General features: G+C 59.2%; 52 protein-coding genes, 1 tRNA gene and 1 pseudogene (1 of these 54 only partly in view). 28 read left to right on the forward strand and 26 right to left on the reverse strand.

Going from position 1 to position 56655, the window contains the following annotated elements:
- The 3 genes from ACWIKB_RS31620 to hutC form a co-directional block, all read right to left on the reverse strand.
- Window positions 1–156: hypothetical protein (locus ACWIKB_RS31620; RefSeq protein ID WP_475271410.1), on the reverse strand; the 156-nt coding region annotated here is incomplete at its 3' end.
- 492 nt (window positions 157–648) lie between these two features.
- Window positions 649–1218 (reverse strand): HutD/Ves family protein, encoded by a 570-nt coding sequence (locus ACWIKB_RS31625; RefSeq protein ID WP_475271371.1) that lies wholly within the window; start codon window positions 1216–1218, stop codon window positions 649–651.
- Window positions 1215–1925, reverse strand: coding sequence for a histidine utilization repressor (gene hutC, locus ACWIKB_RS31630; RefSeq protein ID WP_201192620.1), 711 nt, complete (start codon window positions 1923–1925; stop codon window positions 1215–1217). The genes ACWIKB_RS31625 and hutC overlap by 4 nt, the downstream gene beginning before the upstream one ends.
- Window positions 1926–2071: 146 nt before the next feature.
- Between hutC and ACWIKB_RS31635 the strand changes: the two genes are divergently transcribed.
- A complete protein-coding gene (locus ACWIKB_RS31635) occupies window positions 2072–3436 on the forward strand; it encodes a formimidoylglutamate deiminase (RefSeq protein WP_475271372.1) in 1365 nt (454 codons plus the stop codon).
- A 120-nt stretch (window positions 3437–3556) separates the two neighbouring features.
- On the opposite strand, the gene ACWIKB_RS31640 is transcribed toward ACWIKB_RS31635, so the two are convergent.
- Together ACWIKB_RS31640 and ACWIKB_RS31645 are read right to left on the reverse strand one after the other, a co-directional pair.
- The gene (locus ACWIKB_RS31640; RefSeq protein WP_475271373.1) at window positions 3557–4126 is read right to left on the reverse strand and encodes a lipocalin family protein; all 570 of its coding nucleotides are present in this window, start codon (window positions 4124–4126) and stop codon (window positions 3557–3559) included.
- Between the two features lie 31 nt (window positions 4127–4157).
- The gene (locus ACWIKB_RS31645) at window positions 4158–4412 is read right to left on the reverse strand and encodes a hypothetical protein (protein ID WP_054054697.1); all 255 of its coding nucleotides are present in this window, start codon (window positions 4410–4412) and stop codon (window positions 4158–4160) included.
- A 294-nt stretch (window positions 4413–4706) separates the two neighbouring features.
- On the opposite strand from ACWIKB_RS31645, the pseudogene ACWIKB_RS31650 reads away from it, so the two are divergent.
- Window positions 4707–5729: pseudogene (locus tag ACWIKB_RS31650) on the forward strand (HAMP domain-containing protein); the annotation flags it as partial.
- A gap of 93 nt (window positions 5730–5822) precedes the next feature.
- Complete coding sequence (locus tag ACWIKB_RS31655; protein WP_413786163.1) at window positions 5823–6587, forward strand: methyl-accepting chemotaxis protein; 765 nt, start codon at window positions 5823–5825, stop codon at window positions 6585–6587.
- Between the two features lie 118 nt (window positions 6588–6705).
- Here ACWIKB_RS31655 and ACWIKB_RS31660 read toward each other — a convergent pair whose 3' ends face one another.
- The 5 genes from ACWIKB_RS31660 to ACWIKB_RS31680 form a co-directional block, all read right to left on the reverse strand.
- On the reverse strand, window positions 6706–7308 hold the full coding sequence (locus tag ACWIKB_RS31660; RefSeq protein ID WP_475271374.1) for a DUF924 family protein: 603 nt from the start codon (window positions 7306–7308) through the stop codon (window positions 6706–6708).
- 4 nt (window positions 7309–7312) lie between these two features.
- Entirely contained in the window at window positions 7313–8323 is a 1011-nt protein-coding gene (locus ACWIKB_RS31665; RefSeq protein ID WP_090176717.1) for a class 1 fructose-bisphosphatase, read from the reverse strand.
- 277 nt (window positions 8324–8600) lie between these two features.
- On the reverse strand, window positions 8601–9974 hold the full coding sequence (locus ACWIKB_RS31670; RefSeq protein WP_475271375.1) for a DUF3999 domain-containing protein: 1374 nt from the start codon (window positions 9972–9974) through the stop codon (window positions 8601–8603).
- Entirely contained in the window at window positions 9971–13573 is a 3603-nt protein-coding gene (locus ACWIKB_RS31675; RefSeq protein WP_475271376.1) for a DUF2339 domain-containing protein, read from the reverse strand. Before ACWIKB_RS31675 ends, ACWIKB_RS31670 begins: the two co-directional genes overlap by 4 nt.
- 184 nt (window positions 13574–13757) lie before the next feature.
- Complete coding sequence (locus tag ACWIKB_RS31680; protein ID WP_475271377.1) at window positions 13758–16208, reverse strand: glycogen/starch/alpha-glucan phosphorylase; 2451 nt, start codon at window positions 16206–16208, stop codon at window positions 13758–13760.
- Window positions 16209–16468: 260 nt separating this feature from the next.
- Here ACWIKB_RS31680 and ACWIKB_RS31685 point away from each other — a divergent pair, with 260 nt between their 5' ends.
- On the forward strand, window positions 16469–16909 hold the full coding sequence (locus tag ACWIKB_RS31685) for a YkgJ family cysteine cluster protein (protein WP_131061316.1): 441 nt from the start codon (window positions 16469–16471) through the stop codon (window positions 16907–16909).
- A 214-nt stretch (window positions 16910–17123) separates the two neighbouring features.
- On the opposite strand, the gene typA is transcribed toward ACWIKB_RS31685, so the two are convergent.
- The gene (gene typA / locus ACWIKB_RS31690) at window positions 17124–18944 is read right to left on the reverse strand and encodes a translational GTPase TypA (RefSeq protein ID WP_201192191.1); all 1821 of its coding nucleotides are present in this window, start codon (window positions 18942–18944) and stop codon (window positions 17124–17126) included.
- Between the two features lie 139 nt (window positions 18945–19083).
- Window positions 19084–20538 carry a tRNA uracil 4-sulfurtransferase ThiI gene (thiI, locus tag ACWIKB_RS31695; RefSeq protein WP_475271378.1) on the reverse strand — a complete coding sequence of 485 codons (1455 nt, stop codon included), beginning with the start codon at window positions 20536–20538 and terminating at the stop codon, window positions 19084–19086.
- 330 nt (window positions 20539–20868) lie between these two features.
- On the opposite strand from thiI, the gene glnA reads away from it, so the two are divergent.
- The 6 genes from glnA (at window position 20869) to ntrC (ending at window position 28459) form a co-directional block, all read left to right on the forward strand.
- Complete coding sequence (gene glnA, locus ACWIKB_RS31700; protein ID WP_123402596.1) at window positions 20869–22275, forward strand: glutamate--ammonia ligase; 1407 nt, start codon at window positions 20869–20871, stop codon at window positions 22273–22275.
- 147 nt (window positions 22276–22422) lie between these two features.
- A complete protein-coding gene (locus ACWIKB_RS31705; RefSeq protein WP_475271379.1) occupies window positions 22423–24471 on the forward strand; it encodes a toxin-antitoxin system YwqK family antitoxin in 2049 nt (682 codons plus the stop codon).
- A gap of 112 nt (window positions 24472–24583) precedes the next feature.
- Window positions 24584–25093 carry a DUF4124 domain-containing protein gene (locus ACWIKB_RS31710; RefSeq protein WP_475271380.1) on the forward strand — a complete coding sequence of 170 codons (510 nt, stop codon included), beginning with the start codon at window positions 24584–24586 and terminating at the stop codon, window positions 25091–25093.
- 41 nt (window positions 25094–25134) lie between these two features.
- Entirely contained in the window at window positions 25135–25710 is a 576-nt protein-coding gene (locus ACWIKB_RS31715) for a DUF4124 domain-containing protein (protein WP_475271411.1), read from the forward strand.
- Window positions 25711–25940: 230 nt separating this feature from the next.
- On the forward strand, window positions 25941–27026 hold the full coding sequence (gene glnL, locus ACWIKB_RS31720) for a nitrogen regulation protein NR(II) (protein WP_475271381.1): 1086 nt from the start codon (window positions 25941–25943) through the stop codon (window positions 27024–27026).
- Complete coding sequence (ntrC, locus tag ACWIKB_RS31725) at window positions 27023–28459, forward strand: nitrogen regulation protein NR(I) (protein WP_054055303.1); 1437 nt, start codon at window positions 27023–27025, stop codon at window positions 28457–28459. Before glnL ends, ntrC begins: the two co-directional genes overlap by 4 nt.
- 660 nt (window positions 28460–29119) lie before the next feature.
- Here ntrC and ACWIKB_RS31730 read toward each other — a convergent pair.
- Window positions 29120–29560 carry a hypothetical protein gene (locus tag ACWIKB_RS31730; protein WP_475271382.1) on the reverse strand — a complete coding sequence of 147 codons (441 nt, stop codon included), beginning with the start codon at window positions 29558–29560 and terminating at the stop codon, window positions 29120–29122.
- Between ACWIKB_RS31730 and ACWIKB_RS31735 the strand changes: the two genes are divergently transcribed.
- The gene (locus ACWIKB_RS31735) at window positions 29559–30014 is read left to right on the forward strand and encodes a tRNA (cytidine(34)-2'-O)-methyltransferase (RefSeq protein ID WP_007949025.1); all 456 of its coding nucleotides are present in this window, start codon (window positions 29559–29561) and stop codon (window positions 30012–30014) included. The two genes, ACWIKB_RS31730 and ACWIKB_RS31735, sit on opposite strands and share 2 nt — an antisense overlap.
- Window positions 30015–30143: 129 nt before the next feature.
- Here the strand turns inward: ACWIKB_RS31735 and secB are convergent, their stop codons facing one another.
- The 3 genes from secB to ACWIKB_RS31750 are packed head-to-tail and all read right to left on the reverse strand — an operon-like array spanning window position 30144 to window position 31361.
- A complete protein-coding gene (gene secB / locus ACWIKB_RS31740; RefSeq protein WP_475271383.1) occupies window positions 30144–30635 on the reverse strand; it encodes a protein-export chaperone SecB in 492 nt (163 codons plus the stop codon).
- 56 nt (window positions 30636–30691) lie between these two features.
- Window positions 30692–30946 (reverse strand): glutaredoxin 3, encoded by a 255-nt coding sequence (gene grxC / locus ACWIKB_RS31745; protein ID WP_010464569.1) that lies wholly within the window; start codon window positions 30944–30946, stop codon window positions 30692–30694.
- Between the two features lies 1 nt (window position 30947).
- Entirely contained in the window at window positions 30948–31361 is a 414-nt protein-coding gene (locus ACWIKB_RS31750; RefSeq protein ID WP_475271384.1) for a rhodanese-like domain-containing protein, read from the reverse strand.
- 153 nt (window positions 31362–31514) lie between these two features.
- On the opposite strand from ACWIKB_RS31750, the gene gpmI reads away from it, so the two are divergent.
- The 4 genes from gpmI to ACWIKB_RS31770 all read left to right on the forward strand — a co-directional run bounded on the left by gpmI (window position 31515) and on the right by ACWIKB_RS31770 (window position 36721).
- Window positions 31515–33044, forward strand: a complete 1530-nt coding sequence (gene gpmI, locus ACWIKB_RS31755) for a 2,3-bisphosphoglycerate-independent phosphoglycerate mutase (RefSeq protein WP_475271385.1) — start codon at window positions 31515–31517, stop codon at window positions 33042–33044.
- A gap of 240 nt (window positions 33045–33284) precedes the next feature.
- Entirely contained in the window at window positions 33285–34580 is a 1296-nt protein-coding gene (locus tag ACWIKB_RS31760) for a murein hydrolase activator EnvC family protein (protein WP_475271386.1), read from the forward strand.
- A gap of 31 nt (window positions 34581–34611) precedes the next feature.
- Window positions 34612–35943, forward strand: a complete 1332-nt coding sequence (locus tag ACWIKB_RS31765) for a S41 family peptidase (protein ID WP_475271387.1) — start codon at window positions 34612–34614, stop codon at window positions 35941–35943.
- Window position 35944: 1 nt separating this feature from the next.
- Window positions 35945–36721: a divergent polysaccharide deacetylase family protein gene (locus ACWIKB_RS31770; protein WP_475271388.1), complete on the forward strand. Its 777-nt coding sequence runs from the start codon at window positions 35945–35947 to the stop codon at window positions 36719–36721.
- A 145-nt stretch (window positions 36722–36866) separates the two neighbouring features.
- Here the strand turns inward: ACWIKB_RS31770 and ACWIKB_RS31775 are convergent, their stop codons facing one another.
- The 7 genes from ACWIKB_RS31775 to ACWIKB_RS31805 all read right to left on the reverse strand — a co-directional run bounded on the left by ACWIKB_RS31775 (window position 36867) and on the right by ACWIKB_RS31805 (window position 42682).
- Entirely contained in the window at window positions 36867–37622 is a 756-nt protein-coding gene (locus ACWIKB_RS31775) for a substrate-binding periplasmic protein (protein ID WP_475271389.1), read from the reverse strand.
- Between the two features lie 78 nt (window positions 37623–37700).
- Entirely contained in the window at window positions 37701–38471 is a 771-nt protein-coding gene (gene hisF / locus ACWIKB_RS31780) for an imidazole glycerol phosphate synthase subunit HisF (protein ID WP_007897430.1), read from the reverse strand.
- Window positions 38472–38480: 9 nt separating this feature from the next.
- Complete coding sequence (gene hisA / locus ACWIKB_RS31785; RefSeq protein ID WP_010464588.1) at window positions 38481–39218, reverse strand: 1-(5-phosphoribosyl)-5-[(5-phosphoribosylamino)methylideneamino]imidazole-4-carboxamide isomerase; 738 nt, start codon at window positions 39216–39218, stop codon at window positions 38481–38483.
- Between the two features lie 42 nt (window positions 39219–39260).
- Complete coding sequence (locus ACWIKB_RS31790) at window positions 39261–39518, reverse strand: DUF2164 domain-containing protein (RefSeq protein WP_008024930.1); 258 nt, start codon at window positions 39516–39518, stop codon at window positions 39261–39263.
- Complete coding sequence (hisH, locus tag ACWIKB_RS31795) at window positions 39519–40157, reverse strand: imidazole glycerol phosphate synthase subunit HisH (protein WP_033058292.1); 639 nt, start codon at window positions 40155–40157, stop codon at window positions 39519–39521.
- The gene (gene hisB, locus ACWIKB_RS31800; protein ID WP_003218037.1) at window positions 40157–40750 is read right to left on the reverse strand and encodes an imidazoleglycerol-phosphate dehydratase HisB; all 594 of its coding nucleotides are present in this window, start codon (window positions 40748–40750) and stop codon (window positions 40157–40159) included. Before hisB ends, hisH begins: the two co-directional genes overlap by 1 nt.
- Before the next feature lie 267 nt (window positions 40751–41017).
- Complete coding sequence (locus tag ACWIKB_RS31805) at window positions 41018–42682, reverse strand: OFA family MFS transporter (protein WP_475271390.1); 1665 nt, start codon at window positions 42680–42682, stop codon at window positions 41018–41020.
- Window positions 42683–43014: 332 nt separating this feature from the next.
- Here ACWIKB_RS31805 and ACWIKB_RS31810 point away from each other — a divergent pair, with 332 nt between their 5' ends.
- The 6 genes from ACWIKB_RS31810 (at window position 43015) to ACWIKB_RS31835 (ending at window position 47714) form a co-directional block, all read left to right on the forward strand.
- Window positions 43015–43419, forward strand: coding sequence for an acetyl-CoA sensor PanZ family protein (locus ACWIKB_RS31810; protein ID WP_475271391.1), 405 nt, complete (start codon window positions 43015–43017; stop codon window positions 43417–43419).
- A 76-nt stretch (window positions 43420–43495) separates the two neighbouring features.
- Window positions 43496–45727 (forward strand): AsmA family protein, encoded by a 2232-nt coding sequence (locus tag ACWIKB_RS31815; RefSeq protein ID WP_475271392.1) that lies wholly within the window; start codon window positions 43496–43498, stop codon window positions 45725–45727.
- Window positions 45724–46791 (forward strand): A/G-specific adenine glycosylase, encoded by a 1068-nt coding sequence (gene mutY, locus ACWIKB_RS31820; protein ID WP_475271393.1) that lies wholly within the window; start codon window positions 45724–45726, stop codon window positions 46789–46791. Before ACWIKB_RS31815 ends, mutY begins: the two co-directional genes overlap by 4 nt.
- On the forward strand, window positions 46788–47060 hold the full coding sequence (locus ACWIKB_RS31825) for an oxidative damage protection protein (protein ID WP_054054381.1): 273 nt from the start codon (window positions 46788–46790) through the stop codon (window positions 47058–47060). Before mutY ends, ACWIKB_RS31825 begins: the two co-directional genes overlap by 4 nt.
- 103 nt (window positions 47061–47163) lie before the next feature.
- Window positions 47164–47239 (forward strand) — tRNA-Phe (locus ACWIKB_RS31830).
- Window positions 47240–47363: 124 nt separating this feature from the next.
- Complete coding sequence (locus tag ACWIKB_RS31835; protein WP_475271394.1) at window positions 47364–47714, forward strand: hypothetical protein; 351 nt, start codon at window positions 47364–47366, stop codon at window positions 47712–47714.
- 32 nt (window positions 47715–47746) lie between these two features.
- Here the strand turns inward: ACWIKB_RS31835 and ACWIKB_RS31840 are convergent, their stop codons facing one another.
- On the reverse strand, window positions 47747–48196 hold the full coding sequence (locus ACWIKB_RS31840; RefSeq protein ID WP_475271395.1) for a carboxypeptidase regulatory-like domain-containing protein: 450 nt from the start codon (window positions 48194–48196) through the stop codon (window positions 47747–47749).
- A gap of 262 nt (window positions 48197–48458) precedes the next feature.
- Between ACWIKB_RS31840 and ACWIKB_RS31845 the strand changes: the two genes are divergently transcribed.
- From ACWIKB_RS31845 to ACWIKB_RS31865, 5 genes are read left to right on the forward strand one after another with little or no spacing between them, the layout of a single operon-like run.
- A complete protein-coding gene (locus ACWIKB_RS31845; RefSeq protein ID WP_475271396.1) occupies window positions 48459–49517 on the forward strand; it encodes a PDDEXK nuclease domain-containing protein in 1059 nt (352 codons plus the stop codon).
- Window positions 49514–51196 (forward strand): RNA-binding domain-containing protein, encoded by a 1683-nt coding sequence (locus ACWIKB_RS31850; RefSeq protein WP_475271397.1) that lies wholly within the window; start codon window positions 49514–49516, stop codon window positions 51194–51196. The genes ACWIKB_RS31845 and ACWIKB_RS31850 overlap by 4 nt, the downstream gene beginning before the upstream one ends.
- A 57-nt stretch (window positions 51197–51253) precedes the next feature.
- Window positions 51254–52228 carry an alpha/beta hydrolase family protein gene (locus ACWIKB_RS31855; protein WP_475271398.1) on the forward strand — a complete coding sequence of 325 codons (975 nt, stop codon included), beginning with the start codon at window positions 51254–51256 and terminating at the stop codon, window positions 52226–52228.
- Window positions 52229–52265: 37 nt separating this feature from the next.
- On the forward strand, window positions 52266–52682 hold the full coding sequence (locus ACWIKB_RS31860) for a hypothetical protein (protein WP_475271399.1): 417 nt from the start codon (window positions 52266–52268) through the stop codon (window positions 52680–52682).
- A 6-nt stretch (window positions 52683–52688) separates the two neighbouring features.
- Window positions 52689–53141 (forward strand): hypothetical protein, encoded by a 453-nt coding sequence (locus ACWIKB_RS31865; RefSeq protein WP_475271400.1) that lies wholly within the window; start codon window positions 52689–52691, stop codon window positions 53139–53141.
- A 73-nt stretch (window positions 53142–53214) separates the two neighbouring features.
- Here the strand turns inward: ACWIKB_RS31865 and gabP are convergent, their stop codons facing one another.
- On the reverse strand, window positions 53215–54606 hold the full coding sequence (gene gabP / locus ACWIKB_RS31870; protein WP_475271401.1) for a GABA permease: 1392 nt from the start codon (window positions 54604–54606) through the stop codon (window positions 53215–53217).
- Between the two features lie 176 nt (window positions 54607–54782).
- The gene (locus ACWIKB_RS31875) at window positions 54783–55043 is read right to left on the reverse strand and encodes a hypothetical protein (RefSeq protein ID WP_475271402.1); all 261 of its coding nucleotides are present in this window, start codon (window positions 55041–55043) and stop codon (window positions 54783–54785) included.
- A gap of 114 nt (window positions 55044–55157) precedes the next feature.
- On the opposite strand from ACWIKB_RS31875, the gene ACWIKB_RS31880 reads away from it, so the two are divergent.
- Both ACWIKB_RS31880 and ACWIKB_RS31885 read left to right on the forward strand, forming a co-directional pair.
- Window positions 55158–55931: an ABC transporter ATP-binding protein gene (locus ACWIKB_RS31880; protein ID WP_027922189.1), complete on the forward strand. Its 774-nt coding sequence runs from the start codon at window positions 55158–55160 to the stop codon at window positions 55929–55931.
- A gap of 13 nt (window positions 55932–55944) precedes the next feature.
- Window positions 55945–56655, forward strand: the 5' portion of a protein-coding gene (locus ACWIKB_RS31885) for an ABC transporter substrate-binding protein (RefSeq protein WP_475271403.1). Its footprint extends 36 nt past the window's final position; the window shows 711 of its 747 coding nt (coding positions 1–711); it begins with the start codon at window positions 55945–55947; its stop codon lies beyond the right edge, outside the window.

Below are 56655 nucleotides of genomic sequence, written 5' to 3' on the forward strand. Positions count from 1 at the left end.
TTCTTTAGGGTTCTCGGCGACTTCCGGGTCGAGGTTGTTCATCAACATGCGCAGCGGCGCTTCGGTCAGCCAGCTCTTGGCGGTCAGCTTGTTACCGCGGGCGGCACGGATTTCAACGTCACGAAACTTAGTAGGTTTCTGGGTATTGTCAGTCACGAAAAAGACTCCTCAGCGATCAATTCAAACCAACCCTGGCAGTGGGCAAGCCAGCCTGTGCGCGTCGTTGCGCCACAAGCGAATCAGTGGACGCTGCGAGGAGTCTCGGTCGACTCATACGCATACGTCTTTACTTGTACATACAAGCATATGCAATCAAGCGGCCAACTTATTGGATAGGCATTCAAGAAAACTTCTTGGCAGAGCTGGAGCGCTTGTAGATCAAGGGTTTTGGTGGAGATGAAATTTTTCGGGGGGATTTTTGCGCGAGGGTGACGGCTGTTACTTGAGCGGGGTTTTGCGCCACGCTGGGGCGTTCGGTAACAAAGTGGTGCGCTTTGGGGAACAGGAGGAGACCGCTTTTTGTGGCGAGGGGGCTTGCCCCCGTTCGGCTGCGCAGCAGCCGCAAAATTTGATGCGAACATCGGGGGGCGGCTTCGCCACCCAACGGGGGCAAGCCCCCTCGCCACAGAGATTTTCTAAACAGTTGAATCAGCGTGCGATCAGCTCGATCACACAGCACGGGCCGTTACTGGAGACTTCCAGCAGGCCAGCATTACCGTCAAGTTGCAGGCAATCATGGCGACCCAGTTGTGCGTCGCTGTTACCGACCTTCACTTCCAGCGCCTCGGTGACACTGAATACCAACACAGTCCCGGCCGAACTGAAAAACCGCTGCTTACCGTCCAGCCACTGCAACCGCGCGCTGTAACGCTGCGGCGCATAGATTAGGTTGAAATCGCGAATCGGCCCGCCGAGCAAAGTGCACGAGACCTGGCTCTCCCCGCTGAAGGCAAATGGGTCCAGCGGTAACAGTGGCCGCGTGTCCTGGCCATCGACACGCAAGGTCATACCGTCGCCCTGCAGCACGGTGATCACGCGCTCATAACCGGCGAATGTCGAGAAACCGCCCGACTCACCAATATCAGCAATCGACAGGCGCCAGCCAAAACCATCGAGGCCAGTGCCCGCATCGCGGGTGATTTCTTCAGTGCTGCCGCCGCCGTTTTTCCATGGCATGCGCGGGTAATCAACTGCACGTAACAACTTCACTTGATTCATTTATGAAACCGACCTTCCAGACGATGACGGGAACCGGGGTGGATCAAACGGGCGGCGGTCACTGGCTGACGGCCGGACCAGGTGCGGCGACGGATCAGCAGGCACGGCTCGCCTTTTTCAATCTGCAGCAATTTGCACTCGCTGGCCTCGGCCAGAATCGCCTCGACCACGTGCTCGCCTTCAGTCAGCGGCGCGACCTGGTTCAGGTAGGCGTAAGGCGTTTGCAAGGTGAAGTCTTGCTTGAGATATTCCGGGGCCACCAGCGCGTTGACGAAACGGTCTTCGATTTGCACCGGAATGTCGTTTTCGAAATGCACGATCAGCGAGTGGAACACCTTCTGGCCTTCGCGCATGTCCAGGGCCAGGGCGCGCTCGGAACCGGCGGCCTCTTCTTCAAGGGTGATGACCTTGCAGGTGTGGCGATGACCGCGCGAGGCGATTTCGTCGGCGATGTTGTGCACTTCAAACAGTGCGGACTGGCTTTTCGGCTCGGCGACAAAGGTGCCGACGCCTTGCATGCGCACCAGCAGACCGTCGGCGGTCATCTCGCGCAGCGCGCGGTTGATGGTCATGCGGCTGAAACCCAGTTGATTGACCAGCTCGCTTTCCGACGGAACGCGGTAGTGCGGCGGCCAGTTCCCACTGTCGATTTGCTGGGTGATCATCTGTTTGACGCGGGCGTACAAGGGCGCCGGACTGTCGCCCATGTTCGCGGCCAACGGTGACACTGCAGGCGGAGTCGGCACGGTTAATCCTTGATCGTCTGTTAGAGGTTGCTAGCTTGCCGGAGTTTACCGAGCAGGCAAACGTCTGTATATGTATATACAAATAACACACGATGGGGTGCTGAACCATGTCCGCCTTCTTTGCCGAACGCGCGCTGCTGCCTAGTGGATGGGCCAACAATGTACGTCTTGAGGTCAGCGCCGACGGCGTCTTGACCCATATCCAGGCCGATTCCCACGCAGATGGCGCCGAACGGCTAAGCGGTCCGCTGCTGCCGGGCATGCCGAATCTGCACTCCCACGCCTTCCAGCGAGCCATGGCCGGGCTGGCGGAAGTGGCGGGCAATCCGAACGATAGTTTCTGGACCTGGCGCGATTTGATGTATCGCCTCGTCGGAAAAATCAGCCCGGACCAGCTCGGCGTCATCGCCCGGCAGCTGTACATTGAAATGCTCAAGGCCGGTTATACCTCGGTCGCGGAATTTCATTACGTGCACCACGACACCAACGGCCAGCCCTACGCTGATCCAGCCGAACTGGCCTTGCGCATTAGCCAGGCCGCCAGCTCTGCCGGTATCGGTTTGACTTTGCTGCCAGTGCTCTACAGCCATTCCGGTTTCGGCGGCCAAACCCCGAACGACGGTCAGCGGCGCTTTATCAACAGCACCGAAAACTACCTCAAGCTTCAGTCGCGTTTGCAACCGATCCTGGCGCAGCAACCGGCGCAGTCGCTGGGACTGTGTTTCCACTCGTTGCGCGCGGTCACCCCGCAGCAGATCAGCGAAGTGCTGGCCGCCAGCGACAAGCAATGCCCGGTGCACATTCACATCGCCGAACAGCAGAAGGAAGTCGACGACTGCCTGAGCTGGAGCGGCCGTCGCCCGCTGCAATGGCTGTACGAAAATACTGAAGTCGATCAGCGCTGGTGCCTGGTCCACGCGACCCACGCCAACGCGGAAGAAGTCACGCTGATGGCCAAGAGTCGCGCCATCGCCGGCCTGTGCCTGACCACCGAAGCCAACCTCGGCGACGGGATTTTCCCGGCGGTGGACTTTCTCGCCCAAGGCGGGCGCATGGGCATCGGTTCCGACAGCCATGTGTCATTGAGTGTGGTGGAAGAATTGCGGTGGCTGGAATACGGCCAGCGGCTGCGTGATCAACGGCGTAATCGCTTGTATGGCGCAGAGCAGCCGATGGTTGGCCGCACGCTGTACGACGCCGCATTGGATGGCGGCGCTCAGGCGCTGGGTCAGCCGATTGGCGCATTGGAAGTCGGCAAGCGTGCGGATTGGTTGGTGCTGGACGGTAATGATCCGTACCTGGCGACCGCCAGTGGTGACGGGATTTTGAATCGCTGGCTGTTCGCTGGTGGTGATCGCCAGGTGCGCGATGTGCTGGTTAATGGCCAGTGGGTTGTGCGTGACGGGCGTCATGCCGGTGAAGAAGAGAGCAACCGGGCGTTCACCCAAGTCCTGCGCGATCTGTTGGGCTAACGTAAAACAAAATGTGGGAGCGGGCTTGCTCGCGAAGGCGTCGTGTCAGTCAACATCAATGTTGAATGAACAACGGCTTTCGCGAGCAAGCCCGCTCCCACATGGGGCCTTCGGTGACTATTAGTTCGAGGTCTTGGCCATCTTCGTATCCGTCGCACGCCAGATCAGTCGCGTAGTGTCGTAACCCTGCTGACGCGCCTTGCTCAGCAGTTCTTCACGCACCACACCGTTGACCGTCGGGGTCCGGGACAGCAGCCACAGATACTTGCGGCTCGGGTCGCCAACAATGGCGGTTTTGTAGTCGTCGCTGACGTACAGCACCCAGTACTCACCCTTCGCCACACCCGGAATCAGCCGCGAAAACCACGTATCGAACTCGACCCATAGCTTGTCGGTCTTGCCCGGCACTTGCGGATAAGCCGTGCCCTTGGCCTCTTCCCATTGCCAGTCCGGCGTCAGGCAGCGGTTGAGCACCGCGACGTTACCGTCCGGCAACAGGGTGTAATGCGCTTCGGATTGCGCGCAGTTGCGCTGGAAATACATCGGCAGGCGGGCCAACTCGTACCAGGTGCCCTGGTAACGCTTGAGGTTAACGCTGTTGGCTGTCTTGGGTGCTAACGGATCTACGCCAGAAGAGGCGCAGCCAGCCAATACCAGGCCAGCGAAAAGAACTATCAATAACCGCTTCATTGTTTTTCTCCCGTGGGCGCATCGCCCCGGTTTACTTCAGGCCTTGGCCGGAAAACATCAGCACTTTGTCACCGGCATACTGCACGCTGATAAAGCTGTTTTTGTCGCCCCAGGTGCAACTGGACATGCCAAGCGCGCCCGAACAATCGGCGGGTTTACCCAGCAAGGTTTCAACCTCGGCCTTGGCCATGCCGGCCGACAGCTTGGAATAATTCTCCTGATTGACCTTGCTGCATGCGACCAACAACACGCAGAACGAGAGCAAGGCGATAGATCGCAGCGACATGGTGTAGCTCCTGGAGCGAAGGGGGATTGGCAGGTGCCAAGCTGAAGCTTAGAAGAGAAAACCCCTATCTGGTTCCCCGACCGCCCGGCTATTTATTGATCCGCTCGTCTGGCTTTTGCCGATAAATCAGCCACTTTCTCGTGCTATTCGGCATTTCGTCGGTTTTTATAGAAAGTCGCCTAATCTTTGGCGTTGGGCAGTCGACATAACAGCAGTGTTAAGTCTGCCAGTGTGGCAAATTGACGCCCCCTGTTGACCCGTCCCTCCGCGGTAGCTCATTTAATGACCAGAAACATGAAGTTCAGCCACAAGATCTTGTTGGCTGCAGCCCTCGTAGTGGCCGTTGCATTCGCTTGCTTCATCCTCTTCAACGACTACCGCCAGCGCCAGACTCTGCGCAGCAGTACTGAATCTTCGATGCAGGAACTCGGCAGCCTGACCACCAGCAACATCCAGACCTGGCTGGAAAGCCGCATTCAGTTGCTGCAATCGCTGTCCCAGCAGATCGCCGTGGACGGTAGCGCTCCGGCCAGCCTGAAACGCGCCATCGACCTGCCGGCCTACACTGGCAATTTCCAGTTGAGCTACTTCGGCAGCACCGAAGGCGTGATGACCTCGATTCCGGCGGGCAGCCGCGCCGCCGACTACGACCCGCGAGCCCGTGGCTGGTACAAGGCCGCCGATAACGCGCGGCAAACCATCGTCACCGAACCGTACATTGCCGCTTCGTCCGGCAAACTGGTGATCACCGTCGCCACACCCGTGCAGCATGAGAACAAGATGATCGGCGTCGCCGGTGCGGACATCGACCTGTCCAGCGTCAGCGCGATCATCAACTCGCTGAACTTCGGTGGTCACGGCCATGCGTTTATCGTCAGCGCCGACGGCAAGATCCTGATCCACCCGGACAGCAAACTGGTGCTCAAGACCCTGGCCGAGGCCTACCCGAACGGCGCGCCAAGAGTCAGCCCGGGCCTGAAAGAAGTCGAGCTCGACGGCAAGTCCCAGTTCATCTCCTTCACCCACGTCAACGGCGTGCCGTCGGCAGACTGGTACGTGGCGCTGGTGCTGGATCAGGACACCGCGTTCGCGATGCTTAGCGAATTCCGCACCTCGGCCATCATTGCCATGGTCATCGCCGTGGTGATCATCATCGCGCTGCTGGGCATGTTGATCAGCTTCCTGATGCAACCGCTGCTGACCATGGGCCGCGCCATGCACGACATCGCCGAAGGCGAAGGTGATTTGACCAAGCGCCTGACCATCCACGGCCAGGATGAGTTCGGCGCGCTGGGCACGTCGTTCAACCGCTTTGTGGAACGTATCCACACCTCGATCCGCGAAGTGGCCTCGGCCACCGGCCAGGTCAACGAAGTGGCATTGCGTGTGGTCGCGGCCTCGAATTCGTCGATGTACAACTCCGACCAGCAATCCTCGCGCACCAGCAGCGTAGCTGCCGCGATCAACGAACTGGGCGCCGCCGCCCAGGAAATCGCCCAGAACGCCGCCCTCGCCTCCCAGCATTCGAGCGATGCCCGCGCGCTGGCCGAGGACGGTCAACAAGTGGTGGATAAAACCATCGCGGCCATGCAGCAGCTGTCGGCGAAGATCAGCGATTCTTGCGGCAACATCGAAACGCTCAACAGCAACACGGTGAACATCGGGCAGATTCTGGAAGTGATCACCAGCATCTCCCAGCAGACCAACTTGCTGGCGCTCAACGCTGCCATCGAAGCGGCGCGTGCCGGTGAAGCCGGGCGCGGTTTTGCCGTGGTTGCCGACGAAGTGCGCAACCTCGCCCATCGCACCCAGGATTCGGCGCAGCAAGTGCAGAAGATGATCGAGGAGCTGCAAGTCGGCGCCCGGGAAGCCGTAAGCACCATGACCGACAGCCAGCGTCAGAGCGAAAGCAGCGTCGGCATCGCCAACCAGGCCGGCGAACGCCTGGGCAGCGTGACTCAGCGTATCGGCGAGATCGACGGTATGAACCAATCCGTGGCCACCGCCACCGAAGAACAGACCGCCGTGGTGGAGTCGATCAACGTTGACATCACCGAGATCAACACGCTGAACCAGGAAGGCGTGGAGAACTTGCAGGCGACGTTGCGCGCGTGTTCAGACCTTGAGCAGCAGGCGGCGCGGTTGAAGCAGTTGGTGGGTAGTTTCAGGATTTAAGCCGCTTTTGCGGGCCCCTTCGCGGGCAAGCCTCGCTCCCACATTGGATTTGTGATCGACGCAAATCCCCTGTGAGAGCGGGCTTGCTCGCGAAGACGGCATCCGCAACAACGAAAATTCAGAACCTTGATCCCGGCCCCGAAAGAAACTCAATTTCCTCCGCCGTAGATTCCCTTCCCAACACCCCATTGCGATGGGGAAACCGTCCAAACCGCGCAATGATTTTCTGATGCCGCTCGGCATAGTCCAGGTTATCGGCAAACACTACCCGATCCGCTTCCGGCTGCTCATCAACCAGCGCGATAAACCGTGAAACCGCCTCGTTTTGCACCGCCAGATTCTCGCAATGCTCAAACACCAAGTAGATGAACACCCGCTGGATCGGCCGCAATTGCCGATCGAAATCCGCAGCAATGCCTTGCGCCACCAGGGCTTGAGCCCGTAGATCACCAGAGAACGATTTGGGGGTATCGCGATAGATCATGCGCGGGAGTTGATCGAGCAACAGCACCAGAGCCAGCCAACCTTCGGGGCGTTGCGCCCAGTCGGTCAATCCGCCGGCCAGTGCCTGCTCAACCCAGTCCCCGAAACGCGTCTGCGCTTCGAGGTCCTGGCTGTCGCGCTTGCCGAACCATAACTTTTCCTTGTCAGCCGCTACGTCGTTGGGGGCTTCGGCTGATCCGAACCACCATTCGAGCAACGGCTGCCAGGGCGCGGTCATGGGTTTATTCCTTGTGGTAAGCCGTGACGCGTGCGACTTCTTCTTTCGAGCCCAGGAACACCGCTACGCGCTGGTGCAGACCATCTGGCTTGATGTCGAGAATGCGCTGGTGACCATCGGTGGACGCGCCGCCGGCCTGTTCGACCAGGAACGACATCGGGTTGGCTTCGTACATCAAGCGCAGTTTGCCCGGCTTCGATGGCTCGCGGCTGTCGCGTGGGTACATGAACAGACCGCCACGGGTCAGGATGCGGTGCACATCGGCGACCATCGCGGCGACCCAGCGCATGTTGTAGTTCTTTTTCAGAGGACCTTCATCGCCAGCCAGCAATTCGCTGACGTAGCGTTGTACCGGCGCTTCCCAGTGACGCTGGTTGGACGAGTTGATCGCGAACTCCTGAGTGGATTCCGGGATCGTGATGTCTTCGTGGGTCAGTACGAAGCTGCCCATTTCACGGTCCAGGGTGAAGCCTTTGACGCCATTGCCCAGGGTCAGCACCAGCATGGTCTGTGGACCGTAAATCGCATAACCGGCGGCAACCTGCTGAGTGCCTGGCTGCAGGAAGGCCTTTTCGTTCAAAGGCTCGTTCTGGGTCAGGTATTCGTTCGGGCAACGCAGCACCGAGAAGATCGTACCGACCGGCGCGTTGATGTCGATGTTCGACGAACCGTCCAGTGGGTCGAATACCAGCAGGTACGCACCTTTCGGGTATTTGCCCGGGATCTGGTAGGCATTGTCCATTTCTTCGGATGCCATGCCGGCCAGGTGACCGCCCCATTCGTTGGCTTCGAGCAGGATGTCGTTGGACATCACATCAAGCTTCTTCTGCACTTCGCCTTGGACGTTTTCAGTGCCCATGCTGCCCAGAACACCACCCAGGGCGCCCTTGGAGACGGCGTGGCTGATTTCTTTACAGGCGCGCGCCACCACTTCGATCAGGAAACGCAGATCGGCAGGGGTGTTGTTGCTACGGGTCTGCTCAATCAAATAGCGACTCAGGGTAACGCGGGACATGGAAGGCTCCGGTGGAATGGGGGGGCTAAAAACCCGCGCAGTTTAACGCGAGTTGTGGCGCATTTCCTCCTATCAGACGTGATACGCCCAATAGAGTTCATGTGCGGGGTTTAGCGTAGTTCGAATCGGGGCGGATGTGGTTTGGGGATCGACGGCAAAATTTAACATTTTCGCCGACCGATAAGCCGTCTTCGCGGGCAAGCCTCGCTCCTGCAGAAGAGCGCGGTCCCTGTAGGAGCGAGGCTTGCCCGCGAATGGCGCGCAGCGCCAGCCATTCTCAGGGTTTGACCGGTGGCTTGCGCAACAGACTGACCGCCATCACCGCCAGAAACAGCACACTCAGTAACAACACGGCCCACAACCCGAACTTCTTCCAGTTGGTATCAGCCGTCGCAGCAGCCACCGCCGTCGGCGCCTGAGTCACCGCTGCCCCGCTATCAACCGTAGCCTTGCCCAAAGTCGAAAACTTCGCCGGGCTGTAGTCCGGGATCAACGTCGACAACGGCAAATTAGCCGTCTTCACCGTCGCACTGCCCAGCGCCAGCGTGTACGGCCCGGCGCCACGCGCCAGGAACACTACCTGCGTCGAGCGCACGGCAAATTTCACGGTCGGCGCTTCAGCGCCCAGGCCACCGCCCCGCTCGTCCACCGTCAGCTTCAACTGCTGCACGGTTTGCCCCGACAACTGCAATTCGTTCTGCACCACGTCCTGGCCGTTCTGGGTCAGGCGATAGAGCAAACCGCCACTCAGCGGCTGCCACGGCAAACTGCTTTCGCGCCGACCGGAGAGGGTTACCGGCGCCAGACTGTTGGGTTGGTTCAACTCCACCTGCACCCGCTCGACATTCAGCCCCATCGGCAATTGCCAGGTGTATTCACCGTCCTTCAGGCGGGTACCGGCCAACGGTTGCGACCAGACCAACGGCAGCGGAAGGCTACGAGTGCTGGCGCTTTCCAGTTGCGCCGAGGTCAGCGTCGGCGCCGATTGCGGTGTGTTCCACAGCAAACGCAGATAGCGCGCCGATTGCCCCGGCAGGCCAACTTCATGTTGCTCGACCCGCTCGTCGGCAAACGACAAACGCGCCACCTGCCCTTCGCCCCATGACTGCCAATGCTGCAAGTCATCGCTGGCTTCGATGCTGAAACGCTGGAAACCGTCGCGCTCGCTGGTCCAGTCGAGGATCAACTGCTGCAACGGCGCCTTGATAGCGCTGGCGTCGAGCAACCAGCCACGCAGCACTTCTTCCCCAGCCTCCAGTTGAGTGGATGGCTGCACTTGCACCAATGTGCCGTTGGCGCTCGATTGCACCCGCACACTCGGCGCGCGTTCGGTGGCGTCCGCCGAGTTGTACAGCGGGAACCATTTCACGTCAGTCGTGGTGCGGTTCTCGGCGGACTGCGCGGTTTCCCGGGCCAAGGCATAGGCTTGCGCCTCACCGGCGGCGTTGAACACCCGCACGTCGCTCAGATCAGTCTGCCGCGCGTTCAGTTGCACGCTTAGTGGCAGCTCGAGTCGGTACCACGGACCTTCGCCGCTCACGGACAACGGCACCTGAGTGCTGAAGTCCGAAGGTTTCTCCTGGGCGCTGGCCGACAGCGCCACGCCCAGCGCAACAGCGCCCAACCAACCCAGGTTCAGCTTCTGACTCAAGACGACACTCCTTCGGTTTCCGGGGCCGGTTTTTCAGCATCCGGCGCAGCTTCGGCGCGCTTGGGCGGTAGCGGAGCGAAATAGCCCACCACCAGCAGCAACACGCCAACGCCGATAAACGAGACGATCCGGGCGAGTCCGCCACGGTTACTCAATTCAATGAAGAACAGTTTGGCCACCACCACGCCAATCAGCGCGGCGCCGATCAGCCAGACTTCACGGCGATGGCGCAAATGGCCACCGATCATCAAGCCCAGCGCCATCAAGGTCCAGACGATCGACAGACCGGCCTGCACTTGCATCGACGGGAGCAACAGATCCAGCTCGAACGGTACGCCGCCCCAATGGTGAGCCGTGCGTGTGACCACCGCGGAGAAGAACACGAACAACGAAGCGCCAGCGATCAATTGCGTAGCGTGCTCGGCGTAAAACTTCGGCAGCGCAAATTGCGTCACCGCGCTACGCGACCAGACGTAAACGCCGAACAGCGCAAACAACAGGCCCAGTTCCAGCGGGTTGATCAGCGGCACGTAAGGCAGCGGCTCGGCGGTGCCGTCGCTGACACCGTTCGCCAACCAGAACCAGCCGAGCATCAGCAATGCCAGCGGCGCCGCTGCGTAGACGCGGTATTCCCGGGCATACGCCGACACCGGCCACGGCCAGTTGCGCGGCGCGGCGGCCAACACCAGATACAGGCTCGGCAGAATCGCCCAGCCCAACCAGCGCCAGGCGTTGTACTGCTCGGACAACAGCAGCAAGCCGTAACGCAACTCCAGGGCCAGCACACCGATCAACAGCCAGCAGCCGAGCACATGGGCGGTACTGAGGACACGTGCCGGCAACATCGGCGCCAAGCGCCGCAGGGAAATGAAGTGCACGACGAACACCGCCGCCCACACCAGCCAGCCAAAGTTGGCTGCAGGGTGATAACGCGACTGCCACGCGGCAACCAACACCAGCCCCGCGGCCGGAATCAGCAAGGTGCAGAGCAAGCCCAGCGCCGACCATTTCAATCGCAGCGACAACAGCGTCCACAGCGCCACACTCAGCGCCGCGACGGCCAACAGCAATGTCCCTTGCAGATCCACAGGAGCAAATCGCAGTACTTCGCTGACCCACGCCAATGCCCACCAACCCACGCCCCACACCAGCAGCAGTTCGGACAAACGATTCAGGCTCAACGCATCGAACGCCGAAGCGTGATTGCCCAGCTGCAATCGCCAGGCGCCGATGAACGCGGCCAGGCCTAGCACCAGTGGCGTCCAGAAACCGCTGTGGGCCAGCGGTCGCAAACCTTCACTGACCAACGGGCCCAGCAGGTCCGGCACGGCAAACAGAAACTGCGCACCGCCAATCACCTGCAACAACAGACCGAAGACAAAACTCACCGGCTGTTTCAGATACAGACTCAACCAGATGATGAACAAACCGCTGCCGGCCCACACCGCACTCGCGGTTTGCCATGGCAGCACGAACAACACCGCAAGGTTGATCAGCGCCAGACCGGCCAGCAAGATCACCGACAAGCCACGCAGCAATCGCGCGTCGTTGCGCACCATGTCATCACGGGCCGCGAGCAACATGCCGGCGATCAACGCCAGGCCAATCAGCGAGGCACTGAGCAACCCGCTCCATCCGGCGTTGAACACCGCTGCGGAACCGGCGCTTGCCCCTTTCAGGCGTATCAGGAACAACGCGCCACCCAGCAACTGCACGGCAAACGCGGTGAACAGGAACGCGCGTGATTGCAGGCGCAGACCAACGAACAGCGTCGCCAACCCGGCCAATGCCCAACTGATCGCCGTGCCGTGGGTCAGGAAGAACAACGGCGCCAATAGATAAAGGAAGGTCAGGCCGAGGCACGCCAACACCGGCAGGCCCTGGCGTTCCCACGCCGACGTCTGCTCCGGCAAGACTTTGCGCAATTGATAGAAGCTGAACAGCAACGCCACGCCGAGCATCAACGCGCCCAGCCATGAACCGTCCAGCAGGCTGCTTTCGCCGGGCTGCAATTTGCTCAGAAACGCCAGCGCCGAGCCCAGTTGCAGCAGCAAGGCAAAGGCGCGGGCGAGCGGTCGTTGCTGACGCAGGCCAAGCCAGAAAATCCCGGCGCCTTCCACCGCCCAAGCGGCAGCGGTCCAGCGCGCATCGAGACCCAGGGGGATCGCCAGGCTGGTAAAGATCACGCCGAGGGCCAGGCATGTTTCCGCCAGCAACAACGCGCGACCGCCCATCAGCAACCGCGCCAGCCCCATGTAGATCATGCCCAACGCCAACGCGCTGAAGGCGGCGGCGAATTCCAGATGCTGGACCAGTGCGAACTGCAAACCGAAACCCACCAGCGGCGGCCCGAACAGCATTGTGCCGTCGACGTAATCGCCCTTGCGCGCCGACCAGTGCAGCAGTGCCTGGCGACTGTCGTCCGCCGGTGCATCGGTCATCTCCAACAACTTGCGCCGGGTAAACAACAGACCGATGCCCAGGTACATCAGGAAGAACAGAATCAGGAACGGTTCGGTGCTCCACAGCAACTCCGGCGCGTAAGAGCGCAGGCCCCAGGCGAAACCGATGCCGAAGGTGCCGACAAAGCCGATCAGGTTAAGCGGTCGCCAGGCCTTGAACCAGGCAATCGCAAGGATGCCGGTATTGAGCAGCGCGAAGTAGCTGAACAGCGCGACGTGGTTGCCGGCGCCCGTCGAGGTCAGGATCGGCGCGGCGAAGCCGCCCAGTGCGGCGGCGCAGGCCAGGGCCAGGGAATCCTGGGTGATTGCCAGAATTGCTGAAAACACCGTTACCGCCACCAGCAAACCCAAGGCCGCCGTCGGGTCGAGTAGCGGGTGCAAGCGCATCGCGGCGAACACTGTCAGGTACAACACGGCGATCCCGGTGCCTTGCAACATCAACGCATATTGGTTATTGCGATGGCGCAGCCACCAGCCCAAACCGAGCAAGCCCAAGGCGCTGGCGGCGACCCCGGCGTAACGCATCTCGATCGGCACCACCATGCCTTCGGTGGCGTAGCGCAACAGGAACGCCAGGCCAAGGAACAACAGCACCACGCCAACCCGCAGCACGGTGTTACCACCGAACAGCCAGTTGCGCGCACCGTTGATGGCGCGGTCGAAGACATTCGGTTCGCGAGGTGCGGCGGGTTGTCGTGGTTCGCGGGCGACCGGTTCCGGGGTCCAGACATCGGCGGGCAGCGGACGGCTGCTTTGCGTGGCGGCGGCGGTGATCGGTTCGAGTTCGGGCGGCAGCTCCCAGATCAGCTCCGGGGACTCGATTGTAATGTCGTCGAGGATGAATTCAGGGGAAGCAACGGGTTCGCTGACTTCAGGTTGAATGACTTCGGGTTGACTGGTCTCTGGCGCTTTAACGCCGGACACCTCCAACAACGCCAGGCGTTGCTGCACCGTATTCAACGCCACCTGTGCCTGTTCAAGCAGTCGGCGCTGCTCGGCCGATTGCGAGCTCAAGCGGCCAATGCGAAAGGCCTGGCCGATGCCCAACCCGAGCAGCGCACCCAGCAGCGCCTCGCTGAATGACTCGTCGAGTATCCAGCCCAGCACCAGGCCAATCAGCATTAAAATCCATTGCATGGTCGATATCCCTAAGCACAGAGGCCAATCCGATAGGATTAGCGCAGCCCGAACAGCAAAGATCGCAGCCTACGGCAGCTCCTACACCGACCGCGTCCCACCCATATTAGGTGAACACTGACTGTAGGAGCTGCCGAAGGCTGCGATCTTTTCGGGGCGCTAGTATATCGATCCGATCGAGAAGTTACTCCAAAGCCTTCCAGATATCCGTGGCGTACTCGCGAATCGTCCGATCCGACGAGAACCAGCCCATCCGCGACGTGTTCAACACCGCCGAACGCCACCACTCTTTCGAATCATGCCAATGCGCCTCGACGCGCATCTGTGCGTCCCAGTAGGAGTCGAAATCGGCGCAGACCAGGAAACGGTCGTAGTCGATCAGCGAATCGACCAACCCGGCGTAACGGGACGGATCATCCGGCGAGAACACCCCGCCGCGAATCGCTTGCAGTACGTCATTGAGTCGATGGGACGCGGCAATATCGGGAGCAGCGTTGAACTCATGGTTCTGCTTGCGCGCTTCAACCTGTTGCGCGCTAAGACCGAAGATAAACATGTGCTCGGCGCCGATCCGCTCGCACATTTCGACGTTGGCGCCATCGAGCGTACCGATGGTCAGCGCACCGTTAAGGCCGAACTTCATGTTACTGGTGCCCGACGCTTCGAAGCCGGCGGTGGAAATCTGCTCCGACAAATCCGCCGCCGGAATGATGCTCTCCGCCAGGCTGACGTTGTAGTTGGGCAGGAACACCACTTTGAGCAAGCCGCGCACGGTCGGGTCGTTGTTGACCACCCGGGCGATGTCGTTGGTCAACTTGATGATCAACTTGGCCTGGTGATAACTCGCCGCAGCCTTGCCGGCGAAGATCTTCACTCGCGGCACCCAGTCGATTTCCGGCTCGGCACGAATCGCCTGATACAGCGCGACGGTGTGCAACAGGTTGAGCAACTGGCGTTTGTATTCGTGGATCCGCTTGACCTGCACATCGAACATCGCCGCCGGGTTGACTGCGATGCCCAGCCGTTCATGGATCAAGTAAGCCAGGGCTTTCTTGCTGTGCAGACGCTGATCGGCGAAGGCCTTGCGGAAAGCGGTCTTCTCGGCGAAAGGCTCCAGATCGAGCAAGCGCTCTTCCGGGTTATCCAGTAAGTCCGGCCCGAGCGCATCGACCAGCATCGACGTGAGTTCGGAGTTGGCCTGGTAGAGCCAGCGGCGGAAGGTGATGCCGTTGGTCTTGTTGTTGATCCGGTCGGGGTAGAGCTTGTGCAGTTCCGAGAATACGGTTTTGCGCATCAGTTGCGTGTGCAGCCCGGATACGCCGTTGACGCTGTGGGAACCGAGGAACGCCAGGTTGCCCATGCGCACGCGACGGCCGTTGTCTTCCTCGATCAGCGACACCGCACGCAGCACGTCAAAGTCGTGGATGCCCTTGGCCCGCAGCGAGTCGATGTGCTGGGCGTTGATCAAGTAGATGATCTGCATGTGCCGCGGCAGCATCCGCTCCATCAAACCGACTGGCCAGGTTTCCAGCGCTTCCGGCAACAGCGTGTGGTTGGTGTACGAGAGGGTATCGACCGTCACCTGCCACGCGGCATCCCACGCGACGTCGTAGACGTCGACCAGTTGACGCATCAGCTCGGCCACGGCAATCGAGGGGTGGGTGTCGTTGAGCTGGATCGCCGCATGATCGCCCAGGGTCAACACCGAGGTATGCATGTTGCGATGGCGACGCAGCAAATCCTGCAGGGACGCGGCGACGAAGAAGTATTCCTGACGCAGGCGCAGTTCCTGGCCAGCTTCGGTGCTGTCCGCCGGGTACAGCACGCGGGAAATACTTTCGGCCCGGGCCACTTCGGCCACAGCGCCCAAGTGGTCACCGGCGTTGAAACGTTCCAGGTGCAAATCTTCTACGGCACGGGCACGCCACAAGCGCAGGGTGTTGACGCTCGCACCACGCCAGCCGACCACGGGGGTGTCATAGGCAATGGCCCGCACGGTTTCCGCCGGGGTCCAGACTTGCCGGGACTTGCCGGCCTCGTCAGTGACGGTTTCAACGCTGCCGCCAAAGCCGATCGGGTAAACGACCTCTGGCCGTTCGAACTCCCACGGGTTGCCGAAATCCAGCCAGTGCTCGGTCTGCTCCTGTTGCCAGCCATCAACGATGGCCTGGCGGAACAAGCCGTGTTCATAACGAATGCCGTAGCCATGGCCGGCGATGCCGAGGGTCGACATGCTCTCCATGAAGCACGCCGCCAAACGGCCGAGGCCGCCGTTGCCCAGCGCCGCATCGGGCTCCAGCAGGCGGATGCGCTCCAGGTCGACGCCGAGTTCGGTCAACGCTTCGCGGGCGACGTCGAGCAGGCCAAGGTTGCTCAGGCTGTCATAGAGCAAGCGGCCAATGAGAAATTCCAGGGAAAGGTAGTAAACCCGCTTCTGGCCTTTGCGGTAAATCTGCCGCGTGTGGTCCATCCAGTGCTCGACCATGTGGTCGCGCGCTGCCAGCGCAATAGCTTCGAACCAATCGTGGTCGAAGGCGTGATCCGGGTCTTTACCCACCGCGTAGGTGAGTTTGGTCAAGACGGCGTCGCGGAATGCGGCCACCTCTGCTTCGCGAACAAGTGGTTCTTGAGTCATCGATAGGACCTCGAGCGAGCTTTGAATTGTCTGAGCCTAGACGGTCTGACAGGCGGTATGGGCTCTGGTTCGGCAGTTTTTCCTGATAGTGCGAGATAGGTCGGCATTAGATTGTCATGTGTCTGAATCAATGCAGGGGCCGTGCCGGATTAACGGTAATTATTGGGCGATCCGGAAAAAAACTGGCGAAAGGTTGTTCAAAAATCCACCAGTCCCGGTATCATCGCGCGCCCTGATGCACACGCTGGTAACAACCGATGATGAAGTCCAACCTGATCGCCGCCGCGGAGATCGACCGCCTCGATACCTGGGCCAAATATTCTGCCCCGATGTGCGGTTCCTGCGTGTCGAGCTGCTGCACCTTGCCGGTCGAGGTCAAGATCAAGGATCTGATCCGCATCGGCATCGTCGACGAGTTCGAGCGCGGCGAACCGGCGAAGAACATCGCCAAGCGCCTGCAGAAGGAAGGGATCGTCGAGCGTTACAGCCAGAAGACCGAGATCTTCACCCTCCAGCGCATGAGCAACAACGATTGCCTGTACCTGGATCGTAAGAGCCGTCTGTGCACTATTTATGAAAAGCGCCCGGATACTTGCCGCAACCACCCGAAAATCGGACCGCGGCCGGGGTATTGCGCTTACAAGCCCAAAGAAGTGGCGCGTGAGACCAGCGAGAGCCGTCGCACCCTCGAGAAGTTTTGATCCGGAATCTCGCTGCCTGACAGATTGCCTTCGCGGGCAAGCCTCGCTCCTACAGGGGAATTACGTCGTTCGCGGCAATCGCGTATCACCCGAACCTGTAGGAGCGAGGCTTGCCCGCGAAGAGGCCGACACAAACACCGCACAAACCCCAGACAAACAAAAACGCCCCCGACCTTGCGGTCGGGGGCGTTTTTTTGTCAGCTAACTAAATAACTTAGTTACCGGACTTCTTGGCAGCGCGGGTACGCTCGCTTTCGCCCAGGATCTTCTTACGAAGACGGATGGACTTAGGAGTGACTTCGCACAATTCGTCTTCTTGAACGAATTCCAGAGCTTGCTCCAGGGTGAAACGGATAGGCGGAACCAAAGCGATGGTTTCGTCTTTACCCGAGGCACGCATGTTGTCGAGCTTCTTGCCTTTGGTTGGGTTGACGCCCAGGTCGTTGTCGCGGCTGTTGATGCCGACGATTTGACCTTCGTACACGTCTTCGCCGTGACCCAGGAACAGTTTGCCGCGAGCTTGCAGGGTTTCCAGCGAGTAAGTCAGAGCCTTACCGGTAGCAACCGAAACCAGCACGCCGTTCTGACGGCCGGACATGTCGCCGGACTTCATCACGTCGTAACGGTCGAAGATCGAGGTCAGGATGCCTGCACCGGAGGTCAGGGTCAGGAACTCGTTACGGAAACCGATCAAGCCACGAGCCGGGATGTTGTACTCAAGGCGCACACGGCCCTTGCCATCCGGAACCATGTTGGTCAGGTCGCCTTTACGGATACCGATCTGTTCCATGATCGAACCTTGCGATTCTTCTGGCAGGTCGATGGTCACGTTTTCGTACGGTTCGTGCTTAACGCCGTCAACCATACGGATGATCACTTCCGGACGACCAACACCCATTTCGAAGCCTTCGCGACGCATGGTTTCGATCAGTACGGACAAGTGCAGCTCACCACGGCCAGACACTTTGAACTTGTCGGCGGTGTCGCCTTCTTCAACGCGCAGGGCAACGTTGTAGAGCAGTTCTTTGTCCAGACGCTCTTTGATGTTACGGCTGGTGACGAACTTGCCTTCACGGCCGCAGAACGGCGAGTCGTTAACCTGGAAGGTCATCGAAACGGTTGGTTCGTCAACGGTCAGCGGCTTCATCGCTTCAACGTTCAGTGGGTCGCACAGAGTGTCGGAGATGAACAGCGAATCGAAGCCGCTGATGCAGACGATGTCGCCGGCAGCTGCTTCGTCAACGTCGATACGGTGCAGACCGTGGTGGCCCATCAGCTTCAGGATACGGCCGTTACGGCGCTTGCCGTCGGCATCGATCGCCACAACTTGGGTGTTCGGCTTGACGCGACCACGAGCGATACGGCCAACGCCGATGATGCCCAGGAAGCTGTTGTAGTCCAGTGCCGAGATTTGCATCTGGAACGGACCGTCACGGTCAACTTTCGGTGCTGGTACGTTGTCGACGATCGACTGGTACAGCGGGGTCATGTCTTCAGCCATGTCGGTGTGTTCCAGACCGGCAATGCCGTTCAGGGCCGAGGCGTAGACAACTTTGAAGTCCAGCTGTTCTTCGGTAGCACCGAGGTTGTCGAACAGGTCGAAGATCTGGTCCAGAACCCAGTCCGGACGTGCGCCTGGACGGTCAACCTTGTTGATAACCACGATTGGACGCAGGCCGGCTTCGAAAGCCTTCTTGGTCACGAAACGGGTTTGCGGCATAGGGCCGTCTTGAGCGTCAACCAGCAGCAGAACGGAGTCAACCATCGACATTACGCGTTCAACTTCGCCGCCGAAGTCGGCGTGGCCCGGGGTATCCACGATGTTGATGTGGTAGCCGTTCCAGTTGATGGCGGTGTTTTTCGCCAGAATGGTAATACCGCGCTCTTTCTCCTGGTCGTTGGAGTCCATCACGCGCTCGTCGTTGAGCTCGTTGCGCTCCAGGGTGCCGGATTGACGCAAGAGTTTGTCTACCAGGGTGGTTTTACCATGGTCAACGTGAGCAATGATGGCGATGTTGCGTAGATTTTCGATCACTTGTGTATCTCGATCAGAGGATTCGGTGTGCTGACAAGTCTTGGCAGCGATTAACAGTAGAGTCCGGCAAAGCCGTTACAGCTTGACGGCGGCGTCGGGGGGCCGGTGACGCAGGCCACAGGCAAACAGCCCCGGGCACTTAGCTCGGTCGATAAACGCGCACATTGGCATGCCCCTCACTGAGCAAATGGTGGGCATGCAGGCGACTCATCACGCCTTTGTCGCAATACAGCAGGTACTGGCGAGTAGGGTCCAGTTCCTTGAAACGAGCGTTCAATGCATAAAACGGCATCGTCTGTACCTCAATGCCAGCCAGTTCCAGCGGCTCGTCTTCAGCGGCATCCGGGTGACGGATGTCGATGATGATCTGGCCCGCCAGAGCGTCGCTGACTTCTTCGATCTGCAAGTCCTGGCCCAATTCGTCGATCACGCGATCGATCGGCACCAGTTTGGCGTTCTCGAGCGCACGCTCGAGGACTGCCATGTCGAACTGTTGTTCTTCGTACTCCACGCGGTTGCGCTTGGCGTGGGTCTTGGGGTTCACCGAGATGACCCCGCAGTATTCCGGCATGTGCTTGGCGAAGTCGGCAGTACCGATTTCGGTGGCCAGGTCGATGATGTCCTGCTTGTGACTGGCGATCAGCGGGCGCAAGACCAGCTTCTCGGTCACACAGTCGATCAACGACAGGTTCGGCAATGTCTGGCTCGACACCTGGGAGATCGCCTCACCGGTGACCAGCGCATCGATGTCCAGCCGATCGGCAATCTTCGATGCAGCGCGCAACATCATACGCTTCAAAACTACGCCCATATGACTGTTATCGACTTTCCCGAGAATTTCTCCCAGTACTTCCTCGAACGGCACACTGACAAATAACACGCGTTGGGAGCTGCCGTACTTCTTCCAGATGAAGTGCGCGACTTCCATGACGCCCAGTTCATGGGCCCGACCGCCCAGATTAAAGAAGCAGAAATGGCTCATCAGGCCACGGCGCATGATTTGGTAGGCGGCGACTGTCGAGTCAAAGCCGCCGGACATCAGCACGAGCGTCTGTTCCAGCGCTCCCAGCGGATAACCGCCGATGCTGTTGTGCTGGCTGTGGATCACATACAACCGTTGGTCGCGAATTTCGATGCGAACTTCGATTTCCGGCTCTTTCAGGGAAATCCCGGCGGCGCCGCACTGACGACGCAGCTGACTGCCGACGTATTTTTCCACGTCCATGGACGAGAAAGTGTGATGCCCGCCGCGCTTGCAACGCACCGAAAAGATCTTCCCGGCCAGTGCATCACCGTAGTGCTGCTTGCACTTGGCAACGATGTCGTCGAAGTCACCCAACGGGTATTCATCGACCTGCAGAAAATGCGCGATGCCCGGCATGCAGCTCAGGCGCTCGGTCATCTCCTTCAGGGCCCGGGGCTCAGTGACGCGGGTTTCCAGCTCGAGGTTGTCCCACACACCGTTCACCACCACAGCCGGGTCCAGATCGCGGAGCACGGCACGGATGTTCTTGGCCAATTGGCGGATGAAACGCATCCGTACCGGGCGGCTCTTGATGGTGATCTCGGGGAAGACTTTTACGATTAGTTTCATGAAAACAGCGCGCGCTGGGCCAGCCGAAAAAGGGGGGCGCGGATTATAGCGGAAATTGCTCAAGGTTTAACCAGTTAATGTGCAGAAGGTTTTGCGCGCACCAAAACAGGTCATTTGTTGAAATAGACGCTACATTACGGGGCAGTTATTTCAGCTTTGCGGCGCAATGCACCTCTATAAGCGTGATATTGGGGCAAAAAACCCATGGTGGGGCACTGGCATGCAATTTGCTCCCTTGTGAGGCAGGTTGCCTTGGCAGAGTATTCGCGCCGGCATCACCCACATTCTAAGGGCATCCACTACTAAGCCCGAAGCCACCCGGAGGACACTATGTCGAAGTCGGTTCAACTCATCAAAGATCATGACGTCAAGTGGATTGATCTGCGCTTCACGGACACCAAAGGCACTCAGCACCACGTGACCATGCCGGCTCGCGACGCGCTGGATGACGCTTTCTTCGAAGAAGGCAAAATGTTCGACGGTTCCTCCATTGCTGGCTGGAAAGGCATCGAAGCCTCCGACATGATCCTGATGCCGGACGACAGCACTGCCGTCCTCGACCCGTTCACCGAAGAGCCGACCCTGATCCTGGTTTGCGACGTGATCGAGCCTTCGACCATGCAAGGCTACGACCGTGACCCACGTGCGATCGCCAAGCGTGCCGAGGAATACCTGAAGTCGACCGGTATCGGCGACACCGTATTTGTTGGTCCGGAGCCTGAGTTCTTCATCTTCGATCAAGTGAAGTTCAAGTCCGACATCTCCGGCTCGATGTTCAAAATCTACTCCGAACAAGGTTCGTGGATGTCCGACCAGGACGTGGAAGGCGGCAACCGCGGCCACCGTCCAGGCGTCAAAGGTGGCTACTTCCCGGTTCCGCCATTCGACCATGACCACGAAATCCGTACCTCCATGTGCAACGCCATGGAAGAAATGGGCCTGACCATCGAAGTTCACCACCACGAAGTGGCAACTGCTGGCCAGAACGAAATCGGTGTGAAGTTCAACACCCTGGTCGCCAAGGCTGACGAAGTTCAGACCCTGAAATACTGCGTACACAACGTTGCTGATGCATACGGCCGCACCGCGACCTTCATGCCTAAGCCTCTGTACGGCGATAACGGTTCGGGTATGCACGTTCACTTGTCCATCGCCAAAGATGGCAAGAACACCTTCGCTGGCGAAGGTTATGCCGGCCTGTCCGACACTGCCCTGTACTTCATCGGCGGTATCATCAAGCACGGTAAGGCCCTGAACGGCTTCACCAACCCGTCGACCAACTCCTACAAGCGTCTGGTCCCAGGTTTCGAAGCTCCGGTAATGCTGGCCTACTCGGCGCGCAACCGTTCCGCTTCGATCCGTATTCCTTACGTGTCCAGCCCTCGCGCTCGCCGTATCGAAGCCCGCTTCCCGGATCCAGCAGCTAACCCGTACCTGGGCTTCGCTGCACTGTTGATGGCTGGCCTGGACGGCATCCAGAACAAGATCCACCCTGGCGACGCAGCTGACAAAAACCTGTATGACCTGCCGCCTGAAGAGGCGAAAGAGATCCCACAAGTTTGCGGCAGCCTGAAAGAAGCCCTGGAAGAGCTGGACAAAGGTCGCGCGTTCCTGACCAAAGGCGGCGTGTTCTCCGACGACTTCATCGACGCTTACATCGCTCTGAAAAGCGAAGAAGAAATCAAGGTCCGCACCTTCGTACACCCACTGGAATATGAGCTGTACTACAGCTGCTGATCCGGTAGCGCCGGCAGCACGCGGCGTGACAAAAAGAGGCCTCCTTCGGGAGGCCTTTTTTGTGGCCGCTCGTTTCCCCTGGCCACACATCCATGGATAATCCGCCGCTCTCGCGCCCCGCCCCGGCGCCTTGACGAAGGGATTCGTATGAAGTGGTTGTGGTTATTCGCCCTGATGGCCAGCCTTGGCAGCACGGCCATCAACGCGGCGCCGTTTTACGACGGCAAGTCCTTGGCCCATCCGCTGATCCAGGGCCTTCAGGAAAGCTCGGCCACCCTCGCCTTCATCAAAGAGGCGGGCGGCGTAAAAGGTTATTACTGCCTTTGCGAGGGCGCGGATGATCAACCGCAACTGCTGGATGATTTCGGTGCAGCGTCGATCGAGTCGGTATTCCTGATGCCACTGGACAGTGAAAGCCCGACCCGCTTCGTACTGTTCAAGCAACTGGCAAAATATAAGGTCCGCGCCTACAAATACGACGCCAACGGTCGCCTCTACAGTCGCGTCAACGGTTTGCAAAAGGCCCTCGACCGCATCACCGCAGGCCAGAAAACCCTCGATGCCCTCGCGATCAAGAAAGCGCTGGCCAAACTCACGCCGCTGAATTACCGCTTCTCCTACGAAGAATCAGGCGCACCTGAGTTCGACCAACTCGATTTCACTCAGGGAACGCTGGTGGGCTACTTCGACGAGCTCACCAAACCACTGAGCACTGCTTCACCGGGTCCCGGGCAGAACTACTACAAAAAGACCTTTCAAGAAAAAGATGGCCGCTTTTTGACCGTCACCTTTTGGCGCGGCATCGATACCTCAATCAACGATGGCAGCCGCACGCTGTACGACTATCAGGTCAACCGCGTGGCCTGGGAAACTGATCCAGCGACCTTCAGCGGCAGCGAGGACGGCCCCTCCGTCAGTTACAACTTCGGCGCCATTACTGACCAGGGCACCTACAGTCACGGCAAGCGCACGGGCACTTGGGTGTTCACCAAAGGCTTCCAGTATTCGGCGAGCGGAAGCTACGTAGACGGCAAACGCCAAGGTCAATGGACCGAGACGTACGACGGGCAAATCCACACGGGCGAATATCTGAATGACTTGCGCGAAGGTCGCTGGGTGCTATCGAGCGAGGCAGGCGAGTCGGATGTCAGCGGTTTTTCTACCTACCTCCATGGCCAACTCAATGGCCCGAGTGAGCAGCACATTGACGACGCCACTGAAAGCGGCGTTTACCGCGACGACAAACGAGAAGGCCCTTGGATAACTGAAGCCGGCAGTGGCAATTTCGAGGATGGCCTGAGAAATGGTCCATGGGTGCTCAAGGCCGACAAGGGTCATACCCAAAACGTAAATTTCGTTGCTGGAAAGAAAGAAGGCGAACTGCGCGATAGCGACAGCAACGGCGTCCTGACCATCATCGAACACTACAAGGCTGACGTTTTGTCCGGCACTCGGGAAGGCTACAGTCCCGGCGGCAAACTGCAGTCCTCGCAGCAATACGAAAACGGCCAACGAGAAGGTCGCTCGCTGATCTACAGCGAAGACGGCAAGGTATTGATCAGTGATGTTTCCTGGCACAACGGCCAACGAGAAGGCCCTTACCTGACCTATATGCGCGACGGTACACCGGCCACGGTCGGACGATTCGAATTGGGACGTTTCGTCGGCCTGATGAAGAACTACGATCAAGACGAAGTGCTGTATGAGGAGTCGAATTGGTGCCGCTACGACAAGGACGGCCCTACCATCGGCCGCTGCGGCGTATCTCGTAACTTCACTCACGGAAAGCTGTCGTCGCAGACCCAATACCTCTACGGAGACAGGCAGGCCAGCGTTGAATACAACTACGAAACCGGTCGCAAGACCCGCGAGAGAATCATCGGCGATAACGACCAGATTACCGACCTGACCTACTACGACAATGGGCAGATTGAATGCCAGAAAAACGCGGTAGGTTTCACCACGATGATCATCAACCAACAACACGTTAAGAGCTACGAGTGGGGCGGCGATTTGACCGGCGAACAGCTGTGTTACCACCGCAACGGCGTGGTCAAAAGTCGCGCCTTTTACGACAAGGGCCCGGTAGGCTGCCCCACGCTGTACGACGAAACGGGGAAGCAGACATCCCCGGGCCCCGAGGGCTGTCCGAAACCACCGGCGACCGAGAAATACATATTTAATTTCAGCAGTTGATAACGGAGGGGGCGAGCAAGGCAGCATATGTGAGTGGATGTTTAGGGAGTTAGGCTAACTGCCGCCCCCTCGCCTATGCTGCAACCCAACGCCTTCGCTTGCGGTCAATTTTATGGGTCGTGGTTTTCTCCTGATGTTGCTGCTGATCGCCCTGCCCGTCGCAGCGCAGATCTATAAGTACACCGACGCCTCCGGCAACACCGCCTACAGCAATCAGCCGCCCGATGGCGTCAAGGCGCAGCCGGTGGAGTTGCCGCCGCTCAACAGTGTCGCCCCCTCGGCACCTGTGACACCTCCCGCCGAAGCCAGCAGCCGTGAACAACCCCGCAATGCCTACGAGGTGCTGGAGCTGACCGGCCTGCCCACCACCGAAGCCCTGCGAGCCAACAACGGCACCTTCACGGTCAGCGTGCTGATCAAGCCGCGCCTGCAAGGGCCGCATCTGTTCAGGCTGTTGCTGGACGAGCAACCTTATGGCCAGCCGAGCAATGTGCCGATTCTGCAACTGGTGAACATTGATCGCGGCGAACACAGCCTCGCGGTCCAGGTGATCAGCGGAGAAAGTGTCGTCCAGCAAAGCCCCTCCGTGACCTTCACCGTGCAACGGGTGCACAAGCCTTGAAGGGCTGGCTGCTGATCGCCTGCCTGATCGCTTTACCGGCGATGGCAGATGTCTATACGTACGTCGACGCCCAGGGCAATCGGGTCTTCACCGACCAGCCCCGCCCTGGCAACGCCAAGCGGGTGCCGTTGGCTACCAGCAATCGCATGTCGGCCCACCCGACCAAGGCTGCGCCGGTGATCGCCGCGCAAAAAGCCGAAGAACAACCCTTGTTTCACTACGGCATGTTGCGGGTACTGGTGCCGGAACCGGATGCCACGATCCGCAGCAGCGCTGGCGAGTTGATCGTCAGCGTTACCAGCGAACCCGGTCTGCAGCATGGCCATCGCTACCGTTTGTTACTCGACGGCCAGCCCACCGCCGAACCCGGCCTCAGCCCGGTGTTCGCTTTGAGCAATATTGATCGCGGCACACACAATCTGTCGGTGGAAATCCTCGACGAGCAGGGTCGCACCGTCGAGCGCACAGCCAATCAGCCGTTCCATATGCTGCGCATCTCGCTGGCGCAGAAGCGCCAGGTCAAGCCTTGCACCCTCACCGACTACGGCCAACGGCCGGAATGTCCGCTCAAAGACAAACCCCCAGAAGAAAAAAACCCCTTCCTGAAGTTCTTCTAACCTCGTTCAGCTTTGCGCACTATATTGGTGCAAACGGTTGCACCGTACCCACATCCCAACCCATTTTGGTTCGAAAGTACCCGCGAAAGCTGGCAGAACGCCACGCGATCGAGCGTCAAACGTCCGTTTCAGGCTCTAAACGCTTCTTTTCGGAGCTTTGGTTTGGTTTTTGCATTTTCCCCGCATCAGCGCTTTATCTACGCGCGCGCCCTGCTCCAAAAGAGGTCCTGATGACCATTAGCGACGCACTGCATCGGCTATTACTCGACAACCTGACCACCGCCACCATCCTGCTCGACGCCGAACTGCGCCTTGAGTACATGAACCCGGCGGCGGAGATGCTCCTGGCCATCAGCGGCCAGCGCAGCCATGGGCAGTTCATCAGTGAGTTGTTCACCGAATCCACCGAAGCGCTGAATTCCCTGCGCCAGGCAGTCGAGCAGGCACACCCGTTCACCAAGCGCGAAGCGATGCTCACCGCCCTCACCGGCCAGACACTGACCGTTGACTACGCGGTAACGCCGATCCTCAGCAACGGCGACACCCTGCTGCTGCTGGAAGTCCATCCTCGTGACCGCTTGCTGCGGATCACCAAGGAAGAAGCGCAGTTATCGAAACAGGAAACCAGCAAAATGCTGGTGCGCGGCCTGGCTCACGAAATCAAAAACCCGCTGGGCGGGATTCGCGGCGCCGCACAATTGCTCGCCCGGGAGCTTCCGGAAGAAAGCCTGCGCGACTACACCAACGTGATCATCGAAGAAGCCGACCGCCTGAGAAACCTGGTGGATCGGATGCTCGGCTCAAACAAATTGCCGTCGCTGGCCATGTGCAATGTCCACGAGGTGCTGGAACGGGTCAGCCAACTGGTAGAGGCCGAAAGCCAGGGTTGCATCACCTTGGTGCGTGACTACGACCCAAGCATTCCCGACGTATTGATCGATCGCGAACAAATGATCCAGGCCGTGCTGAACATTGTGCGCAACGCAATGCAGGCCATCAGCAGCCAAAACGAGCTGCGCCTTGGCCGCATCAGCCTGCGCACCCGCACCATGCGCCAGTTCACCATCGGCCACGTGCGCCATCGCCTGGTAACCAAGATCGAGATCATCGACAACGGCCCGGGCATTCCTGCGGAATTGCAGGAAACCATCTTCTTTCCCATGGTCAGCGGCCGTCCGGACGGTACCGGGCTGGGCCTGGCCATTACCCAGAACATCATCAGCCAGCACCAGGGCTTGATCGAGTGTGACAGCCACCCAGGCCACACCACCTTCTCGATCTTTCTGCCACTGGAACAAGGAGCCACATCGACATGAGCCGTAGTGAAACCGTGTGGATCGTCGATGACGACCGTTCTATCCGTTGGGTCCTGGAAAAAGCCTTGCAGCAAGAAGGCATGACCACGCAGAGCTTCGACAGCGCCGATGGCGTGATGAGCCGCCTGGCGCGCCAGCAGCCGGACGTGATCATCTCTGACATCCGCATGCCGGGTGCCAGTGGCCTGGACCTTTTGGCGCGGATTCGCGAACAACACCCACGGCTGCCGGTCATCATCATGACCGCCCACTCGGACCTCGACAGCGCCGTTGCCTCCTATCAGGGCGGCGCGTTCGAATACCTGCCCAAGCCATTCGATGTCGATGAAGCGGTGTCTCTGGTCAAACGCGCCAACCAGCACGCCCAGGAACAGCAAGGCCTGGAAGTCCCGGTCGCCCTGACCCGCACCCCGGAAATCATCGGTGAAGCGCCGGCGATGCAGGAAGTGTTTCGCGCCATCGGGCGCTTGAGCCACTCCAATATCACCGTGCTGATCAATGGCGAATCCGGCACCGGTAAAGAACTGGTGGCCCACGCCCTGCACCGTCACAGCCCAAGGGCGGCCTCGCCGTTCATTGCGCTGAACATGGCAGCGATCCCGAAAGACCTGATGGAATCCGAGCTGTTCGGCCATGAGAAAGGTGCGTTCACCGGCGCGGCCAACCTGCGTCGCGGGCGTTTCGAGCAGGCCGACGGCGGCACGCTGTTCCTCGATGAAATCGGCGACATGCCGGCAGACACCCAGACCCGTTTGCTGCGGGTATTGGCCGATGGTGAGTTCTATCGCGTCGGCGGTCATACGCCGGTGAAGGTCGATGTGCGCATCATCGCCGCGACCCACCAGAACCTGGAAACCCTGGTGCACGCCGGGAAGTTCCGTGAGGACTTGTTCCACCGCCTCAACGTCATCCGCATTCATATCCCACGGCTGTCGGACCGTCGCGAAGATATCCCGACCCTGGCCAAACACTTCCTCAGCCGCGCCGCACAAGAGCTGGCGGTAGAGCCGAAGCTGCTGAAAAGCGAAACCGAGGAATACCTGAAGAACCTGCCGTGGGGCGGCAACGTGCGTCAGTTGGAGAACACCTGCCGCTGGATCACGGTGATGGCTTCGGGTCGCGAAGTGCACATCAGCGACTTGCCGCCAGAGCTGCTGAACCTGCCGCAGGATTCGGCGCCGGTGACTAACTGGGAGCAAGCGCTGCGCCAGTGGGCTGATCAGGCGTTGGCTCGCGGCCAGTCGAGCCTGCTCGACAGCGCCGTGCCAGCCTTTGAACGGATCATGATCGAAACCGCCCTCAAACACACCGCCGGCCGCCGCCGCGATGCCGCGGTTTTGCTGGGTTGGGGGCGTAATACCCTGACGCGCAAGATCAAGGAACTGGGGATGAAGGTTGATGGTGGGGATGATGATGAGGGGGAAGAGGGTTAATCCCAATTCGCTCAAAGCCTCCGTCGTCTTCAAAAACCAGCCCCTCACCCCAACCCTCTCCCCAAAGGGGAGAGGGGAAAGGGAGCCGATCTCCATGGCTTTCACATCCTGAGTTCGCCTCGATATCCCAGGTCGATGCAACTCGAAATAACAACTCGGTCAGTCCCCTCGCCCCTTTGGGGAGAGGGTTAGGGTGAGGGGTGGACTTTGGATCAGCCCTCATTCCTTTGTGCACCGCAGTCCCCCTCATGCACCGCACCAATGCACGATGACCCGCAATCGCGCACAGCCACTCTCCTCAAATCCCATCGTTAATCGCTAGAAAACCCACCCAACAAAAACACAAAAGCCCCGAATCACGGGGCCTCCAGCGCATCAACTCAACTTTCTGTTTCAACTTGTTAAAACCTGGCACGCCCCCTGCAATAGCTCATTCAGTGATTCAGTTCACTACCCGGTTTCGGGGACCTTGGTACAGGCAGGCCGGGGATTCCCCTCTTTACATCGGGCTCACACCGCCAACGCGACGAGCCCAACCCGTTTTGGGGCCCTTGATACAGGCAGGTCAGGGGTTCCTTCTTTACACCGGGACTTGCACGCAATGCGCAAGTCCCTGCCGTTTTGGGAACCTTGGTACAGGCAGGCCGGGGATTCCCTCTTTTATTGCTCTCGGAGATGGATCTCCAGCCGCCAGCGGCCACTGACCTCGCTACCGGCCCACTCACCTTGCAGTGGCCGGGCCGCCACCACCGTCAGCAACAACCCCCCATCACTCAAACGCACACGCCAGTTCACGTCTTTGCCGCTGACCTTGAGTTGGCCTTTCTGCGCCTTGCCTTCGGCCTCGAACAGCAACGCGACGCTGCCATCCACGACTTCGCCATGGGTCTTGGGCTCGTTGTTGAACCACACCACCAGCCCATCGTCGGCGACCTCGACCTGCTGCAGTTCAGTGGGGTCGGGCGTGGTCAGGCGACCGATCATCAGCCCCACCATCAGCCCGACAATCGCCAGCGAACCCATCACTCGCGGGAATAGTTTCGAACGGTTGTCCACGGGCGGCGTAGAATGCCGCTCATCTTTACCTTCGGAGCCGTGCATGTTTCACGTCATCCTCTTCCAACCAGAAATTCCGCCGAATACCGGCAACGTTATCAGGCTGTGCGCCAACAGTGGCTGCCACCTGCATTTGATCGAACCGCTGGGCTTCGAGATGGACGACAAGCGCCTGCGCCGGGCCGGCCTCGATTACCACGAGTACGCCACCCTGCAACGCCACGCCGACCTGGCCAGTTGCCTGGAAAGCCTCGGTCATCCACGGCTGTTCGCGTTCACCACCAAGGGCTCGCGACCGTTCCACGATGCCAGTTTCGCCGAGGGCGATGCCTTCCTGTTCGGCCCGGAAAGCCGAGGCCTGCCGGCGGAAGTGCTCGATGCCCTGCCCGGCGAGCAACGCTTGCGCCTGCCGATGCGCGAAGGCTGCCGCAGCCTGAACCTGTCGAATACCGTGGCGGTTGCCGTCTACGAAGGCTGGCGCCAGCTCGGTTTCAAGTAACGCACATAACAAATGTGGGAGCGGGCTTGCTCGCGAAGGGGCCATAACAGTCAACATCATCGTTGACTGTTACACCGCTTTCGCGAGCAAGCCCGCTCCCACATTGGACTTGCCTTGACTCGGGGCCGTTTATTGAACGGTTGGAGTCTCGCCCTCTGCCTGCATACGTTGCAGTTCTTGTGCGTACAGCGCGTCGAAGTTCACTGGCGCCAGCATCAGGGCCGGGAACGAACCGCGGGTCACCAGGCTGTCCAGGGTTTCGCGAGCGTACGGGAACAGGATGTTCGGGCAGAACGCGCCGAGGGTGTGGCTCATCGAAGCGTCGTCCAGGTTCTTGATCAGGAAGATCCCGGCCTGTTGCACTTCAGCGATGAACGCCACTTCACCGTTTTCACCGTTTTTCACGGTAACGGACAACGTCAGCACGACTTCGTGGAAGTCGCCTTCCAGGGCCTTTTGACGGGTGTTCAGATCCAGACCGACGCTCGGTTCCCACTGCTGGCGGAAGATCGCCGGGCTTTTCGGGGCTTCGAAGGACAAGTCACGTACGTAGATGCGCTGCAAGGAGAATTGCGGTGCGTTTTCTTCTTCGCTAGCTGCAGTGTTCTGTTGGTCAGTCATCTCAGATCCTTTCTGATCTTTGGTCTTTTAGGGTTTGCTGTTCTTGGGTGCTTAAGTCAGGCCTTGAGCATGGCGTCGAGCTTACCGGCACGCTCAAGGGCAAACAAATCATCACAGCCACCGATGTGGCGCTCGCCGATCCAGATCTGAGGCACGGACGTACGCCCGGCCTTCTGAGCCATGGCGGCACGCACCTGCGGCTTGCCATCGACCTTGATCTCTTCGAAGGCCACACCTTTGTTCTCGAGCAGGTACTTGGCTCGGGAGCAGTAAGGGCAGTAATCGCTGGAATAGACGACGACGTTGCTCATATCACTTCACCAGCGGCAGGTTGTCGCCCTTCCAGCTGGAAATCCCGCCGGAGAGCTTGGCGGCGGTGAAGCCGGCTTTCATCAGTTCGCGGGCATGGGTGCCAGCGGTCTGGCCCACGGCGTCGACCAGAATGATGGTCTTGGCCTTGTGCTTTTCCAGTTCGCCGATGCGAGCAGTCAGTTTGTCGTGAGGAATGTTCAACGCGCCAACGATGTGGCCAGCGGCGAAATCCTTGGTCGCACGGATGTCGATCACCACGCCTGCGTCCTTGTTGACCAGCCCGGTCAGCTCAGCGGTACTCAGGCTGCGGCCGCCGCCTTGCATCTCATGGGCGATCAGCAGAGCCAGCAGAACAACGAAAATACCGGCCAGCAAATAGTGGGTGGTGGCAAATGCAATCAGGTGATCAAGCATTTAAGGTGGTTCCAGGGCGTTAAAAGTGGGCCAGTATACACAGCCCCTAGGGTGGGCCAAACCCCGTCCGGCGGTGACGGCGCAGGAACTTCGCTTTAAACTGCCACTCCCTTTTCCATCGCCCTCTTTTTAACTCAGCCACGAGTGGAATCCATGACTACCACGCCTAAACCTTTGGTCCTGATCATTCTCGATGGCTTCGGTCACAGTGAGAGCCACGAAGCCAACGCCGTGTACTCGGCGAAGAAGCCTGTACTGGACCGTCTGACCGCCAGCGTGCCGAACGGCCTGATCTCGGGCAGCGGCATGGACGTCGGCTTGCCGGACGGCCAGATGGGCAACTCCGAAGTTGGCCACATGAACCTCGGCGCCGGCCGCGTGGTGTATCAAGACTTCACCCGCGTGACCAAATCGATCCGCGACGGCGAGTTCTTCGAGAACCCGACCATCTGCGCCGCCGTCGATAAAGCCGTCGCTGCTGGCAAAGCCGTGCATTTCATGGGTCTGCTGTCCGACGGTGGCGTGCACAGCCACCAGGATCACTTGGTCGCCATGGCCGAACTGGCCTTCAAGCGCGGCGCCGAAAAAATCTACCTGCACGCCTTCCTCGACGGTCGCGACACCCCGCCGAAAAGCGCCCAGTCGTCCATCGAACTGCTCGACGCAACGTTCCAGGCCCTCGGCAAAGGCCGGATCGCCAGCATTGTCGGCCGTTATTTCGCCATGGACCGTGACAACCGTTGGGACCGTGTAGCCCAGGCTTACAACCTGATTGTCGACGGCAACGGCGAATTCAACGCTGCCACCGCCCAGGAAGGCCTACAAGCCGCTTACGAGCGTGGCGAGAGCGACGAATTCGTCAAAGCCACCTCGATCGGCGAGCCAGTGAAAGTTGAAGACGGCGACGCCGTGGTGTTCATGAACTTCCGCGCTGACCGCGCCCGTGAACTGACCCGCGTGTTCGTCGAAGACGATTTCAAGGACTTCGAACGGGCGCGCCAGCCGAAACTGGCCGGTTTCGTGATGCTGACCCAATACGCCGCCAGCATTCCCGCACCATCGGCCTTCGCCGCCGGCAGCCTGGAAAACGTGCTGGGCGACTACCTGGCGAAAAACGGCAAAACCCAACTGCGCATCGCTGAAACCGAAAAATATGCCCACGTGACCTTCTTCTTCTCCGGCGGTCGCGAAGAACCGTTCCCGGGCGAAGAACGCATCCTGATCCCGTCGCCAAAAGTCGCCACCTATGACTTGCAGCCCGAGATGAGCGCCCCGGAAGTCACCGACCGCATCGTCGATGCCATCGAAAACCAGCGTTACGACGTGATCGTGGTCAACTACGCCAACGGCGACATGGTCGGCCACAGCGGCAACCTAGAAGCTGCGGTGAAAGCTGTGGAATGCCTGGACCTGTGCGTCGGCCGAATCGCCGATGCACTGGAAAAGGTCGGCGGCGAAGCCCTGATCACTGCCGACCACGGCAACTGCGAGAAAATGTCCGACGAAGAAACCCATCAGGCGCACACCGCTCATACGACCGAGCCGGTGCCGTTCATTTATGTAGGCAAGCGTGACTTCAAGGTCCGCAATGGGGGCGTGTTGGCGGATGTGGCGCCGACCATGCTGATGTTGATGGGCCTGGAAATACCGAAAGAGATGACCGGGACTTCGATTCTGGTGTAATCGGTCTTTCAAACACCGAAAAACCCTGTGGGAGCGGGCTTGCTCGCGAATGCGCTATGTCAGTCAACATTAATGTTGAATGACCCACCGCTTTCGCGAGCAAGCCCGCTCCCACATTGGTTTTCGGGTGTTTTTGGGGACAACTCCGCTCCAGTTATCACACAGCCCCAATTGGGCATTTTTTTTGCGGCGCTTGCCGGGCATACTAGGCCGTCCCTTTCCCTGGTATCACCCGCCTCTATGCTTCGCGTCCTGATAGCCCTCGCTCTGACTTGCCTGCTCCAACCGGCCTTTGCTGACGAGCGCGCGCAAACCCAACAACAGTTGGACGCCACGCGTCAGGACATTGCCGAGCTGAAAAAACTGCTGGGCAAGCTGCAGGAAGAAAAATCCGGTGTGCAAAAGGACCTCAAGGGCACCGAGACAGAGATGGGTAAGCTTGAGAAGCAGGTCGATGCCCTGCAAAAAGAGCTGAAGAAAAGCGAATCCGAGCTGCAGCGACTCGATGGTGAGAAAAAAAAACTCCAGAGCGCGCGCATTGAACAGCAACGACTGATCGCCATTCAGGCCCGTGCGGCCTATCAGAACGGCCGTCAGGAGTACCTCAAGCTGCTGCTCAACCAGCAGAACCCGGAAAAATTCGCCCGCACCCTCACTTATTACGACTACCTGAGCCAGGCCCGCCTGGAGCAGCTGAAGAATTTCAACGAAACCCTGCGTCAGCTAGCTAACGTCGAAAAAGACATCTCCATGCAACAGGCGCAGTTGCTGGTGCAGAAAAGCAGCCTCGACAGCCAGCGCGACGAACTCGACAAAGTCCGTCAGGAGCGCCAGCAAGTCCTGGCCAAGCTCAACGACGACGTAAAGGCTCGCGATCAGAAGCTGGCCTCCCGCGAGCAGGATCAGGCAGACCTGTCTAAAGTCCTTAAAACCATTGAAGAAACCCTGGCTCGCCAGGCTCGTGAGGCAGAAGAAGCGCGGCAAAAAGCGCTGATTGCCCAGCAGGAAGCCGAAAAAAAGCGTTTACGTGAGGCTCAGGAACAGGCCGACGCCACCACTGATGCCCCACGCAAACCCGCCAAACCGACACCTGGCGCGCTGGTTTCCAGTTCAGGCGAGACCTTTGGCGGCGCATTTGCTTCAGCCCGCGGCAAACTTCCATGGCCGGTTGATGGTCGACTGTTGGCGCGCTTCGGTGAAAGCCGCGGCGACGATGCCCGGACCAAGTGGGACGGCGTGATGATCAGCGCCTCCGCTGGCAGCCAGGTGCACGCCGTTCACGGCGGTCGCGTGGTGTTTGCCGATTGGTTGCGCGGTGCCGGGCTGCTGGTGATTCTGGACCACGGCAACGGTTTTTTGAGTCTTTACGGTCACAACCAGACGCTGCTCAAGTCTGCGGGTGACGTGGTTAAAGCCGGTGAGTCCATCTCCACTGTCGGTAACAGTGGCGGGCAGGACACACCAGCGCTGTATTTCGCAATTCGTCAGCAGGGTCACCCGAGTGATCCAGCGCAATGGTGTCGTGCGCAAGGATAAGCACTGCATCTAATTCAGGAGTTCGTTCGACATGCTGCATTTGTCCCGCCTTACCTCGCTGGCCCTGACGATCGCCCTGGTGATCGGCGCGCCTCTGGCGTTTGCCGCTCAGCCTGCCCCGGCGGCTGCGCCAGCACCCGCACCTGCGGGCACGGCTGCGACCACCAAGGCGCCACTGCCTCTGGAAGAGTTGCGCACCTTTGCCGAGGTCATGGACCGGATCAAGGCAGCTTACGTTGAACCGGTAGACGACAAGACCCTGCTGGAAAATGCCATCAAGGGCATGCTCAGCAACCTCGACCCGCACTCCGCTTATCTGGGCCCGGAAGACTTCGCTGAACTGCAGGAAAGCACCAGCGGCGAATTCGGCGGCCTGGGCATCGAAGTTGGCGCCGAAGACGGTTTCATCAAAGTGGTTTCGCCAATCGATGACACTCCGGCCTCCAAAGCCGGCATCCAGGCTGGCGACTTCATCGTCAAGATCAACGGCGCACCGACTCGCGGCCAGAGCATGACCGAAGCCGTGGACAAGATGCGCGGCAAGCTTGGCCAAAAGATCACCCTGACCCTTGTTCGCGATGGCGGCACGCCGTTCGACGTGACACTGGTTCGCGCCACCATTCAGGTGAAGAGCGTCAAGGCTCAGTTGCTGGAATCGGGCTACGGTTACATCCGCATCACCCAGTTCCAGGTCAAGACCGGCGAAGAGGTTTCCAAGGCCCTGGCCAAGTTGCGCAAGGACAACGGCAAGAAGCTCAACGGCATCGTCCTGGACCTGCGTAACAACCCGGGTGGCGTGCTGCAAGCGGCGGTCGAGGTGGTCGACCACTTCATCACCAAGGGCCTGATCGTTTACACCAAAGGTCGTATCGCCAACTCCGAACTGCGCTTCTCCGCGACCGGCAAAGACGAAAGCGAAGCCGTGCCGATGGTCGTGCTGATCAATGGCGGCAGCGCCTCGGCCTCGGAAATTGTTGCCGGCGCCCTGCAGGATCAAAAACGCGCCGTGGTGATGGGCACCACCAGCTTCGGCAAAGGTTCGGTACAAACCGTGTTGCCGTTGAACAACGACCGCGCACTGAAGATCACCACCGCGCTGTACTTCACGCCGAACGGTCGCTCGATCCAGGCCCAGGGCATCGTGCCGGACATCGAAGTGCGCAAGGCCAAGATCACCAATGAGCAGGACGGCGAGTACTTCAAGGAAGCCGATCTGCAAGGTCACCTGGGCAATGGCAACGGCGGCGCCGACAAACCGACGGGCTCCGGCAGCAAGGCCAAGGCTATGCCGCAGGATGACGACTACCAACTGGCCCAGGCCCTGAGCCTGCTCAAAGGGCTGAGCATCACCTCCGGCCGCTGAGATGCGCCTGCGGTTTATCCTCGGCCTGTTGTGCTGTCTGGCGGGTGTTGCTCACGCAGATCCCGCCAAGGCTGTGCCTCACAAGGCTTACCTGACGCTGATCATCGATGACCTGGGGCAGAACCTGCCCCGGGATCGTCGCGTGCTCGCCCTGCCCGGCCCGGTGACCACGGCGATCATGCCCGACACACCCCATGCCGCCGAATTCGCCCGCGAAGCCCATCGCGCCGGCAAAATCGTCATCCTGCACATGCCCATGGACCCGGCCACCGGCCCGTTCGCCTGGCACCCCGACCTGCCTATCGAAGAACTGGAAAAACGCCTCAACGCGGCCTTCAAGGCTGTGCCGTACACCGCTGGCATCAACAATCACATGGGCAGCCGCATGACCGCTCAGCAGCCGGCCATGGCCTGGTTGATGGCGGACTTGCAGCGCCGACATAAATTCTTCGTCGACAGCCGCACCAGTGCGCAAACCGTCGGGGCGGCCGAAGCGCAGAAGATTGGGTTGGCGAGTGTTTCGCGGGATGTGTTTCTCGATGATGAGCGCACCGAGGCGGCGATCTTCACGCAACTGCAAACGGCGATCAGCCTGGCGCACAAACAGGGTTCGGCGGTGATGATCGGGCACCCGTATCCGCAGACCCTGGCGGTGCTGGAGCGCGAACTACCGAAGTTGAAGGCCCAGGGAATTGACTGGATCGACATCAAAATGATGATCAGCGTGCGCAGCAATCGGGCGACGGCTGCGCATGGAAAGGACGGCGTGTACCGGTAATTCGCAACACCTCTAGCCACTGTGGGAGCGAGCTTGCTCGCGATGAGGCCTTAACATTCAACATCTTCATTGACTGTTACGCCGCCATCGCGAGCAAGCTCGCTCCCACAGTGTTTTGTTTTGAGCCAAATTCCGTCGCTGATCCCTAGAGATACTTCGCCATGATGTCGTCCACCACGCCTTCCTTGCGCATCTGATCCAGCGCCGCCTGAAGCTTGGCGACAATCTCATCCGGTACGTCTTTATTCAGCGCCAGGTATAACTCGGCACTGTTGAAGCGCAGCACCGTCTTGAGTCCGGTCACGCCATCCTGACGGGCCAGATAACGACCAGCCGGATCGCCAGTAGCCCACAGATCAATCTGGCCGCTAACCAGCTTCTTGGCATTGTCCTGATCCCGCAGCACCACAATCGGCTTCAACCCCTGCTTGGCCAGGGTTTCGGCAATCGCATCGCCCTTGTAGGCGCCGATCTTGTATTTGCGTGCCTGATCGAGCGTCTCGAGGGTGATTTTGCTGTCCGACTTAGCCAGCATGATCCAGTCATCCGGGCCGATCGGGCCGACCCACTTGAAGAGCTTCTCGCGATCCGGCAGCCGCGCCATCACAAACACGCCGTAACCGGGTTTCTCCAGGGCGAGTTTGTAGATCCGCTCCCAGGGGAAACGCAGGGTCAGGCTGTAGGTGATGTCAGTGCGCTTGAACATCTCGCGGACGATGTCCACGGCGATGCCATTAATGTTCTCGTCCTGAGCGAAGTTTTTGCCGTTCTTCGCCATGTTGTACGGCGGGAAGTTTTCCGTCAGCAGCACCAGATCGGTGGCGGGACTTTCTTCGGCGTGGGCTGCGTTGATGAGCAACACAGAGGCGCTGGCGAGGACAAGAAGAAGACGTTTGAGCATGTCGGGCTACCGGAATCCATGGCGTGCCCAAGAGTGCCCTGAGCCCGCCATGCTGTCCACTGGCCTGTATCGGTTTGTTTAGCGCATCACGATTCCGCGATGGGCCATGTAGGCCTTGGCTTCCTGCACGGTGTATTCGCCGAAGTGGAAAATACTCGCCGCCAGCACCGCGCTGGCATGGCCTTCGAGAATGCCGTCGGCCAGATGCTGCAGGTTGCCGACGCCGCCGGAAGCAATCACCGGAATACCCAGGGCATCGCTGATCGCACGGGTGACGCCCAGATCGAAGCCGTTTTTCATGCCGTCCTGGTCCATGCTGGTCAGCAGGATTTCACCGGCGCCCAGGCCTTCCATCTTCTTCGCCCATTCAACGGCGTCGAGACCGGTCGGCTTGCGCCCGCCGTGGGTGAAAATTTCCCAGCGCGGGGTTTCGCCCGGGCCGGAAACCTTCTTTGCATCGATGGCGACGACGATGCATTGCGAACCGAAATGCTGCGCTGCTTCGCCAACGAATTCCGGGTTGAACACGGCAGCGGTGTTGATCGACACCTTATCCGCGCCGGCATTCAGCAAGTTGCGAATGTCCTGCACAGTGCGCACGCCACCGCCCACGGTCAGCGGGATAAACACCTGGCTGGCCATGCGCTCGACGGTATGCAGCGTGGTGTCGCGACCATCGACGCTGGCGGTGATGTCGAGGAAGGTAATCTCGTCGGCACCCTGCTCGTCGTAGCGACGGGCGATTTCCACCGGGTCACCGGCGTCGCGGATGTTTTCGAACTTCACACCTTTGACTACCCGGCCGTTATCCACGTCCAGGCAAGGGATGATGCGTTTGGCCAGCGCCATGGTCAGTCCTCAGCCTTTGTACGAATCGCAGAAAGCTTGCGCTTCAGCGACGTCGAGGGTGCCTTCGTAGATCGCCCGGCCAGTGATGGCGCCGATGATGCCCGGCGCCTTGGCGTCGAGCAGCGACTTGATGTCACCGAGGTTGTGAATACCGCCGGAAGCGATGACCGGAATGCGCGTGGCAGCAGCCAGGGCAGCGGTGAACGGAACGTTGCAGCCTTGCATCATGCCGTCTTTGGCGATGTCGGTATAAACGATCGCGGACACGCCATCGGCTTCGAATTGCTTGGCCAGATCGATGACCTGAATGGTGCTGATTTCAGCCCAGCCATCAGTGGCGACGAAACCGTCTTTGGCATCGAGACCGACAATCACTTTGCCCGGGAACGCGCGGCAAGCTTCGGCAACGAAAGCCGGGTCTTTCACGGCTTTGGTGCCAATGATCACGTAGCTCACGCCTGCCTTGACGTAGTGCTCGATGGTTTCCAGGGAACGGATACCGCCACCGATCTGGATCGGCAGGTTCGGGTAGCGCTTGGCAATCGCGGTGACCACTTCGCCGTTGACTGGCTGGCCTTCGAAGGCGCCGTTCAGGTCGACCAGATGCAGACGACGGCAACCGCCCTCCACCCACTTGGCAGCCATGCTCACCGGGTCATCGGAGAACACCGTGGAATCTTCCATGCGGCCCTGGCGCAGACGAACACAGGCACCGTCTTTGAGATCGATAGCGGGAATAATCAGCATCTGGCAAACCTTCAAATTCGATTGTTCAGCTTCGCTCGGAAATCAGTTTTTCTCGAGCGCCCACAAGTCGCTTTCGATGCTTTCGAACCTTTCTTTAAGGTGCGTCTGCACATCGAAAATCGCCCTGTTGTAATAGTGCGGCGCAATTTCACGGGTAAACAGCTCAAGGATTTCGGCCGCTTCGAACGAACCCAGGTCCAGTTCGAAGCGATCCTCCATGAACCGCTTGATCTTGTGATTGGCCTCGTTCTCCTGTTCAGGAGTGAGGGTCAGGATCGGCGGCTTCTTCTTGACGGCCATTTACCAGCGACCATCCCACGCGGCGAAGTTCTGCAGCAATTGCAGGCCATGGGTATGGCTCTTCTCCGGGTGGAACTGCACGGCGAAACGCGAGCCATCGGCCAGCGCCGCGGCGAAATCGACACCGTAGTGACCGCCACCCACCACTTGCCGCGGGTTGCCGGCAGCGATGTAGTAGCTGTGCACGAAGTAGAAACGCGCCAGGTCCGGAATGTTGTGCCACAGCGGGTGACTCACCGTCTGCTTCACTTCGTTCCAGCCCATGTGTGGGACTTTCAGATGTTCGCCGTCTTCATGCAGGTCTTTGCCGAAGAACTTCACCGCGCCCGGGAACAGGCCGATACAGTCCACGCCGTCGTTCTCTTCACTGCTGTCGAGCAAGGCTTGCATGCCCACGCAGATGCCGAGGAACGGACGGTCCTGGCTGACTTCACGCACCAGCGAATCGAAGCCCAGACGACGGATCTCCGCCATGCAATCGCGAATCGCTCCAACGCCGGGAAAAACCACCCGGTCGGCTTCGCGAATCACATCGGCATCGCTGGTGATCAGGACCTTGCCGGCACCGACGTGCTCGAGGGCCTTGGCCACCGAGTGCAGGTTGCCCATGCCGTAATCGATAACCGCGACCGTCTGCATTACAGAACGCCCTTGGTCGACGGCATTTGCCCGGCCATGCGGTCATCCAGCTCTACCGCCATGCGCAGGGCGCGGCCGAAAGCCTTGAACACGGTTTCGATCTGGTGGTGGGTGTTGGTGCCACGCAGGTTGTCGATGTGCAGGCTGACGAGGGCATGGTTGACGAAGCCCTGGAAGAATTCCTGGAACAGGTCAACGTCGAAGCCGCCAACGGTGGCGCGGGTATAGGGAACATGCATCTGCAGGCCAGGACGGCCGGAGAAGTCGATCACCACGCGCGACAGCGCTTCATCGAGCGGCACGTAGGCGTGACCGTAGCGACGGATGCCTTTCTTGTCGCCGATGGCTTTGGCAAAGGCCTGACCCAGGGTGATACCGACGTCTTCCACGGTGTGGTGGTCGTCGATATGCAGGTCGCCCTTGCTGACAATATCCAGGTCGATCAGCCCGTGACGGGCGATCTGGTCCAGCATGTGCTCAAGAAAAGGAACACCGATATCAAATCGGGCCTTTCCGGTGCCATCCAGGTTGATCGAGGCTTTGATCTGGGTTTCCAGAGTGTCGCGCTCGACAGACGCCTTACGTTCGGCCATCACCAGCTCCGCAAAATCATTGGGCGAAAAAGGCAGCCATTATAGGGGCGCGGGCGCTAAACAGAAACACGATACGTGATATCGCTGACGGACAGACTCCCGGGTTGTCGGGGATAGACATGTCCATACAAGCGGATTGGAAGGCGCCTCAAACAAATGTGGGAGCGGGCTTGCTCGCGAATGCGGAGTGTCTGCCAACATTTATGTCGACTGACACTTCCTCTTCGCGAGCAAGCCCGCTCCCACAGGGGTAGTGCGTTTACTGACTTAGTGGAACAACACTGCAGTCTTCTGCAAGGTCACCCAAACTCCCCACGCCAACGGAATCCCCACCACCAGCCACGCAGCAATCGCCAACGGCTTGCTGCCCGGCGCTGCTTTCCACTCCAGCACGGTGCTGCTGTCAGCACCTTTGTCGTGGCCTAGCGCTTGTTCAGCGGCCAGTTCAGCGTCGGTCATGAAGTACTTGTCAGCCACCGGGCGAACCAGCAGGTTGCACAGGAAGCCCAACACCAGCAGGCCCGCGAGGATGTACAACGTGATGTCGTAAGCCGCGGCACGTTCAACGCCGATGCTCAGTTGATACTCACGCAGGTAGTTCACCAACACCGGACCCAACACGCCCGCAGCCGCCCACGCGGTCAGCAGACGACCGTGGATCGCGCCAACCATTTGCGTACCGAACAGGTCCGCCAGGTAGGCAGGAACGGTCGCAAAACCACCGCCGTACATCGACAGGATGATGCAGAACGCCGCCACGAACAGGGCAACGTTACCCAGGTGACCGAGGTTCGGGATCAGCGCGTACAGAGCAAAGCCCAGGGCGAAGAACACGAAATAGGTGTTTTTACGACCCAGGTAATCGGAAAACGAAGCCCAGAAGAACCGGCCACCGATGTTGAACAGGCTGAGCAAACCGGTGAAACCGGCCGCAATGGCTGCGATCGAAGCCAGTTGCCCGGCGTCCAGTTTGCCGAATGGCAGGTCCACACCAATCAATTTGCCGCCGAACACTTCCTGCAACAGTGGCGAAGCCATGCCGAGGATGCCGATACCGGCGGATACGTTCAGGCACAGCACCAGCCACACCAGACGAAATTGCGGGGTTTTCCACGCCACGTTCACGTGAACGTGACGATGAGTGATCATCGCGTTCGCCACTTTTTTCGCCGGAGCGGTCCAGCCTTCAGGCTTCCAGCCGGTTGGCGGAACGCGGTAGGACAGTGCGCCACCGATCATGAACACGAAGTAGATCGCGGCCATCACCAGGAAGCTCTGCCAAACGCCCACGCCGGTCGGCGAAGCGAAGTGGCTCATCAACGCCGCTGCCAGTGGAGCGCCAACCATCGCGCCACCACCGAAACCCATGATCGCCATGCCCGTCGCCATACCGCGCTTGTCCGGGAACCACTTGATCAGGGTCGAGACCGGCGAGATGTAGCCCAGGCCAAGGCCGATACCGCCAATGACCCCGGAGCCGATCCACATCAGCCAGATCTGGTGGGTATATATCCCTAGCGCCGAAATCAGCAAGCCACCGCACCAGCACAGCGCCGACACAACACCGGCCTTGCGCGGGCCCGCGTGTTCCAGCCAGCCGCCCCAGATCGCTGCCGAGCAGCCGAGGAAGATGAAGAACAGGGTGTAGATCCAGCCGAGCATCGAGATCGGCCAATCGCATTGGGACGAGAAGATTTGCGAGATGAAGCTCATGTCCGGCGCGCAAGCAACCGGAGCGGTGACGCCCAGCGCCTTGGACAGCGGCAACCAGAACACCGAGAAGCCGTAGGCCATGCCGATGCACAGGTGGATGGCCAAAGCGGCCGGTGGTACCAGCCAACGGTTGAAACCGGGCTTGGCGATGATGCGTTCCTTGGACAGGAACGCGGGCTGGCCGGCGTTAACGCCGTCCGCCGTGATGCTCGTGCTCATTGTGTATCCCCCAATTATTAGTATGGTTCGCCAGCCACTCCTCACCTTCAGCCTTTATGCACGCAGACATGACTGTTTTTTTTCGGATGAAACCCAGTTGGGCGTGACATTAAGTCGCAGAAGGACGGACGAACCGGGAGAGGTTACCATTTGCTCGTGACAGAAAAACCAAACTGATATCACCTTTTGTAGGTCGTCTGATCTCTTTCCCCTGTAGGAGCTGCCGGAGGCTGCGATCTTTTTATCTTAATCTTTAAAAACAAGATCAAAAGATCGCAGCCTTCGGCAGCTCCTACGGGGGGTGATATCCGTACAAACTCACAGGAACCGATATGCCGATCATTGTCGAGCCGCTGAACGAAGCCACTTACCAGGATCAGCAAGATCTGCAGAAGATCTACCGCGATGCCCCGGACTGGCTGTTTGCGCCGTTTGCTGGTGAGGTGCAATTGATTGAAGGTTGCCTGCGCGACGGCTCGCTGATCGCCGGGCGCTTCAACGATCGGCTGCTCGGTGCAGCACGTCTGCAGCGTCAGCAGGACGTCTGGCATCTGTCGCAAATTTGCGTACGAAAAATCACCCGTCGTCGTGGGGTAGCGGAGCGCCTGGTGAACGAAGCGCAGAAAATGGCGTCGCAATCGGGCGCGACATTACGCTTGCTGGCGCCTGCCGGGCACCTGGAAGCCCAGGCATTGGCGGCCAAACTGAACGTGCCGCTGGACGTGCTGCCCACATGAACTGACCGGTCGTCAGTTTCGGAGCGCTATACTCCCCGGCTAAATTTCGAATTCGACTAACTACAAGGACTCGCCCATGAAAGCGTTCGGCAAAATCCTGGGTCTGGTACTTCTCGGGCTGTTGCTGATCATTGTGGCGCTGGGCTTTGCCCTGACCCACCTCTTCGATCCCAACGACTATAAAGACGAGATTCGCCAGATTGCCCGCGACAAGGCCCACATCGAGCTGACGCTCAATGGCGACATCGGTTGGAGCCTGTTCCCGTGGCTGGGCCTGGAATTGCACGAAGCCAGTGTCGCGACCCTGGTCAAACCCACCGAGCCGTTTGCAGACTTGCAGATGCTTGGCCTGTCGGTTCGCGTGCTGCCGCTGCTGCGCCGTGAAGTGCAGATGAGTGACGTGCGCGTCGAAGGCCTGAACCTGCGCCTGAACCGCGACAAGGACGGCCACGGTAATTGGGAAGACATCGGCAAGATCCCGGCTCCGGCCAATACCGGCGCAACCCCGCCTGCCACTCCCGCTGGTGAGCCTGCACCAGAAGCCCCGGTCGTAGCGGAAAAACCACCGCAGCCAATCCGCCTGGACATCGACAGCCTGACCGTGAATAACGCCCGGGTTGAATACAACGACGAAAAAACCGGCAAGAACTACAGCGCCGAAAGCATCCAGATGAGCACCGGCGCGGTCCACGATTCGACCAATATTCCGCTCAAACTCACTGCATTCCTGTCGGCCAACCAGCCCGCGCTGCGCGTGCGTACCGAGTTGAACGGGGAATTGCGCATTGCCCGCGCCCTCCAGCGCTACCAGTTCGAAGACATGAAACTGTCGGGCGAAGTGACCGGCGACCCGCTGCAAGGCAAGACCATGACCTTCGCGGCCCAGGGCCAGTTGCTGCTGGATAAAGCAGCCAACGTCGCCGAATGGACCGGCATCAAGATCTCCGCCAACCAGTTGCGCGCCTTGGGTGAACTGAAGGTCAATGACCTCGACAAGACGCCGCAGATCAATGGCGGGCTGTCGATTGCCCAGTTTGACCTGGCCAAATTCGTCGACAGCATCGGCCAGAAACTCCCGGCCATGGCCGAGGGCAGCCTGAGCAAAGTCGAGCTGGTCAGCCGTCTCGCCGGCACACCGACCAGCCTGTCGTTTGACAACATCAACCTGAAAGTCGACGACAGCAGCTTCAGTGGCCGTATCGCCATTGAGGACTTCGCCAAACAATCGCTGCGCGCCATCCTCAAGGCTGACACGTTCAACGTCGACCGTTACCTGCCGCCTAAATCCGCCGAAGCCAACAGCGCCACGCAAGTGCGTCAGGCCGAAGTAGCCAGCACCGAGGCCGATGCCATGGCGGGTGCGGGCAGCACGCCGCTGCCGGAATCACCGACCAAAGGCGCGTGGAGCACCGAGCGCCTGCTGCCGGTGGAGCGCCTGGCCAAACTCGACGTAGATGCCGACCTGACCTTCGGCCAGTTGACCCTCGACAAACTGCCGATCCAGAACGCAGCGCTCAAGGCTAACGGCCAGGGCGGCTTGCTGACCCTGGAGAACCTGCGCGGCGACTTGTACAACGGCAACTTCGAAGCCAAGGGCACCCTCGATGTGCGTCAGCAAGTGCCCGCGCTGAGCATGCAGACCCACATCACCAAAGTGCCGGTGGAAAAAATCCTCGAAAGCCAGGGCAAAAATCCGCCCGTCAAAGGCCTTGTGACGCTTACCAGTGCACTGACCGGCAGCGGCAACAGCCAGAAAGCGCTGGTCGAAACCCTCAACGGCAACGCCAGTTTTGTCATCAACAATGGTGTGCTGCTCAACGCCAACCTTGAACAACAACTGTGCAAAGGCATCGCCACCCTGAACCGTAAAAGCCTCAGCGGCGAACCACGAGGCAAGGACACACCGTTCCAGGAGCTCAAGGGCAACCTGACCTTCCGTAACGGCGTGGCCAGCAATCCGGACATGAAAGTGCGCATCCCGGGCATGACCGTCAACGGTGACGGCGACGTCGATCTGCGGGTGCTGGGCATGGACTATCGCGTCGGCATCATCGTCGAAGGCGACACCAGCGCCATGCCGGATCCGGCCTGTCAGGTCGGCGAGAAGTACGTCGGCATCGAGTGGCCGCTGCGCTGCCGTGGCCCGCTGGAACTCGGCGCCAAGGCGTGCCGCGTGGACAACGAACGCATGGGCCAGGTCGCGGCCAAACTGGCTGGTGAGAAGCTCAGCGACAAGATCGACGAGAAACTCGGTGACAAGGTCAGCCCGGAACTTAAAAACGCGTTGAAGGGGCTGTTCAAGCGATGAGAACCGAGCAGTTTTCATCGGCGGTGCTGGATTGGTACGACCGCCACGGCCGCCACGACTTGCCCTGGCAACAGGGCATCACCCCGTATCGGGTGTGGGTCTCGGAAATCATGTTGCAGCAGACCCAGGTCAGCACCGTGCTGAATTATTTCGACCGTTTCATGGCCTCGCTGCCGACGGTCGAAGCCCTGGCTGCAGCGCCGGAAGACGAAGTGCTGCACCTGTGGACGGGCCTGGGTTACTACACCCGCGCGCGCAATTTGCAGAAGACCGCGAAGATCGTCGTCGCCGAATACGGCGGCGAATTTCCCCGGGATGTGGAAAAACTGGTTGAGCTGCCGGGCATCGGTTTGTCCACGGCCGGCGCCATCGCCAGCCTGAGCATGGGCTTGCGCGCACCGATCCTCGACGGCAACGTTAAACGGGTGCTGGCGCGCTTTACCGCGCAAGAGGGATATCCGGGCGAGCCGAAGGTCGCCAAACAGCTCTGGGCGAACGCTGAGCGCTTTACGCCGCATGATCGGGTCAACGCCTACACCCAGGCGATGATGGATCTGGGCGCCACGCTCTGCACCCGCAGCAAACCGAGTTGCCTGCTCTGCCCGCTGGAAAAGGGCTGCGAAGCGCACATGCTCGGCCTGGAAACCCGCTACCCGATCCCCAAGCCGCGCAAAGCCGTGCCACAGAAGCGCACGCTGATGCCGATGCTCGCCAATGGCGAAGGCGCGATTCTGCTTTACCGCCGCCCTTCCACGGGCCTGTGGGGCGGTTTGTGGAGCTTGCCGGAACTCGACGACCTCGACGACCTGCAACACCTGGCCACGCAACATTCGCTGGAACTGGGCACGCAACAAGCGCTGCCGAGCCTGGTGCACACCTTTAGCCATTTTCAGTTGTCCATCGAACCCTGGCTGGTCCAGGTCCAGGAGGCCGGCCATCACGTGGCCGAGGCCGACTGGCTCTGGTATAACCTCGCCACCCCGCCGCGCCTGGGCCTTGCCGCCCCGGTCAAAACCTTGCTCGAACGCGCGGCCGCCGTATTGAACGCAGGAGAGTCGTCATGACCCGCACCATCATGTGCCGCAAGTACAAAGAAGAATTGCCCGCCCTGGAGCGCGCCCCATTCCCGGGCGCCAAAGGTCAGGACATTTTTGACCACGTCTCCGCCAAGGCTTGGGCCGACTGGCAGAAACACCAGACCCTGCTGATCAACGAAAAACGCCTGAACATGATGAACGCCGAAGATCGCAAATATCTGCAGGGCGAGATGGACAAGTTCTTTTCCGGCGAGGAATACGCCCAGGCCGAAGGCTACGTTCCGCCAGCCGAATAATCCCGATTTATCGGGGGTCGGAACGTAAGCGACGGTAATAATTAAAATTTTTTTGAAAACTTTCTTGACGACCCCCTGAAAAACCAGTTTAATGCGCCCCGTTGCCCAGATAGCTCAGTCGGTAGAGCAGGGGATTGAAAATCCCCGTGTCGGCGGTTCGATTCCGTCTCTGGGCACCAAATACCGAAAACCCTGAATCGCAAGATTCAGGGTTTTTTTATGCCCGCGATTTAATCAGGCACGGTTTGCCCATCCAATCCACGGTACTTTTGCCTCCCCTTACGGAAAAGGGTAACCAACGTCATGAGCCAGAAGAAAACCCGCATCCCCCTGCCCCATCCGCCGCCGTACCGCGAAAGCCGAATCACCTTTTGGCTGATGAATCTTGCGTACCTGTTGATCGCCTGCTCCGCCGGCCTGCTCGGTTACGCCGTCGTTGATGGTTTGATTCACGGCTCGATCAGCACGATGAATCGGCGCGGGCCTGTGGTGATTTACAGGCTGGCGCAGCAACCGCGAATGTATTGGTTTCTGATTGTCTGGCACAGCGTCAGCGCCCTTGGCTTGCTGGCCCTGGGCGCCGGGGCATTCTGGCTGCATAGAGTCATGCTGGCGGCGCCGGACAAGCCGAAGCGCAAACGCGTACGACGCTAGCCCAGCTTGATCACCGTAAACGCCCTATATATTCATTGATCGCCATTCCAGTGGAAGACCAGATTACGCGCCGTGCCGCTTCCGACATCGGTAGTGTCGTGCTTCGCCTCGCCATTGCGCGTCGCAACAACGGTGTACTTGCCAGCGGGCAACTGAACGTACACCAAAGGGCCGGCCTGACTAAGGGTCAGCACCGTTTGCCCTTGGGCCTTCTGGATAACCACATCCACATCGGGAATGTATTTGTTATCCACGCCGATAGAGAACGTCATGTGCAGGTTGTAACCCTTGGCCTGCTGAATGGCTTTGGATTCGTCCTCGCCGATGCCACCGGACAGGTAGGTGATTCCGTTTTGTTGCTGCTGCTGAACCTGCACGCCTGAGCTGTCGATCGGATCGAGACTGGCGGCATGCAACAGGACTGGGAACATCAACACGCCAAGAGCGGCGAGTGGCAATACGAGTGAATGGACGCGTTTCATGATGGCGACTCCCGGGTTCTGTAGAACCCATTTGCTACTCCTTTTAGATTTCCGGCGGGATGCGCAAGTTTTAGATTGATTGGGACTTGGGCTCACTGCGAATGGGACTACACGGCGTATTCCGAATGACTCCGGTGTCGTCAGCCTGATCCCGCAAAACGAATCTGGAATTTCCTTCCGATCTACCAGCAACGCCCGGCATCGCTGAGCAGTGCGTCGTTGGCATTCTTTTCCGTCAGTTCATCCAGCTGCGGAAGACTTCATGAGCAACCTCAAACCCGATAACACTCAAGATCCACAAATCACCTCACTACTTGGCAATCTTGGCGAGCTGATTCGCCAGGCGCGGCAGAAAGTGTTGCGAGCGGTGGATACGGCGCAAGTGCAGACCTGCTGGCAGATTGGGCGGCATATTGTGGAGTTCGAGCAGGAAGGGGCTCGGCGCGCGGTGTATGGCAAGCAGTTGCTGTCGACGCTGGCCAAGGATCTGACTGCGCAATTTGGCAAAGGCTTTGATGCGTCCAATCTTCGCTACATGCGTCTTTTCTACCAGGCATTCCCGATTTGTGACGCACTGCGTCACGAATTGAGCTGGACCCACTACCGCCGACTGTTGCGAGTCGACAGCGACAGCGCCCGCAAGTGGTACATGGACGAGGCCGCCAACCAGAACTGGTCAAGCCGCGCCCTGGAACGCCAGATCAATACCCTCTACTACGAGCGTCTGCTGATAAGTCGGGACAAGTCTGTCGTCATGGCCGAAGCCGTTACCAACATCCATGCGATGCTCGAAAGCCCCCGTGAATTCATCCGGGATCCCGTGATGCTGGAGTTTCTCGGCCTGCCCAATGCGGGGCTCGTTCTGGAAACCGAACTTGAACAAGCACTCATCGAACAACTTCAGGGTTTCCTGCTTGAGCTGGGCAAAGGTTTTGCCTTTGTCGCCCGCCAGCAACGCATAAGCACCGAGGGCCGAGACTTCTACATCGATCTGGTGTTCTACAACTACCTGCTCAAATGCTTTGTCATCTTCGATCTAAAGCGCGGCGAATTGACCCATCAGGATTTCGGGCAAATGGACATGTATGTGCGCATGTACTACGACCTCAAGCGTAGCGACGAAGACGGACCGACCGTAGGCATCATTCTTTGCGCGCAAAAAAACGAGTCAGTGGTGCGCTACTCGGTGTTACAGGGCAACGAACAACTGTTCGCCAGCAAGTACAAACTGGTGTTGCCGAGCGAAGAGGAATTGCGGGCAGAGCTGGATCGAGAGCGGGCGGCAATTGAAGAGCGCCTCCGCTGTCAGGCAGCGCGATGAACGAGTCAGCCCTCCAAACTTACTTACGCGAGAAATACCCAAAGGAAACCTCCGCCTGCGAGTGGAAGGAATTCAAGAACCTCACCCACGCCGTATCCGGCCGTAAAGGTGCAGACATCGCAAGTTACCTATCGGCAATTGCCAATATGGCAGGCGGGCATCTGATTATTGGCGTGCAAGACGCGTCCTTAAACATTGTCGGAATCCAGCAGTTTCACGACTACACACCTGAAAACATTCGCCAGCGGCTGTTGGGAAGATGCACCAATCTGAACTCAGAAGGGTTTGCCGTCGAAAGCCTGACCACGAGCGATACAGGCAAGACCGTCTGGGTATTCCATATCCCCAGCCATCGGCCCAGATTGCCGATTTATGCACACGACAAGGCGTGGCAGCGACTCGACGACGCATTGATCGAGATGCGGCAGGAACGCCTGGAGGCCATTTTGAATGAGCCAATCGCCACCCGAGACTGGTCGGCCGAAAAGGTATCGGATGCGACTTTCTATGACCTGGATGAACATGCGCTTCTCGTTGCACGAGAAAAGTTTTCGGAGAAACACCGCAATGCCTCGTCCGCCAAGGACATTCCCAATTGGGATCTTGCGACTTTTCTGAACAAGGCAAAACTGACAATTCAGGGCTGCATTACTCACACCGCGTTACTGCTGGTAGGTAAACGAGAGGCTAGCCATCACCTGCCAACGTTGGCGCAAATTACCTGGAAGCTCGCGAGCGAAGAGCAAGCCTATGAGCATTTCGGCCCACCCTTCCTACTAGCAACAACGCAAGTGCTGCATCGAATACGCAATCTTGACTACAAGCTTTTCCCGCAAAACCAGTTGTTGGCCACAGAAGTCAGCAAATACGACACTCGCGTAATCCTTGAGGCCCTGCACAACTGCGTTGCCCACCAGGATTATCAACTGCGTTCACGCATCATCGTCACCGAGCGGGTAGATCGACTGGTATTCGAAAATGCGGGAGGTTTCTTTGAGGGGCAACCTGAACACTATTTTAGCGGCGAGCATACGCCGAGCCGTTATCGCAATCCTTGGCTTACTCAGGCCATGGTCAGCCTGAACATGATCGACACCATGGGATTCGGTATTTGCGCCATGACGCTGTCCCAACGCAGTCGCTATTTTCCGTTGCCTGACTACACCAAGTCTGCGGAAGACAAAGTTGTACTGGAGATCTACGGACACGTGATAGACGAGAATTACACTCGTCTATTGCTGGAAAACCAGGATCTGCCATTGAGCACCGTAATGCTGTTAGACCAGGTTCAAAAAAGACAGCCAATTACAGACAATGATGCTGGATTGCTGCGCAAACGAGGACTTATTGAAGGGCGTAAACCGAACTATTACGCTGCCGCCCAAGTGGCACGCAGCACTGGCAACCAAAGCGACTACATTCGCAACCGGGCATTCAATGATGTCTACTACAAAGACTTGGTTCTCGATTACTTAAGGCAATACGGATCAGCATCACGACTTGAGCTGGTCACGCTGATCCTAGACAAACTGTCAGACGCTTTAGACGACAAACAGAAGCAAAACAAATTTCGCAATCTGCTGCATTCGATGTCTACGCGCGATAGAAGCATTGAAAAATCAGGTGGTTTACATAAAGGTCGCTGGGCAATCAGGAACGCGTCCGACGTCGAAGATTAGACAAACTCTAGATAAACTTCCTCGGACCAAAATGGCTTGGTCAGCAACGGAGCGCCAATGAGGCAACAAATCCAATCCGCGCAATCTCCAACGCCCCAAGCCGCAGAGTCGCCCATCGGAACCGCCGCAGCCTCATTCAAAGAGCCTGCTCCCGACGGCTTTATCCTCGGCGGTTTCACCTGGCGGCACGCCCAGCACGACAGCTCCCGCCCAGTCGTCATCATCAACGCCGCCACCTCGGTCCGCTGCCGACACTACTCGCGCTTCGCCGACTACCTGTTCGCCAACGGCTTCGACGTCATCACCTACGACTACCGTGGCATCGGCGAATCACGGCCGGCATCACTGAAAGGACTCGACGCCACCTGGTCCGATTGGGGCGCATTGGACTTCGAAGCGATGCTCAAGCGCGCACAGCGCGATTTCCCCGGCCAGCCCATCGATGTGGTCGGCCACAGCTTTGGCGGCTGTGCGGCGGGCCTGGGAGCCTCTGGGCACCTGATCCGGCACTTGGTGACCGTCGGTGCGCAGTTCGCTTACTGGCGCGACTATGCGCCGGCCCATCGTTGGCGGATGTTCGGCAAATGGCACGTAGTGATGCCATTGGTTACGATGATCTGCGGCTACTTCCCCGGCAAACGCCTCGGCTGGCTGGAGGACACGCCTGCCGGTGTCGTCCGCGACTGGAGCACGCCTACCGACCGCTACGAGAAGCGCCCCAGCGGTCGTGTGATCCACGCAAAACACGGCCGGCTGCCGTTCGCCAACGTCAGCGCGAAAACCCTGGCCATCAGCATCAGCGACGATCCTTACGGCACCGTCCCGGCCATCGAACGCCTACTCGGCTACTTCACTGGCAGCACGACCACCCATCTGCGAATCGAGCCGAAAGACATCGGCGAAGAAGAAGTCGGACATTTCGCCTTTTTTCGTAGCCCATACCAAGCCACACTATGGCCCATTGCATTGTCCTGGCTGCAGAACGGCGAACTGGCCCCCGATACCCCCGGGCGGCGAGTGCCACGCAGCTGAGTGACCTGCCCTCTCAACGAAATACGGAACGACGCCCATGGCCTCCGCCAACAAGCAGCAAAAACGCGCCACCCGCGCCAAAGCCAAGGCCAAGCAGAACCGCACCCAACGAGCTGCTGCGCCGGTCGAGCTGGACCCGAACGATGATCGCATCGACTTCGAATCGGTGGATCTGACCGAGCTGTTCAAAGAGATGATCGATGCGGCAAAGATCAGCCAGCAGGCGATGTGCGTAGCCTTTCTCGAACACCCGTTGCTCGGTCTGGTGCTAACGCAGGAAGGCGAAGAAACAGCGACAGATTTCATCATCGCGGCGCTGATCGAGTATCGCCAATGGTCCGCCGAAGCCGACGAAGCCGCCGCCCTCGCGTGGATCGAATCCCCGGCCTTCCAGGCTGACTACGTGGCGGCGTCCGAAAGCATCGCAGCCCAAAACCAACAGAAACCGAACTGAGCTCCCATGGCCTCCCTGAACAAGCAACAGAAACGCGCCAAACGCGCCAAGATCAAAGCCAAGCAAATCAACATCCACGGCCGCAAACCCGCCGCGCTGGACGATGACCTGGGTGAAATCGGCGAGCCGATCCCGGAATACACCCTGGCGATGTTCAGCAAAATGCGCGACGCCGAAGCCATCGGCCGCAACGACATGCTGCTGACCCTGCTGTCGAACCTCGCCGTGATCATCAGCGACCATCCAGAACTGCTGGACATGGAAAACGCCGACAACGAAGCCATGGCCGCCACCCACCTGGCTGCCGACATGCTGATCGACTACCGCATGTGGGCCGACGGCATGGACCGCGATACCGCCCAGGCCTGGCTGACCGATCCGCAGTTCATCACCGACTTTGGCACCGCGCTCGACAGCTATCGCGAGTCGCTGGATGCGCCGGAAGAAAAGGCCGAGTAATCGCCTTCGAGTGGAAACAAAAACGGCCGCTTGTCATCACTGACAGCGGCCGTTTTGCATTACCCGGTGTGAATCAGTTCAGCACCACCGCACCAAGCTTCTGTTGCTTGCGACGACGGGCTACGAACAACCCGACCGCCACTACCAGCAAACTCAGGAACCCGGTCGCGAGGATTTCCACGCGGTGGGCTTCCTGGAACAGCATGATGGTCAGGGCCGCGACGATGAAAATGATCACCGCGTAGGTCAGGCCCGGGAACAGCCACATGCTGAAGGCGATTTTTTCGCCGCGGGCCATGCGCTGCTTACGCATACGCAGTTGCGAGATCGCGATCACCAGGTACACCAGCAGCGCGATGGCGCCGGAGGTGGCCAACAGGAAGTCGAACACGGCGGCAGGGGCCACGTAGTTGGCGAACACTGCCAGGAACGCAGCAGCGGTGGACAGGATCACAGCCCAGTACGGCGTGCCGCTTTTGTTGGTGCGCTGGGAAACGGCCGGTGCATCACCGCGTTTGCCCAGGGAGAACATCATCCGCGAAGCGGTGTACAGCGCCGAGTTCAGGCAGCTGGTCACTGCAACCAGAACCACAATGTCGACGATCAGTTTGGCATTCGGGATGCCCATGCGTTCAAGCACGGTCTGATAGGAACCGACAGCGGCCAGAACCGGGTCATTCCATGGCACCAGGGCCACGACGATGAAGATCGACACGAGGTAGAACAAGCCGATCCGCCAGATCACCGAGTTGGTGGCCTTGGAGATTTGTTGGCCAGGGTTCTTCGATTCGGCGGCCGCGATGGTCACGATCTCGGTGCCCATGAAGGAGAACATGGTGGTCAGGATCGCGCCCAACACTGCGCCCATGCCGTTTGGCAGGAAGCCTTGGGTATCGAACAGATGCGAAACGCCGCTGACCTGGCTGTTCGGCAGGAAGCCGAAAATCGCCATGATGCCGAGGCCAATAAAGCCAATGATCGCGATGACTTTAACCAGGGCGAACCAGAATTCGAACTCACCGTAGTTCTTCACGCTGAACAGGTTGGTCACCGTCAGCAGCAATGTGATGACCAGGGTGAACGCCCAGATCGCCACGTTCGGGAACCAGGCGTGCAGGATGGTCGCGGCGGCGTTGGCCTCCAGCGGAATCACCAACACCCAGAACCACCAGTACAACCAGCCGATGGTGAAACCGGCCCAGTGACCAATCGCGCGATCGGCGTATGTCGAGAAGGAGCCAGTGTCCGGCGAGGCAACGGCCATTTCGCCGAGCATGCGCATCACTAGCACGACCAAAGCGCCGGCGGCGGCGTAGGCCAGCAGCACGGCTGGACCGGCAGCGGCAATGGCATGACCCGAGCCGACGAACAGCCCGGCGCCGATAACCCCGGCGATCGATAACATGGTCACATGACGCGGTTTGAGCCCCTGTTCGAGGCCATTAGAGCTTTGGGTGCTGCTCATTGAAACTACCTTTGCAAAGAAAGCGATTCAGTCCACCGCGTCTGGCATTTCTTTCTCGTAAAAAGAATCCAACGGGGCGTTCCGTATTCTGCACGCAATAATTGCGCCAAAATGTTACAGACTCCCCAGAACCGCGGCTCTCCGCCTGACCGGGCAGTCATCGCAAGTCATTGAGATTAATGGCAATTCGCCAGAGCGTTACCCAGCGACCCACTTGTAGAACGAATCAGCGCACCAGAAACACACTGAAAAAATGCGGGATGCACAATAAAAGTGCAGATCAGGAACGTTTGGCCGGTTAGCGCTTCCAACACCCCGCCAAAGCTGGCAACATCGCGCCTTTTTTTACGTGACACCCGCCGGGCAACTGCTTCAAACGGCTGTTCGGTTGATAGCAGCGCGACAGACTGCTGTACCGATGCGACAACCTGCCACATGCCATCCGTTTACCGCCCGTAGCGCTGTTGGCTGCCATTCGAACGCTATGCTAGCTTGGCCGCCTCGCCAGGAAGGCCGCCAACAGCAGGAGCGAAACACTATGAGGAACGCACATGGCTGAGGCCACGCCCGCGCTTGAAATCCGCAACTTGCACAAACGCTACGGACAGCTTGAGGTGCTCAAAGGCATCTCGCTGACCGCCCGCGACGGCGATGTGATCTCGATCCTGGGTTCCTCCGGTTCCGGCAAGTCCACGTTCCTGCGCTGCATCAACCTGCTGGAAAACCCGCACCAGGGACAAATCCTGGTAGCCGGCGAAGAACTCAAACTCAAAGCCGCGAAGAACGGCGAACTGGTTGCCGCCGACGGCAAACAGATCAATCGCCTGCGCAGCGAGATCGGTTTTGTGTTTCAAAACTTTAATCTGTGGCCGCACATGAGCGTGCTCGACAACATCATCGAAGCCCCGCGTCGGGTACTCGGCCAGAGTAAAGCCGAAGCCATCGAAGTCGCCGAAGCCTTGCTGGCCAAGGTCGGCATCGCTGACAAGCGTCACGCCTACCCGGCGCAACTGTCCGGCGGCCAGCAACAACGGGCGGCGATTGCCCGCACGTTGGCGATGCAGCCCAAGGTGATCCTGTTCGACGAACCGACTTCTGCCCTTGACCCGGAAATGGTCCAGGAAGTACTTAATGTCATCCGCGCACTGGCCGAAGAAGGCCGCACCATGTTGCTGGTTACCCACGAAATGGGTTTTGCCCGTCAGGTGTCCAGCGAAGTGGTGTTCCTCCACCAGGGCCTGGTAGAAGAACAAGGATCGCCACAGCAGGTGTTCGACAACCCGCTTTCGGCGCGCTGCAAACAATTCATGTCCAGCAACCGCTAACGGAGCTACCCGCATGCAGAACTACAAAAGAATCTTCCTGGCGGCTGCCGTCACCCTGGCGTTTAGCGCCGGTGCCGTCGCCGAGACCTTGAAGATGGGCATCGAAGCGGCCTACCCGCCGTTCAACAACAAAGATGCCAGTGGCAATGTCGTCGGCTTCGACAAAGAAATCGGCGACGCCCTGTGCGCCAAGATGAAAGTCGATTGCACCGTGGTTACGTCCGACTGGGATGGCATCATTCCGGCCCTGAACGCCAAGAAGTTCGACTTCCTGATTTCCTCGATGTCGATCACTGACGAGCGTAAGCAAGCAGTGGACTTCACCGACCCGTACTACTCCAACAAACTGCAATTCATCGCCAAGAAAGACGTCGACTTCAAAACCGACAAGGACTCCCTGAAAGGCAAAGTGATCGGCGCACAACGTGCGACCCTCGCCGGTACCTGGATGGAAGACCACATGGAAGGCGTTGAAACAAAACTCTACGACACCCAGGAAAATGCCTATCTCGACCTGACTTCCGGTCGTCTTGACGGCATCCTGGCCGACAAGTACGTCAACTACGAGTGGCTGAAAAGCGACGCCGGCCGCCCTTACGAATTCAAGGGCGACCCAGTGGAAGAAAGCGACAAGATCGGTATCGCTGTACGTCTAGGCGACCCTCTGCGCGCGAAGCTGAACCTCGCCCTGAAAGAAATCGTTGAAGACGGCACCTACAAGAAG

Source organism: Pseudomonas sp. 5Vm1k, assembly GCF_056161485.1.

Coding starts and splice junctions, on each gene's coding strand:
- hisF (WP_007897430.1), bottom strand. CDS start 38,471: ATGGCGCTGGCCAAACGCATCATCCCTTGCCTGGACGTGGATAACGGC.
- hisB (WP_003218037.1), bottom strand. CDS start 40,750: ATGGCCGAACGTAAGGCGTCTGTCGAGCGCGACACTCTGGAAACCCAG.
- hutC (WP_201192620.1), bottom strand. CDS start 1,925: ATGGGCGACAGTCCGGCGCCCTTGTACGCCCGCGTCAAACAGATGATC.
- hisA (WP_010464588.1), bottom strand. CDS start 39,218: ATGCTGATTATTCCCGCTATCGATCTCAAAGACGGTGCCTGTGTTCGT.
- ACWIKB_RS31730 (WP_475271382.1), bottom strand. CDS start 29,560: ATGCACGGCTCCGAAGGTAAAGATGAGCGGCATTCTACGCCGCCCGTG.
- ACWIKB_RS31760 (WP_475271386.1), top strand. CDS start 33,285: ATGCTTCGCGTCCTGATAGCCCTCGCTCTGACTTGCCTGCTCCAACCG.
- ACWIKB_RS31875 (WP_475271402.1), bottom strand. CDS start 55,043: ATGTGGCAGGTTGTCGCATCGGTACAGCAGTCTGTCGCGCTGCTATCA.
- ACWIKB_RS31660 (WP_475271374.1), bottom strand. CDS start 7,308: ATGACCGCGCCCTGGCAGCCGTTGCTCGAATGGTGGTTCGGATCAGCC.
- ACWIKB_RS31825 (WP_054054381.1), top strand. CDS start 46,788: ATGACCCGCACCATCATGTGCCGCAAGTACAAAGAAGAATTGCCCGCC.
- glnL (WP_475271381.1), top strand. CDS start 25,941: ATGACCATTAGCGACGCACTGCATCGGCTATTACTCGACAACCTGACC.
- ACWIKB_RS31625 (WP_475271371.1), bottom strand. CDS start 1,218: ATGAATCAAGTGAAGTTGTTACGTGCAGTTGATTACCCGCGCATGCCA.
- ACWIKB_RS31805 (WP_475271390.1), bottom strand. CDS start 42,682: ATGAGCACGAGCATCACGGCGGACGGCGTTAACGCCGGCCAGCCCGCG.
- hisH (WP_033058292.1), bottom strand. CDS start 40,157: ATGCAGACGGTCGCGGTTATCGATTACGGCATGGGCAACCTGCACTCG.
- ACWIKB_RS31770 (WP_475271388.1), top strand. CDS start 35,945: ATGCGCCTGCGGTTTATCCTCGGCCTGTTGTGCTGTCTGGCGGGTGTT.
- ACWIKB_RS31855 (WP_475271398.1), top strand. CDS start 51,254: ATGAGGCAACAAATCCAATCCGCGCAATCTCCAACGCCCCAAGCCGCA.
- ACWIKB_RS31845 (WP_475271396.1), top strand. CDS start 48,459: ATGAGCAACCTCAAACCCGATAACACTCAAGATCCACAAATCACCTCA.
- gpmI (WP_475271385.1), top strand. CDS start 31,515: ATGACTACCACGCCTAAACCTTTGGTCCTGATCATTCTCGATGGCTTC.
- ACWIKB_RS31705 (WP_475271379.1), top strand. CDS start 22,423: ATGAAGTGGTTGTGGTTATTCGCCCTGATGGCCAGCCTTGGCAGCACG.
- ntrC (WP_054055303.1), top strand. CDS start 27,023: ATGAGCCGTAGTGAAACCGTGTGGATCGTCGATGACGACCGTTCTATC.
- ACWIKB_RS31790 (WP_008024930.1), bottom strand. CDS start 39,518: ATGGCCGTCAAGAAGAAGCCGCCGATCCTGACCCTCACTCCTGAACAG.
- ACWIKB_RS31835 (WP_475271394.1), top strand. CDS start 47,364: ATGAGCCAGAAGAAAACCCGCATCCCCCTGCCCCATCCGCCGCCGTAC.
- ACWIKB_RS31685 (WP_131061316.1), top strand. CDS start 16,469: ATGAAGTCCAACCTGATCGCCGCCGCGGAGATCGACCGCCTCGATACC.
- secB (WP_475271383.1), bottom strand. CDS start 30,635: ATGACTGACCAACAGAACACTGCAGCTAGCGAAGAAGAAAACGCACCG.
- ACWIKB_RS31655 (WP_413786163.1), top strand. CDS start 5,823: ATGTACAACTCCGACCAGCAATCCTCGCGCACCAGCAGCGTAGCTGCC.
- ACWIKB_RS31645 (WP_054054697.1), bottom strand. CDS start 4,412: ATGTCGCTGCGATCTATCGCCTTGCTCTCGTTCTGCGTGTTGTTGGTC.
- ACWIKB_RS31815 (WP_475271392.1), top strand. CDS start 43,496: ATGAAAGCGTTCGGCAAAATCCTGGGTCTGGTACTTCTCGGGCTGTTG.
- ACWIKB_RS31880 (WP_027922189.1), top strand. CDS start 55,158: ATGGCTGAGGCCACGCCCGCGCTTGAAATCCGCAACTTGCACAAACGC.
- ACWIKB_RS31680 (WP_475271377.1), bottom strand. CDS start 16,208: ATGACTCAAGAACCACTTGTTCGCGAAGCAGAGGTGGCCGCATTCCGC.
- gabP (WP_475271401.1), bottom strand. CDS start 54,606: ATGAGCAGCACCCAAAGCTCTAATGGCCTCGAACAGGGGCTCAAACCG.
- ACWIKB_RS31735 (WP_007949025.1), top strand. CDS start 29,559: ATGTTTCACGTCATCCTCTTCCAACCAGAAATTCCGCCGAATACCGGC.
- ACWIKB_RS31840 (WP_475271395.1), bottom strand. CDS start 48,196: ATGAAACGCGTCCATTCACTCGTATTGCCACTCGCCGCTCTTGGCGTG.
- grxC (WP_010464569.1), bottom strand. CDS start 30,946: ATGAGCAACGTCGTCGTCTATTCCAGCGATTACTGCCCTTACTGCTCC.
- glnA (WP_123402596.1), top strand. CDS start 20,869: ATGTCGAAGTCGGTTCAACTCATCAAAGATCATGACGTCAAGTGGATT.
- ACWIKB_RS31865 (WP_475271400.1), top strand. CDS start 52,689: ATGGCCTCCCTGAACAAGCAACAGAAACGCGCCAAACGCGCCAAGATC.
- ACWIKB_RS31860 (WP_475271399.1), top strand. CDS start 52,266: ATGGCCTCCGCCAACAAGCAGCAAAAACGCGCCACCCGCGCCAAAGCC.
- ACWIKB_RS31665 (WP_090176717.1), bottom strand. CDS start 8,323: ATGTCCCGCGTTACCCTGAGTCGCTATTTGATTGAGCAGACCCGTAGC.
- ACWIKB_RS31765 (WP_475271387.1), top strand. CDS start 34,612: ATGCTGCATTTGTCCCGCCTTACCTCGCTGGCCCTGACGATCGCCCTG.
- ACWIKB_RS31710 (WP_475271380.1), top strand. CDS start 24,584: ATGGGTCGTGGTTTTCTCCTGATGTTGCTGCTGATCGCCCTGCCCGTC.
- ACWIKB_RS31635 (WP_475271372.1), top strand. CDS start 2,072: ATGTCCGCCTTCTTTGCCGAACGCGCGCTGCTGCCTAGTGGATGGGCC.
- ACWIKB_RS31675 (WP_475271376.1), bottom strand. CDS start 13,573: ATGCAATGGATTTTAATGCTGATTGGCCTGGTGCTGGGCTGGATACTC.
- thiI (WP_475271378.1), bottom strand. CDS start 20,538: ATGAAACTAATCGTAAAAGTCTTCCCCGAGATCACCATCAAGAGCCGC.
- ACWIKB_RS31810 (WP_475271391.1), top strand. CDS start 43,015: ATGCCGATCATTGTCGAGCCGCTGAACGAAGCCACTTACCAGGATCAG.
- ACWIKB_RS31715 (WP_475271411.1), top strand. CDS start 25,135: ATGGCAGATGTCTATACGTACGTCGACGCCCAGGGCAATCGGGTCTTC.
- ACWIKB_RS31850 (WP_475271397.1), top strand. CDS start 49,514: ATGAACGAGTCAGCCCTCCAAACTTACTTACGCGAGAAATACCCAAAG.
- ACWIKB_RS31775 (WP_475271389.1), bottom strand. CDS start 37,622: ATGCTCAAACGTCTTCTTCTTGTCCTCGCCAGCGCCTCTGTGTTGCTC.
- ACWIKB_RS31640 (WP_475271373.1), bottom strand. CDS start 4,126: ATGAAGCGGTTATTGATAGTTCTTTTCGCTGGCCTGGTATTGGCTGGC.
- ACWIKB_RS31750 (WP_475271384.1), bottom strand. CDS start 31,361: ATGCTTGATCACCTGATTGCATTTGCCACCACCCACTATTTGCTGGCC.
- mutY (WP_475271393.1), top strand. CDS start 45,724: ATGAGAACCGAGCAGTTTTCATCGGCGGTGCTGGATTGGTACGACCGC.